Origin of the sequence: Streptomyces sp. NPDC096193, from assembly GCF_040302905.1 — a bacterium.
In the GTDB taxonomy this organism is placed as follows: Bacteria; Actinomycetota; Actinomycetes; order Streptomycetales; family Streptomycetaceae; genus Streptomyces.
The window spans coordinates 170,127-223,002 of the sequence record NZ_JBEOSJ010000012.1; the positions used below are offsets into that span (position 1 = coordinate 170,127).

Annotated in this window: 50 protein-coding genes and 1 pseudogene (1 of these 51 running past the window's edge); 32 read left to right on the forward strand and 19 right to left on the reverse strand. The window is 70.9% G+C overall.

Annotated features, from left to right (window positions below):
* From ABTX78_RS19585 to ABTX78_RS19615, 7 genes are all read right to left on the reverse strand, one after another.
* Positions 1-1,269, reverse strand: the 5' portion of a protein-coding gene (locus tag ABTX78_RS19585) for an aminobutyraldehyde dehydrogenase (RefSeq protein ID WP_352208024.1). Its footprint begins 147 nt before the window's first position; the window shows 1,269 of its 1,416 coding nt (coding positions 1-1,269); it begins with the start codon at positions 1,267-1,269; its stop codon lies off the left edge, out of view.
* Positions 1,262-2,584: a flavin monoamine oxidase family protein gene (locus tag ABTX78_RS19590; protein WP_352208025.1), complete on the reverse strand. Its 1,323-nt coding sequence runs from the start codon at positions 2,582-2,584 to the stop codon at positions 1,262-1,264. The genes ABTX78_RS19585 and ABTX78_RS19590 overlap by 8 nt, the downstream gene beginning before the upstream one ends.
* The gene (locus ABTX78_RS19595) at positions 2,581-3,720 is read right to left on the reverse strand and encodes an ABC transporter ATP-binding protein (RefSeq protein WP_502993899.1); all 1,140 of its coding nucleotides are present in this window, start codon (positions 3,718-3,720) and stop codon (positions 2,581-2,583) included. Before ABTX78_RS19595 ends, ABTX78_RS19590 begins: the two co-directional genes overlap by 4 nt.
* Positions 3,717-4,649 carry an ABC transporter permease gene (locus ABTX78_RS19600; RefSeq protein WP_352208027.1) on the reverse strand — a complete coding sequence of 311 codons (933 nt, stop codon included), beginning with the start codon at positions 4,647-4,649 and terminating at the stop codon, positions 3,717-3,719. Before ABTX78_RS19600 ends, ABTX78_RS19595 begins: the two co-directional genes overlap by 4 nt.
* Entirely contained in the window at positions 4,646-5,467 is an 822-nt protein-coding gene (locus tag ABTX78_RS19605) for an ABC transporter permease (RefSeq protein ID WP_352208028.1), read from the reverse strand. The genes ABTX78_RS19600 and ABTX78_RS19605 overlap by 4 nt, the downstream gene beginning before the upstream one ends.
* 163 nt (positions 5,468-5,630) lie before the next feature.
* Positions 5,631-6,770: a polyamine ABC transporter substrate-binding protein gene (locus tag ABTX78_RS19610; protein ID WP_352208029.1), complete on the reverse strand. Its 1,140-nt coding sequence runs from the start codon at positions 6,768-6,770 to the stop codon at positions 5,631-5,633.
* A 164-nt stretch (positions 6,771-6,934) separates the two neighbouring features.
* Complete coding sequence (locus ABTX78_RS19615; protein ID WP_352208030.1) at positions 6,935-8,224, reverse strand: aromatic ring-hydroxylating oxygenase subunit alpha; 1,290 nt, start codon at positions 8,222-8,224, stop codon at positions 6,935-6,937.
* Between the two features lie 367 nt (positions 8,225-8,591).
* Between ABTX78_RS19615 and ABTX78_RS19620 the strand changes: the two genes are divergently transcribed.
* The 8 genes from ABTX78_RS19620 (at position 8,592) to ABTX78_RS19655 (ending at position 16,725) form a co-directional block, all read left to right on the forward strand.
* Complete coding sequence (locus ABTX78_RS19620) at positions 8,592-9,095, forward strand: hypothetical protein (protein ID WP_352208031.1); 504 nt, start codon at positions 8,592-8,594, stop codon at positions 9,093-9,095.
* A complete protein-coding gene (locus ABTX78_RS19625) occupies positions 9,092-10,378 on the forward strand; it encodes an NADH-ubiquinone oxidoreductase-F iron-sulfur binding region domain-containing protein (RefSeq protein WP_352208032.1) in 1,287 nt (428 codons plus the stop codon). Before ABTX78_RS19620 ends, ABTX78_RS19625 begins: the two co-directional genes overlap by 4 nt.
* Positions 10,375-10,566, forward strand: a complete 192-nt coding sequence (locus ABTX78_RS19630) for a ferredoxin (protein WP_327685874.1) — start codon at positions 10,375-10,377, stop codon at positions 10,564-10,566. Before ABTX78_RS19625 ends, ABTX78_RS19630 begins: the two co-directional genes overlap by 4 nt.
* Before the next feature lies 1 nt (position 10,567).
* On the forward strand, positions 10,568-12,628 hold the full coding sequence (locus ABTX78_RS19635; RefSeq protein ID WP_352208033.1) for an acetate--CoA ligase family protein: 2,061 nt from the start codon (positions 10,568-10,570) through the stop codon (positions 12,626-12,628).
* 37 nt (positions 12,629-12,665) lie between these two features.
* Positions 12,666-13,838: an acyl-CoA dehydrogenase family protein gene (locus ABTX78_RS19640; protein WP_352208034.1), complete on the forward strand. Its 1,173-nt coding sequence runs from the start codon at positions 12,666-12,668 to the stop codon at positions 13,836-13,838.
* A 53-nt stretch (positions 13,839-13,891) separates the two neighbouring features.
* Positions 13,892-15,061 carry an acyl-CoA dehydrogenase family protein gene (locus ABTX78_RS19645; protein ID WP_352208035.1) on the forward strand — a complete coding sequence of 390 codons (1,170 nt, stop codon included), beginning with the start codon at positions 13,892-13,894 and terminating at the stop codon, positions 15,059-15,061.
* A gap of 67 nt (positions 15,062-15,128) precedes the next feature.
* Entirely contained in the window at positions 15,129-15,992 is an 864-nt protein-coding gene (locus tag ABTX78_RS19650; RefSeq protein WP_352208036.1) for a 3-hydroxybutyryl-CoA dehydrogenase, read from the forward strand.
* Positions 15,993-16,119: 127 nt separating this feature from the next.
* Positions 16,120-16,725, forward strand: a complete 606-nt coding sequence (locus ABTX78_RS19655; RefSeq protein WP_352208037.1) for a TetR/AcrR family transcriptional regulator — start codon at positions 16,120-16,122, stop codon at positions 16,723-16,725.
* Between the two features lie 27 nt (positions 16,726-16,752).
* On the opposite strand, the gene ABTX78_RS19660 is transcribed toward ABTX78_RS19655, so the two are convergent.
* Positions 16,753-17,244 carry an MSMEG_6728 family protein gene (locus ABTX78_RS19660; RefSeq protein ID WP_352208038.1) on the reverse strand — a complete coding sequence of 164 codons (492 nt, stop codon included), beginning with the start codon at positions 17,242-17,244 and terminating at the stop codon, positions 16,753-16,755.
* A 246-nt stretch (positions 17,245-17,490) separates the two neighbouring features.
* Between ABTX78_RS19660 and pgm the strand changes: the two genes are divergently transcribed.
* The 7 genes from pgm (at position 17,491) to ABTX78_RS19695 (ending at position 27,494) form a co-directional block, all read left to right on the forward strand.
* Positions 17,491-19,131 (forward strand): phosphoglucomutase (alpha-D-glucose-1,6-bisphosphate-dependent), encoded by a 1,641-nt coding sequence (pgm, locus tag ABTX78_RS19665; RefSeq protein WP_352208039.1) that lies wholly within the window; start codon positions 17,491-17,493, stop codon positions 19,129-19,131.
* 424 nt (positions 19,132-19,555) lie between these two features.
* Positions 19,556-20,506, forward strand: a complete 951-nt coding sequence (gene bdeA / locus ABTX78_RS19670) for a bis(hydroxyethyl) terephthalate hydrolase (RefSeq protein WP_502993900.1) — start codon at positions 19,556-19,558, stop codon at positions 20,504-20,506.
* A 213-nt stretch (positions 20,507-20,719) separates the two neighbouring features.
* Positions 20,720-23,725 (forward strand): helix-turn-helix transcriptional regulator, encoded by a 3,006-nt coding sequence (locus ABTX78_RS19675; protein ID WP_352208040.1) that lies wholly within the window; start codon positions 20,720-20,722, stop codon positions 23,723-23,725.
* Between the two features lie 105 nt (positions 23,726-23,830).
* Positions 23,831-25,099 carry a PucR family transcriptional regulator gene (locus tag ABTX78_RS19680; protein ID WP_352208041.1) on the forward strand — a complete coding sequence of 423 codons (1,269 nt, stop codon included), beginning with the start codon at positions 23,831-23,833 and terminating at the stop codon, positions 25,097-25,099.
* A 294-nt stretch (positions 25,100-25,393) separates the two neighbouring features.
* Complete coding sequence (locus ABTX78_RS19685) at positions 25,394-26,266, forward strand: hypothetical protein (RefSeq protein WP_352208042.1); 873 nt, start codon at positions 25,394-25,396, stop codon at positions 26,264-26,266.
* A gap of 173 nt (positions 26,267-26,439) precedes the next feature.
* On the forward strand, positions 26,440-27,147 hold the full coding sequence (locus tag ABTX78_RS19690; RefSeq protein ID WP_352208043.1) for a class F sortase: 708 nt from the start codon (positions 26,440-26,442) through the stop codon (positions 27,145-27,147).
* 182 nt (positions 27,148-27,329) lie between these two features.
* Positions 27,330-27,494, forward strand: a complete 165-nt coding sequence (locus ABTX78_RS19695) for a DUF8839 family protein (protein ID WP_352208044.1) — start codon at positions 27,330-27,332, stop codon at positions 27,492-27,494.
* 127 nt (positions 27,495-27,621) lie between these two features.
* On the opposite strand, the gene ABTX78_RS19700 is transcribed toward ABTX78_RS19695, so the two are convergent.
* The gene (locus tag ABTX78_RS19700; protein WP_352208045.1) at positions 27,622-28,590 is read right to left on the reverse strand and encodes an SDR family NAD(P)-dependent oxidoreductase; all 969 of its coding nucleotides are present in this window, start codon (positions 28,588-28,590) and stop codon (positions 27,622-27,624) included.
* Positions 28,591-28,728: 138 nt separating this feature from the next.
* On the opposite strand from ABTX78_RS19700, the gene ABTX78_RS19705 reads away from it, so the two are divergent.
* The 3 genes from ABTX78_RS19705 (at position 28,729) to ABTX78_RS19715 (ending at position 32,526) form a co-directional block, all read left to right on the forward strand.
* Complete coding sequence (locus tag ABTX78_RS19705; protein ID WP_352208046.1) at positions 28,729-29,220, forward strand: peptidylprolyl isomerase; 492 nt, start codon at positions 28,729-28,731, stop codon at positions 29,218-29,220.
* Between the two features lie 397 nt (positions 29,221-29,617).
* On the forward strand, positions 29,618-29,782 hold the full coding sequence (locus tag ABTX78_RS19710; protein ID WP_352208074.1) for a CGNR zinc finger domain-containing protein: 165 nt from the start codon (positions 29,618-29,620) through the stop codon (positions 29,780-29,782).
* Between the two features lie 311 nt (positions 29,783-30,093).
* Positions 30,094-32,526: a glycoside hydrolase family 95 protein gene (locus tag ABTX78_RS19715; RefSeq protein WP_352208047.1), complete on the forward strand. Its 2,433-nt coding sequence runs from the start codon at positions 30,094-30,096 to the stop codon at positions 32,524-32,526.
* A gap of 85 nt (positions 32,527-32,611) precedes the next feature.
* Here the strand turns inward: ABTX78_RS19715 and ABTX78_RS19720 are convergent, their stop codons facing one another.
* Positions 32,612-32,851, reverse strand: a complete 240-nt coding sequence (locus ABTX78_RS19720; protein ID WP_352208048.1) for a DUF2630 family protein — start codon at positions 32,849-32,851, stop codon at positions 32,612-32,614.
* Positions 32,852-33,164: 313 nt separating this feature from the next.
* Here ABTX78_RS19720 and ABTX78_RS19725 point away from each other — a divergent pair, with 313 nt between their 5' ends.
* On the forward strand, positions 33,165-35,054 hold the full coding sequence (locus tag ABTX78_RS19725) for an ABC transporter ATP-binding protein (protein ID WP_352208049.1): 1,890 nt from the start codon (positions 33,165-33,167) through the stop codon (positions 35,052-35,054).
* Positions 35,055-35,070: 16 nt separating this feature from the next.
* Here ABTX78_RS19725 and ABTX78_RS19730 read toward each other — a convergent pair whose 3' ends face one another.
* Complete coding sequence (locus ABTX78_RS19730; RefSeq protein ID WP_352208050.1) at positions 35,071-35,361, reverse strand: SCO0607 family lipoprotein; 291 nt, start codon at positions 35,359-35,361, stop codon at positions 35,071-35,073.
* A gap of 199 nt (positions 35,362-35,560) precedes the next feature.
* On the opposite strand from ABTX78_RS19730, the gene ABTX78_RS19735 reads away from it, so the two are divergent.
* The 3 genes from ABTX78_RS19735 (at position 35,561) to ABTX78_RS19745 (ending at position 36,924) form a co-directional block, all read left to right on the forward strand.
* Positions 35,561-35,920 carry an STAS domain-containing protein gene (locus ABTX78_RS19735; protein WP_352208051.1) on the forward strand — a complete coding sequence of 120 codons (360 nt, stop codon included), beginning with the start codon at positions 35,561-35,563 and terminating at the stop codon, positions 35,918-35,920.
* Between the two features lie 147 nt (positions 35,921-36,067).
* Positions 36,068-36,526 (forward strand): ATP-binding protein, encoded by a 459-nt coding sequence (locus tag ABTX78_RS19740; RefSeq protein WP_352208052.1) that lies wholly within the window; start codon positions 36,068-36,070, stop codon positions 36,524-36,526.
* Positions 36,527-36,696: 170 nt separating this feature from the next.
* Positions 36,697-36,924 carry a DUF5133 domain-containing protein gene (locus ABTX78_RS19745; RefSeq protein WP_352208053.1) on the forward strand — a complete coding sequence of 76 codons (228 nt, stop codon included), beginning with the start codon at positions 36,697-36,699 and terminating at the stop codon, positions 36,922-36,924.
* 16 nt (positions 36,925-36,940) lie between these two features.
* Here the strand turns inward: ABTX78_RS19745 and ABTX78_RS19750 are convergent, their stop codons facing one another.
* Positions 36,941-37,477, reverse strand: coding sequence for a cysteine hydrolase family protein (locus ABTX78_RS19750; RefSeq protein ID WP_352208075.1), 537 nt, complete (start codon positions 37,475-37,477; stop codon positions 36,941-36,943).
* A 97-nt stretch (positions 37,478-37,574) separates the two neighbouring features.
* Here ABTX78_RS19750 and ABTX78_RS19755 point away from each other — a divergent pair.
* Both ABTX78_RS19755 and ABTX78_RS19760 read left to right on the forward strand, forming a co-directional pair.
* Positions 37,575-39,055: pseudogene (locus ABTX78_RS19755) on the forward strand (aminotransferase class I/II-fold pyridoxal phosphate-dependent enzyme).
* Between the two features lie 163 nt (positions 39,056-39,218).
* Positions 39,219-39,707, forward strand: coding sequence for a hemerythrin domain-containing protein (locus ABTX78_RS19760; RefSeq protein WP_352208054.1), 489 nt, complete (start codon positions 39,219-39,221; stop codon positions 39,705-39,707).
* A gap of 165 nt (positions 39,708-39,872) precedes the next feature.
* On the opposite strand, the gene ABTX78_RS19765 is transcribed toward ABTX78_RS19760, so the two are convergent.
* Positions 39,873-40,322, reverse strand: coding sequence for a hypothetical protein (locus tag ABTX78_RS19765; RefSeq protein ID WP_352208055.1), 450 nt, complete (start codon positions 40,320-40,322; stop codon positions 39,873-39,875).
* A 420-nt stretch (positions 40,323-40,742) separates the two neighbouring features.
* Between ABTX78_RS19765 and ABTX78_RS19770 the strand changes: the two genes are divergently transcribed.
* The 5 genes from ABTX78_RS19770 to ABTX78_RS19790 all read left to right on the forward strand — a co-directional run bounded on the left by ABTX78_RS19770 (position 40,743) and on the right by ABTX78_RS19790 (position 44,220).
* Positions 40,743-40,946 (forward strand): cold-shock protein, encoded by a 204-nt coding sequence (locus ABTX78_RS19770; RefSeq protein ID WP_030228921.1) that lies wholly within the window; start codon positions 40,743-40,745, stop codon positions 40,944-40,946.
* Between the two features lie 340 nt (positions 40,947-41,286).
* Positions 41,287-42,819 carry a DEAD/DEAH box helicase gene (locus ABTX78_RS19775; protein ID WP_352208056.1) on the forward strand — a complete coding sequence of 511 codons (1,533 nt, stop codon included), beginning with the start codon at positions 41,287-41,289 and terminating at the stop codon, positions 42,817-42,819.
* A gap of 236 nt (positions 42,820-43,055) precedes the next feature.
* On the forward strand, positions 43,056-43,361 hold the full coding sequence (locus ABTX78_RS19780; RefSeq protein WP_352208057.1) for an SCO5918 family protein: 306 nt from the start codon (positions 43,056-43,058) through the stop codon (positions 43,359-43,361).
* 11 nt (positions 43,362-43,372) lie between these two features.
* Entirely contained in the window at positions 43,373-43,750 is a 378-nt protein-coding gene (locus tag ABTX78_RS19785) for a GvpU-like protein (protein WP_352208058.1), read from the forward strand.
* 227 nt (positions 43,751-43,977) lie between these two features.
* The gene (locus ABTX78_RS19790; RefSeq protein WP_352208059.1) at positions 43,978-44,220 is read left to right on the forward strand and encodes a DUF6411 family protein; all 243 of its coding nucleotides are present in this window, start codon (positions 43,978-43,980) and stop codon (positions 44,218-44,220) included.
* A 251-nt stretch (positions 44,221-44,471) separates the two neighbouring features.
* Here ABTX78_RS19790 and ABTX78_RS19795 read toward each other — a convergent pair whose 3' ends face one another.
* Positions 44,472-44,834 carry a MerR family transcriptional regulator gene (locus ABTX78_RS19795; protein WP_352208060.1) on the reverse strand — a complete coding sequence of 121 codons (363 nt, stop codon included), beginning with the start codon at positions 44,832-44,834 and terminating at the stop codon, positions 44,472-44,474.
* A 789-nt stretch (positions 44,835-45,623) separates the two neighbouring features.
* Here ABTX78_RS19795 and ABTX78_RS19800 point away from each other — a divergent pair.
* Positions 45,624-46,049, forward strand: coding sequence for a VOC family protein (locus tag ABTX78_RS19800; RefSeq protein WP_352208061.1), 426 nt, complete (start codon positions 45,624-45,626; stop codon positions 46,047-46,049).
* 69 nt (positions 46,050-46,118) lie between these two features.
* On the opposite strand, the gene ABTX78_RS19805 is transcribed toward ABTX78_RS19800, so the two are convergent.
* Positions 46,119-47,480, reverse strand: coding sequence for an NAD(P)/FAD-dependent oxidoreductase (locus ABTX78_RS19805; protein ID WP_352208062.1), 1,362 nt, complete (start codon positions 47,478-47,480; stop codon positions 46,119-46,121).
* 261 nt (positions 47,481-47,741) lie between these two features.
* Positions 47,742-47,945 (reverse strand): cold-shock protein, encoded by a 204-nt coding sequence (locus ABTX78_RS19810; RefSeq protein ID WP_313948208.1) that lies wholly within the window; start codon positions 47,943-47,945, stop codon positions 47,742-47,744.
* A 201-nt stretch (positions 47,946-48,146) separates the two neighbouring features.
* Between ABTX78_RS19810 and ABTX78_RS19815 the strand changes: the two genes are divergently transcribed.
* Complete coding sequence (locus ABTX78_RS19815; RefSeq protein ID WP_352208063.1) at positions 48,147-49,076, forward strand: oxygenase MpaB family protein; 930 nt, start codon at positions 48,147-48,149, stop codon at positions 49,074-49,076.
* Positions 49,077-49,237: 161 nt separating this feature from the next.
* Here the strand turns inward: ABTX78_RS19815 and ABTX78_RS19820 are convergent, their stop codons facing one another.
* From ABTX78_RS19820 to ABTX78_RS19830, 3 genes are all read right to left on the reverse strand, one after another.
* Positions 49,238-49,966: a beta-glucanase gene (locus ABTX78_RS19820; RefSeq protein ID WP_352208064.1), complete on the reverse strand. Its 729-nt coding sequence runs from the start codon at positions 49,964-49,966 to the stop codon at positions 49,238-49,240.
* Between the two features lie 190 nt (positions 49,967-50,156).
* Entirely contained in the window at positions 50,157-51,821 is a 1,665-nt protein-coding gene (locus ABTX78_RS19825) for a ricin-type beta-trefoil lectin domain protein (RefSeq protein ID WP_352208065.1), read from the reverse strand.
* A 230-nt stretch (positions 51,822-52,051) separates the two neighbouring features.
* Positions 52,052-52,408, reverse strand: coding sequence for a VOC family protein (locus ABTX78_RS19830; RefSeq protein WP_352208066.1), 357 nt, complete (start codon positions 52,406-52,408; stop codon positions 52,052-52,054).
* A gap of 162 nt (positions 52,409-52,570) precedes the next feature.
* On the opposite strand from ABTX78_RS19830, the gene ABTX78_RS19835 reads away from it, so the two are divergent.
* Positions 52,571-52,771, forward strand: coding sequence for a DUF4236 domain-containing protein (locus tag ABTX78_RS19835; RefSeq protein ID WP_313948202.1), 201 nt, complete (start codon positions 52,571-52,573; stop codon positions 52,769-52,771).
* Positions 52,772-52,876 lie beyond the last annotated feature (105 nt).

Here is a 52,876-nt window from a genome sequence, read left to right on the forward strand (position 1 = left end):
GGCCCGCGTGGCTCGCATGGCGCGCTCGTGGTCGGCGGTCCACACACTGGCGGCGAGTCCGAACCGTACGTCGTTGGCCAGGCGGAGTGCCTCGTCCTCGTCGGTGAAGCGCTGCACGGTGACGACGGGCCCGAAGATCTCCTCCTGCACGATCTCGTCGCTCTGGCGGACTCCGGCGATCACGGTGGCTTCGAGGAAGTTGCCGGGGCGCCGGAGGCGTGAGCCGCCAGCGACGATCTCGGCATGGGCGGGGAGCCCGTTCAGCAGCCGTTCCACGGAGGCGAGTTGACCGGCGTTGTTGAGCGGTCCGAAGTCGGTTCCCGGGCGCTGTTTCGCGGCGTGGGCCGCGAGGGCGGCCACGAACGCGTCGTACACCCGGGCGTGCACCAGGAGCCGTGTCGGTGCCGTGCAGTCCTGGCCCGCGTTGTAGTACGCGACCGTGGCCAGTTCCGCGGCCGTGGCCTCGATGTCGACGTCGTCGTGCACGATGACCGGCGCGTTGCCGCCGAGCTCCAGGTGGACGCGTTTGAGATCGTCGGCAGCGGCCGCGGCGATCTCCCGGCCCGCTCGGACACTGCCCGTGACGGCGATCATCCGGACGTCGGGGTGGGAGATGAGGGCCCGGCCGGTGTCCCGGTCGCCGCACAGGACGTTCAGGACGCCCGGCGGCAGGTGGTCGGCGGCGATCCGGGCCAGCAGGGCGACGGACGACGGTGTGGTGTCGGCAGGCTTGAGCACGGTGGTGTTGCCCACCGCCAGAGCGGGGGCGATCTTCCACGCGGCCATCATCAGGGGATAGTTCCACGGGGTGATCTGGGCGCAGACACCGATCGGTTCGCGGCGCAGCAGGGAGGTACGGCCCTCGGTGTACTCCCCCGCCGCGGCACCGGGCAGAGCACGCGCGGCTCCCGCGAAGAAGCGGAACGCGTCGACGACCGCCGGGAGTTCGTCGTCGCGGAACAGCTCGGCGGGCTTGCCCGTGTCCCCCACTTCGGCCGCCACCAGGTCGTCCGCGTGTGCCTCCATGGCGTCGGCGATGTGCAACAGGGCGCGCTGCCGTTCGCCCGGGGTGGTCAGGGACCAGCTCTCGTACGCCGCTGCCGCCGCGGCGCAGGCCGCCTGGACGTCGGCCGGTCCGGAGCGCGGGGCACTGCGATGTGTCTCGCCGCCGGCGGGGTCGACGAGACGGGTCACCTCGCCGGACACGGCCGGCAGGTCGGCGCCTCCGATGTGGTTGAGGATCACGGAGTCCTTCTGGGTCTCAGCCACGCCGGAGTGCCTCCTTCGCCGCCGCACGGCCGGTGCGGACCGCGCCTTCCATGTATCCGGCGACCCACTGGTCGGAACCGCAGACGTAGAACGGCGGTTCGTGGGTCGCGTGCAGGGGACCGACGCCCGTGACATCGCCGGGCGTCCATTGCGTGACATAGCCCTGCGTCCAGGGGTCGGTTCCCCACAGGCGCAGGTACGTGGAGACCGGTTGGTGGGCCTCGTCGCCGTAGAGACGGGCGATGTCGCCGAGCAGTTCGCGCTCGCGGGTGTGCGAGGGCATGCCGAGCAGGACGCCGTAACGCTCCGGGGGGATCAGCGCGGAGAGGATTCCGTCGCTCTGCGGCCAGGTGCTGCCGAGGACTCCTTCGCACTCGGACAGCCCGTTGAGATGGCGGCTGCGCCAGAAGGGTTTGTCGTACGCGGCGGTGAACTTGGCCGCGACCGCTTGGCGCTGGCGATGGAGCGAGGCCAGGCGGTCGTCGGAGACACCCGAGACGGTGACCGATCGCAGGGGGCCGACGGGGAGGGCACTGACGACGGCCCCGGCGGTGAGGGTTTCCCCGCCGGCGAGAGCGACCTCGGCCCTGCCCGGTTCCACGGTGACGGACGCGACCGGTGCGCCGAGCCGTATCCGCTCCCCCAGCGCCTCCGCCATGCGCAGGGCCACCGTCGCCGACCCTTCGGCGACACGCAGTCCTTCCCAGTCCTCGTAGTCGTAGTGGTCGCCGTCCCCGCTGCCGGGAACCGCGGCGTTCTTGCGCAGAGCGGCGAGCAGCGAAGTGCGTTCGTAGGAGCCGCTCGCGAGGGCGAGTTGGCCGATCTCCCACAGCCGTACGACTGCGGGGGACGCCCCTTCGCCGCGCAGCCAGTCCGCGACGGACAGCCGGTCCAGCGCGGCCGCTTCGGGGTGGGACCACGGGTCGTCGGGGTCGACGGTCCGGGCGAGGGCGGTGAAGGCGGTGGTGACCCGGCGGTGGCAGGTGTCGTCTTCGCCGGTGAACCAGTGCGGCGGGTCGCCCGCGGAGATGCCTTCCGGCGTGGCCCGCGTCATCGCGCCCGGCTCGGCGACGTAGCTGGGGATCAGGGTGAGACCGAGTTCCGCGGCGAGGGCGAGGTACGCGGTGTGGGCGCGGCCGACCACTTCGCCGCCGAGCTGGACGAGCCGGCCGTCGGGCAGGCGGGTCTGTTCCACCCGGCCGCCGACGCGGTCGCGTGCCTCGACGACGAGGACGTCCGCTCCGCCGGCGGCGAGGTCGCGGGCCGCGGCGAGTCCGGACAGTCCCGCGCCCAGGACGATGACGTCGTGGTTCATACGCGCTCCCTCGGGGCGGAGTTCTCGCGTCCGGCGTGCCCGTCCAGCACGAGGCAGTGCTCGGGCTTCCAGCCGATCTCGACGCTCTCGCCGCCGCTCCAGCGGTCCTCCATACGGGAGCGGTCGGTGTTCTGCTCCAGGACGGAGACGGTGACGCCGGGGGCGAGTTCGATGAGGTAGGTGGTGGTGGGGCCGGAGTACACGGTTTCCCGGATGACGCCGTTCACCATGGCCATGTCGGGGGTGAAGTCGGACAGCCAGATCTTCTCGGGCCGGATGGAGAGGCTGACGTTGCTGCCCTCGGTGACTCCGCTGCGGCTGCCGACGGGCAGCGAGGGGCCCTTGTCGACGACCACGGAGCCGGACCGGTACGTGCCGGGCACCAGGTTGGACGTCCCCATGAAGGAGGCGACGAAGGTGCTCGCCGGGTGTTCGTAGACGTCCTCGGGGGTGCCGCACTGCTCGACGTGGCCCTCGTTCATCACGGCCACCCGGTCGGACATGGTCAGCGCCTCGTCCTGGTCATGGGTGACGAAGACGAAGGTGATGCCTATCTCGCGCTGGATCTGCTTGAGCTCGACCTGCATCCGGCGGCGGAGTCTGAGGTCGAGGGCCGCCAGCGGCTCGTCGAGCAGCAGGACCTGGGGGCGGTTGACGAGAGCACGGGCCAGGGCGACGCGCTGGCGCTGGCCGCCGGAGAGGGTGCGGGGTTTGCGGTCGGCGAGAGAGCCCAGCTGCACACGGTCGAGCATGTTGCCGACGCGCTCGCGGATCTCGGCCCGGCCGACGCCCTTGCGCTTGAGGCCGAAGGCCACGTTGTCGGCGACCGAGAGATGGTCGAAGAGCGCGTAGCTCTGGAAGACGGTGTTGACGTTGCGCTGGTTGGGCGGGAGGCAGGTGACGTCCTCGCCGCCGAGCAGGATGGTGCCGTCGGTGGGATCGGTGAAGCCGCCGATCATCCGCAGCGAGGTGGTCTTGCCGCAGCCGGAGGGGCCGAGGAGCGAGAAGAACTCGCCCGCCCCGATGTCGAGGGAGAGTTCGTGCACGGCGAAGGAGCCTGCGTAGCTCTTGCTGACGCCGTCGAGGCGGACTGCGGGCGAGGTGTCCGCGGAGGTCGTGGATGTCACGGCTGTCACTTCCCGGAGAGCAGATCGAGGCCGCCGCGGCGGCCGAACAGGCGCGGGATCGTCAGCGCCAGGACGATGAGGCCGACGGAACCGGCCAGCATCAGGGTCCCGACGGCGTTGATGGTGGGCTGCACACCGAACCGGATCGCCGAGTAGATGCGTACGGACAGCGGCTGGGGCTCCACGCCGGTGGTGAAGTAGGCGAGGACGAAGTCGTCGAAGACGAGGGCGAAGATGAGGACCGCCGAGGCCAGGATGCTGGGGAGCAGGGCGGGCAGCGTGACCAGCCGGAGCGACTGCCAGCGGGTGGCTCCGAGGTCCATCGCGGCTTCTTCCACCTCCGGGTTGAGTGCCGCGATCCGGGAGCGGAGGATCACCGTCACATAGGAGATGGAGAAGGTGATCTCCGCGAGCATCACGGTGCCGGTGGAAAGGGTGATGCCCATGCCCTTGAAGAGCAGCATGGCCGCCACACCGGTGACGATCTCCGGGGTGATCAGCGGGACGAGCATGACCAGTCCGGCGAGGGAGCCGAGCCGGCTGCGGCAGCGGACCAGGCCGAGGGCCAGGGCGACGCCGAGGATCAGCGATCCCACCGTCGCGACCAGGGCCACCTGAAGGCTCATCCCGAGCGACGACAGCAGGACGTCGTCCCGGAAGAACATCGAGTACCAGCGGAGGCTGAAGTCCTCGAAGACGGTGAGGGACTTCTGGGAGTTGAAGGAAAAGAGGACGACGACGCCGATGGGGAGGTAGAGGAGGAGGAAGAACAGCGCTGTGACGGCGATCGCGAAGCGGGGCCTGCGGTCGGTGCCCCGTCGGTGTCGGATACGGGAGGGGTGGCCGGGACGGGAGGCGGGTCTGCCGCCGCGCGGCGGGGTGTCGCTCGCGGGGCGGGGCTGCCGGCGCACCGGGTGCAGGGCGGGACGCAGGGTCATCGGACCGCCTCCGCCTCGTCCTTGCGGGTGCGGCGCAGATAGCCGATCATCCCGACGAACAGGACGGCCATCATCAGCATGGTGAGTGCCGATCCGAGCGGCCAGTTCTGGCCCTGGAAGAACTTGTCCTGGATCAGGTTGCCGATCATGATCTGGTCGGGCCCTCCCATCAGTTGGGCGCTCACGAAGTCGCCCATGGCGGGCAGGAAGACAAGGACGCAGCCGGCCGCCGCCCCTTGCCGGGTGGCGGGCAGGGTGACGAAGAAGAAGGTCCGCAACGGGCCGCCGTACAGGTCGCGTCCCGCTTCGATGAGGGAGACGTCCATGCGTTCCAGCGCCGCGTACAGCGGGATGATCATGAACACGATGAATCCGTAGACGAGCCCGGCGACGACTCCGGGGCCTGTCTGGAGGATCTTGGCGTCCCCGTCCGCAAGGCCCGTGGCGCGCAGTGTTCGCAGCAGCGGTCCGTCGTCGGACAGGACGACGGACCAGCCGTACATCCGCACCAGGTAGTTGGCGAAGAACGGCACGACGATGGCCGCGATCAGCAGGTTCTTGTAGCGGCCGCCGTGCAGGGCGATGGCGTAGGCGACGGGGTAGGCCACCAGGAGGCAGATCGCGCAGGTGAGCAGTGCGTAGCCGAGGGATCGGAGCAGCACGGCACGGTAGACAGGCTCGGCCATCGCCGCGATGTTGTCGAAGTTGAGTCCGAACTGCGGGTTGCCGAGCGGATCCGTGGTGCCGAACGCGAGCGCGGCGACCAGTACGAGCGAGGCGATGAGGAACGCGGTCATCCAGAGGGTGCCGGGAATCATGAGCCAGGTCCACAGCCGCGTGCCGGCGGCGGACGGACCCGGGCGGGACTTCCCGCGGTGGGGACGGGACCGGGGCTTCGCGCCGTCGGTGGGGGACGAGGACTTCCCGCGGTCGGAGGGATTTAGGGGTTTCCCGCCGTCGGGACGGGTGCGTAGTGCCATGTCAGCCGGCCTTCACATGGGTCCAGGCGGTGTCGCGGGCGCGTTCGCCCTTCGAGCTGCCGTTGCGGAAGAAGAGTTCGTCCTTGAGGTCGTCTGCGCTGACCAGGCACTGCGGGAAGGGCTCCACGAGAGCGGCGTAGGTGTCCTCGCTGCCGCCGACCGGCATCGGGTAGCCGATGTACTCGATGTTTCTCTTCACGTTCTCCGGGCGGAGCATGTAATCGATGAAGAGCATCGCTGTGCCGGGGTGCCGTGCGTCGGAGGGGATGGCGTAGCAGTCGGAGTTGACGGGAGCGCCTTCCTTCGCGATCTCGAAGCCCAGCACGGACGGGTCCTTGGCCTGCCCGAGCATGGCCGCCATGTCCCCGCTCCAGGCCTGGGTCATCACCGCGTTGCCGTTGAGCAGGTTGTTGTAGCTGTCGCTGGAGAAGCCCCGCAGATGGGGCCGCAGCGACCGAAGGGTGTCGGTGACGCGGTCCAGATCGCCCTCGTCGGCGGTGCTGACGTCGAGGCCGAGCTTGAGCGCGCCCAGGCCGAGGACCTCGTCGCGGTCGTCCAGCACGAAGACCTTGCCTTTGGCGCGCCGGTTCCACAGGTCGTCCCACGAGCCCGTGAGGTCGCCGACCCGGTCCTTCCGCCAGCCGATCCCGGTCTTGTACATGGTGAACGGGACGGTGTGGGCGGAGCGGGGGTCGTACCAGGGGTCGGCGAAGTAGTCGTACGCGCCGAAGACGGACTCGGCGTTCTTCAGCCGGGTGTGGTCGATCCGGCGCAGCCGGCGCCCCGCGGTCAGCCGCTCGGCCCACTTGGCCGTCGGGAAGATCAGGTCGTAGCGGTTTCCCGCGTTGAGCTTGGCGGCCATGCCCTCCATCGAGTCGAAGTTCGACTGGATGACCTTGACGCCGTACTCCTTCTCGAACCCTTTGAAGACGGCCGGATCGACGAAGTCGGCCCAGTTGAAGTAGATCAGGTTCCCGTCGACACGCACATCGATCGGGTCGTCGGGATCGCCGTGGGCGTTCGGATCCTCGGGCAGGAAGCCGCAGCCGGCTGTCGCTGCACCGAGTCCCAGGCCGAGAGCCGCGCCGGTACTCGTGCGGAGGAAGGAGCGGCGGGACGGTGGGAGTACCTCGGGGGACATCGACGGTCCTCTCCGTGGGGGTCCGTGGACGGACGAACAGTGCTCAGGGCGCGGTCACGGACGCACGGATGCCTGACTCCGTGCTCGACCTGGGAACCGCCGGACGGTGTGGGGTGCACCGCCGCCGCGGTTCCGGTTTCTCCTGCCTGGCCGCCGGTGCCCTCTCAGGGCCTCGGAACGCTGCGAGGAGTGTCCGGACCGGCGGCGCCGTCGACCCGGTCGTCGGGACCTGCTGCGAGCCGGCCGGCGGCGAAGCCGTCGAGCCGCTCGCCGGCGCCGCCGAATCGTGTACCGGCGGCGCCGCCGAGGTCTTCGCGGACGCGTCCGGCGAACCAGCCGACCGCCGCCTCGCGGCGGGACAGCGGTCCCGGCTCGAAGCCCGGCGTGGTCAGTCCCTTCTGCACCCTGGCCACCAGCTCGGCGTCCTCGTCGTTGGTGATCCAGCCGATGTGGATGTTGAGCCGCCGGGCGAGGCGGGTGCGCAGTCCGGTGCCCCGGCGTGTGTAGAAGGCGCCGGGCACGGCCACCTGGTCCACCGCCGTGGGGATCGCGGTCCAGGCAAGCACATGGTCGGGGTAGAAGTCGATGAGTGTGTTGGGGTAGATCACGGCGTACCGCCACACCCTGCGGTCGGCCGCGGCGAGACCGGGCATCGGGGCGGCGATCCGCTGGTAGAGACGTTCCGCCCAGTTCGAGGACGGCTTGTCGCGCAGCGGTGAGGCGAAGAGTGCGTACGACTCCTCGATCTCGCAGGTGTAGCCCTGGTAGTCGAGGAGGCGCATCAGACCCGGGTGGGCCACGGGTACGTGATAGCCCTCCAGGTAGTTGTCGACGGCCACCTTCCAGTTGGCGTTCTGGACCTCGGCGCCTTCCAGGTCATGGATGCGGCTGCGGCCCACGGGCACCAGGTCGGTGCCGGCGTAGTGGCCGACCGCTTCGGCGAGGCCGGCGCACTGTTTGGCCAGCGGCACGGCGTCCTGGTCGAGGTTGACGAACACGAAGCCCAGGAAGGACTCGACAGCCACGGAGTGGAGGCCGAGCTTCGGCTTGTCCAGGCACGGGATCTGCCGTGCCTCGGGCGCTCCGACGAGGCGTCCGTCGAGCTTGTAGGTCCACCCGTGGTACGGGCAGCGGATGGCCTTGCCACTGGGCTCGGGAGCCGTGACCAGCCGTGTTCCGCGGTGGCGGCAGACGTTGAGATGAGCGGCGAGAGAGCCGTCCTCGGTCCTCACCACGAGGACTTCGCGTCCGGCGACGGTCGCGGCGAGACGCGCGCCCGGGCCGGGCAGATCGGATTCATGACACGCGAGCTGCCACGACCTGGCGAAGATGTTCCGGGTCTCGGCGGCTGCCGTGTCGGGATCGGTGTAGTAACGGGCGGAAAGCGCCTGACCCGGGCTTTCCTGGGTCCGGTGGGTCGGCGGTGTCGTGGTGACGGGAATATCGGGCTGCATCGGCTGTCTCCTCCATGCCGCGGGTGCGGCGATCGGTGTTGAGGCGGCCCACAAGCGGTCAGTGGGCCGGGGCGGGGGACGCCGGAACCGCACTAACTAATTGGTCAGTCAGGTTGCTGGCGGGTTTCCGCAAAGTCAAGGCTTGCGGACTGACTAATTGATTAGTTAGTTTAGTGGATGTCGCCGGGTCCGGTCTGTCACCGCACCTTCGCAGCGACCGCCCGGTCTCCCATCGGGCCCCCTACCACCGGAGTCGCACGGCGTTCTCGCCCTGCACCGAGCCCCACGGACAGCACCTCGTCCCCGAGGCTCCCCGCCACCCGGTCACACCGGGCCGGCTTCCCTTCCCTCTCCCCCGGAGGCACGCATGAGCGGTCGTCGGAGTCTGGTCTGGCTCGGGCTCACTCCCGAACCCGAACGGGAACTGCCCCGCAGCGTGGCTGCTCTGCGCGCTCCCCGGCGCGGCACGGCCGCCGTACCGCCGGAGCTGGCGGACGCCGAACACCGCCGGGTGCAGCGCCTGATCCTGCGCGGCACCCGCCGCGGCTGGCTGCGCTACCTGGCCGAGGTCACCCATCTGGTGACCGCCGTCGCCGACGGTTCCCGGCCCGGCGACCGGCGTGCGGCCCTGCTCGCGGGTGAGGTCGTGCTCGACCACCACCGCATGCTCATCGGTCTCCCCGGTCCCGGCTACGACAGCACGGCGGCCGACCGCAATGCGCTGGAGGAAGCGGTACGAGCTCTGAGGAGCAGCACGCCCGCGAGCGGCGCCAACGCCAGTGGCGGCACCGACAGCGGCACCGGCGCACCGGCGCCCGGCGCCCACGCCGGCGCGGAGAACGGACACCGCACAGTGAAGGGACGCGCATGAGCGCGACGACGATCATCTCCCTGATGGCGGAGCCCTCGGGCACCGTGCTCGGGGCCGCGCCCCGCACCGCCGAGAACGTCCACACCTATCTGTCCGCCGGCGGCTACCAGGAGCTCCCCCACCCGGACCGGCTGTTGGAGCACATCGCCGAGGCCGGTCTCGGGGGCCGCGGCGGCGCCGGGTTTCCGGCCGCGGTGAAGCTCCGCGCCGTCCGGGACGGCGGCGCCCCACCGGTCGTCGTCGCCAACGGCGAGGAAGGCGAACCCGGCTCGGCCAAGGACCGCTGGCTGCTGCGCGCCCGGCCCCACCTCGTCCTCGACGGCCTGGCCCACGCCGCCGCCATCACCGGGGCCACCCGCGGCTGCGTCTACCTCTCCGACCCCGCCGCAGGAGCCGCCGTCCGACGTGCCCTCGCCGAACGCGAGCAGCCCCTGCCCATCGAGATCGTCGAGACCCCGCACACCTACGTCGCGGGTGAGGAGAGCGCGGTCGTCCGCAGGATCAACGGCGGCCCCGCCCTGCCCACGGCGAAGCCTCCGCGCCCCTTCGAGCAGGGTGTCGACGACCGGCCCACCCTGGTCTCCAACGTGGAGACCCTCGCCCGGATCGCGCTCATCGCCTCCCGGCCCCACGTACGACGGCGCACGGCAGGCTCCGCGCTCGTGACGCTCTCCGGCGGCGACGGCGACGCCGTGCTCGCCGAGGTCTCCTACGGCGTCACGCTCCGCAACCTCGCCACCCTCCAGGGCACGCACGACCCGGCGGGGGCACTGATGGGCGGACTGTTCGGCGGGCTCATCGGCGCAGTGTCGCTCGATCTGCCATTGGATCCCTCAGCACTCGCCGCCGCGCGGACCGCAGCGGGCTGCGGCGCGATCCGCTTCCTCGGCGCCGGTGAGTGCCCGGTGTCCGTCGCCTGCGAAGCCGTGGGCCATCTCGCGACACAGAGCGCCCGGCAGTGCGGCGTCTGCGTGGCCGGTACCGGCTCGATCCGCGACACCGTGCACACCCTGCACCTCGGTACGGCCGCTCCCGACGCTCTCGCCAAACTGCTCCGCTGGTCGAAGGGACTGCCGGGACGCGGAGCCTGCGGCCTTCTCGACGCGTCCGCCGGCACCGCGGGCAGCCTCCTGCGCGCCTTCCCCGACATCACACGGGCCCATCTCGACTCCCCCTGCCCGTCCTGCGCCGCCGCCCCTCGCGGCCGTGGTCTCTCGGTGCCCGTACCGGAGATCGCCCCCTCCCCCGCCGCGCCCGCGCCCGCGCTGAAAGGAACCCCGTGAAACTCCTCCTCGACTCCACGCTCTGCCAGGGCTACGGGCTCTGCCAGGAAGAGGCCGCCGATCTCGTCGAGCTCGACGAATGGGGCTACGCGGCCGTCATCGCCGTCCCAGTGCCCTCCGGCCGCGAAGACGCCGCCCGCGTCTGCGCCGAGGCCTGTCCCAACGCAGCCCTTCGCCTGGAGAAGTGACATGGCCCGTGATCTGAGCGCACTCTTCGACCCCAAGTCCGTCGCCGTCGTCGGCGCCAGCGACGATCCGGCGAAATACGGCCACTCGGTCGCCGCACAGGCACTGCGCGCCCCCGACCGGCGGCCGGTCCACCTGGTCAACCGCCGCGGCGGCACCGTCCTCGGCCGCACGGCGGCCACCAGCCTGGGCGAGATCGGCGAGCCCGTCGACCTGGTGGTGATATCCGTACCCGGCCCCGGCTTCGAGACCGCCGTCGACGACGCACTCGCCTGCGGGGCCCGCGCCATCGTCGGCATCACGGCCGGCTTCGCCGAAACCGGCCCCGCCGGCCTCGCACGCCAACAAGCCGTAGCCACCCGCGTGAAAGAGGCGGGGGCCGTGCTCGTCGGACCCAACTGCCTGGGCATCGCGGACAACACGACCGAGCTGTACCTGGCGTCCGACAGCTTCGCCCCCGGCGGGATCGCCCTGCTCAGCCAGAGCGGCAACCTCGCCCTGGAGCTCCAGATCCGGTGCGCCCCGCACGGACTGGGCTTCTCCCGCTTCGTCTCCCTCGGCAACCAGGCCGACGTCACGCTGGTCGACCTGGTCGAGGACTGCGCACGGCACGACGCCACATCGGCCATCGGCGTGTACGCGGAGGACTTCGGCGACGGCCGCGCCTTCGCCCGGGCGGCGGCAGCGGCGGGCAAACCCGTCGTCCTGCTCACCGCGGGACGCGGTACCGCGTCCGCCCGCAGCGCGCAGTCACACACCGGCGCCCTCACCTCATCGTCCGACGTGGTGGCCGCCGCCTGCCGGGACGCCGGGGTCCAACTGGTCACCACACCACGCGAGATGACCGTGGTCCTGGCGGCGCTGCACTCCCCCTCCCGCGGCAGGGGCCTGCGCACCGCCGTCCTCACCGACGGCGGCGGTCACGGTGTCATCGCCGCCGACGCCGCCGAGGCGTCGGGACTCGACGTCCCCGAACTGACCGGCGGCACGCAGGAGCAGCTCAAGGAGCTGCTGTGGGAGCAGTCGGCCGTGGGCAACCCGGTCGACCTGGCCGGAATGGGCGAGCAGAACCCTCTCTCGTACGCCACGACCGTCGGCGGGCTCCTCGCGGCCGACGAGGTCGACACCGTTCTGCTGACCGGGTACTTCGGCGGCTACGCGGCCTCCGGCGGCGGACTCGGTGGTGGAGGCGCCGCCCTCGGTGCCGGTGAAACGCAGGCGGCGCAGGAGATCGTCACCCGCTGGCGGGCCGACCCCAAGCCCCTGGTGGTCCAGTCGATGTATCCGCAGTCGCCGAGCTGCCGGACACTGGCCGAGGCCGGGATACCGGTCTTCGCCGCCACGGAGGACGCCGCCCGCGCGCTGGCGGCGATGACACTGCGCCCCGCCGGCGGCCCACCCGAGGTGGAGCCGCTGCCGCCGGCCGCCGCCCCCCTGGCGGATGCCGGGTACTACGGCATCCGGTCCCTGCTCGGTGCGGCCGGGGTGCCCTTCCCCGCATCGCGCGAGATCACGGACGAGCGCCAACTCCTCGCGGCGGCCGACGCGTTCCCCGGTCCGTACGTCCTGAAGGCGTTGCACGTCCTGCACAAGTCCGACGCGGGCGGGGTTGCGCTGCGGCTCCCCGACAAGGCCGCGCTGCTGGCCGCGTTCCGGCAGATGGACGCCGCACTGGGCGCCGCCGCCTACTCGGTCGAGGCGATGGCCGATCTCTCGGACGGCGTCGAGCTGATCGTGGGGGTCAACCGCGACCCGCGGTTCGGTCCCGTCGCGATGGTGGGGCTCGGCGGCATCCTCACCGAGACCTTCCACGACGTCGCCTTCTCCCTGGCACCGGTGCGCGCGGAACGTGCCACCGCGCTGCTGCGGAGCCTCAGGACAGCCGCGCTGCTCTCGGGGGCCCGCGGCCGGCCGGCCGTCGACATCGCCGCGGCCGCGGCCGTCGTCGAGCGGATCACCACCGTCGCCGCCGCTCACCCCGAGATCGCCGAACTCGAGGTCAACCCCCTGCTGGTCCGCCCGGACGGCGTACTCGCCCTCGATGCCCGAGCCGTACTCGCCTGACCTCCCGCACACCCGCCCCTCCCGGAGGACAACCACCATGGAATTCCGCTACACCCCCGAGCAGGCCGAACTCAAGGCCCGGTCCGCCGCCTACTCCCGGCTGCTGATGCGGTACGAGGACCAGTCCGAGCAGGCCGGCGGGCCGCTGCCCGCGGAGACCGTCCGCGAACTGACCCGTGCCGCCATCGACGCCGGCGTCTACGCGATCAACATGCCCGCCGAATGGGGCGGCGCGGGACTGTCCCTGCTCGATCAGGTCATCGTCGAGGAGGAGTTCGGCAAGGTCACCAACTGCCTGTGGGACATTCCCTGGCGGCCCGCCAACGTCCTCGCGTACGGCACCGAGGCACAGCGGGAGAAGTACCTGCTGCCCGTGATCCGCGGTGAGCGCTTCGACGCGTTCGCGGTGACCGAGCCGGGAGCCGGCTCGGACCCGGGCTCGGGCACCAGCACCGCGGACCGTACCGACGGCGGCTGGCTGCTCAACGGCGAGAAGTGGTTCGTGACCTGCGGCGACATCGCGGACTTCCTGCTGGTCCAGGCGGACGCGGGCCCCGACCGCGCGCCCACGCTCTTCTTTGTGGACAAGCAGGCGCCGGGGGTGAAGATGACGCGGGTGCCGCGCTTCATGCACTCCGCGGTCAACGGCCACCCCGAGTTCGTCTTCTCCGATGTCTTCGTCCCGGACGAGGACGTCCTCGGCGGGGTGGGCAACGGTTACGACCTGACCAAGGAGTGGTTCACCGACGAGCGGCTGATGATCGCGGCACGGACGACCGGCGCGGCGGAGCGTGCGCTCGAACTCGCCCGCGACTGGGCCGTCGAGCGCCGTCAGTTCGGCTCCCGCATCGCCGACTTCCAGCTCATCCAGGGCATGCTCGCCGACTGCGCCGTCGACATCGCGGTCTGCCGTGCGTACACCCACCAGGTGGCCTGGGAGGCCGACCAGCCGCACACCGACCGCAAGACGCTGCACGCCAAGGCATCGACGGCGAAGCTCGCGGCGAGCGAGGCGGCGGGACGCGTCATCGACCGGTGCGTCCAGATCTTCGGCGGACGCGGCTACGACCGCTCCTATCCCGTCGAGCGCCTCTACCGCGAACTGCGCGTCGACCGCATCTGGGAGGGCACCTCCGAGATCCAGCGCCTCATCATCGCCAACGAGCTGATCAAGCGCGGCACCCAGGCTCTCGCGCTGCCCCTGCACTGACGCCCCCTGCTCCTGCCCGCGTACGCACCGACCGCCGAACACAGAGGAACACCATGGACTTCCGTCTCACCACCCGTCAGGAGGAGCTCAGGAGCTCCGCACGAGGGCTCACCGAGTTCATCATGACGTACGAGCTCGACTGCGAGGAGAACAACGGCCTGCCCGCGCAGGCCCACGCGGAGATCCGCGACGCCGTGCTGGACAGCGGACTCCAGGCGGTCAACATGCCGGCGGAGTGGGGCGGTGCCGGGCTCTCGATCCTGGAGCAGGCCACCGTGCAGGAGGAGCTCGGCCGCCTCACCGGCGCCCTGTGGGACACGGTGTGGCGGCCCGCCAACGCGCTGCGTTTCTGCACGCCCGAGCAGCGCGAGCGCTACCTCGTGCCGGTGATCCGGGGGCAGCGCCGCGACTGCTACGCGGTGACCGAACCGGAGGCCGGTTCCGACCCGCAGAACCTCAGGACGACGGCGAAGCGCACCGCGGACGGCTGGGTGCTGAACGGCGAGAAATGGTTCGTCACGGTCGGCGACCACGCCGACTTCATCATCGTGCTGGCCGCGGCCGGCGAGGACGGCGCTCCGACGCTCTTCCTCGTCGACAAGGAGACTCCGGGCGTCGAGATGACGCGCGTGCCGCGCTTCATGCACACCTTCGTCTACGAGCACCCCGAGTTCACCTTCACCGATGTCCGCGTCTGCGAGGACGCCGTGCTCGGTGGCATCGGCGAGGGCTACGACATCACCCGGTCCTGGTTCACCGAGGAGCGGCTGATGATCGCGGCGCGGACGACCGGCGCGGCGGAGCGCGCGCTCGAATTGGCCCGCGACTGGGCCGTCGAGCGCCGTCAGTTCGGCTCCCGCATCGCCGACTTCCAGCTCATCCAGGGCATGCTCGCCGACTGCGCCGTCGACATCGCCGTCAACCGCGCCTACACCCACCAGGTGGCCTGGGAGGTGGACCAGGGTCTGGCGGACCGCAAGACGCTGCACGCCAAGGCGGCCATCGCCAAGCTGTCGGCCAGCGAAGCGGCCGGGCGGGTGATCGACCGGTGCGTCCAGATCTTCGGCGGACGCGGCTACGACCGCTCCTATCCCGTCGAGCGCCTCTACCGCGAACTGCGCGTCGACCGCATCTGGGAGGGCACCTCCGAGATCCAGCGCCTCATCATCGCGGGCGAACTCATCAAGCGCGGCACGGGCGTTCTCCAGATCCCGTCCGCCTGACGGCCCGGGGAGGTCCCGTGGCCGCGGCTCGGGACCTCCCTCGCACCCCTGAGAGAAGTGAGGACGGATGGACGGCATCGAGCGGATCGGGATCGTCGGCTGCGGTCTGATGGGCTCCGGCATCGCCGAGGTGTGCGCACGTGCCGGCCGGGACGTCGTCGTGGTCGAGTCGCACGACGCGGCCGCCGATGCCGGGCGACGGCGTATCCACGCCTCGCTGGACCGGGCCCTGGCCGCCGGAAAGATCGACGGCGAGGACCGGGACTCGGCGCTGGCGCGCATCAGCACGACCGCGGACATGGACGCGCTGGCGGACCGGGACCTGGTGGTGGAAGCGGTGGCCGAGGACGAGGCCGCCAAGCTGGCGGTGTTCGCACGGCTCGACGCGACCGTGCTGCGCGAGGACGCGATCCTGGCGACCAACACGTCCTCCATCCCGGTCATCCGGCTCGCCGCGGCCACCGGCCGCCCGGAGCACGTGGTGGGCCTGCACTTCTTCAACCCGGTTCCGGTACTGCCCCTGGTGGAGCTGGTGCCGTCCCTGCTGACGGCCGAGAGCACCGCGCTTCGTGCGGAGGACTTCGCCGCGAAGGCGCTCGGCAAACAGGTCGTCCGGGCGAGGGACCGGGCCGGGTTCATCGTCAACGCCCTGCTCGTCCCCTACCTGCTGGCCGCTGTGCGCATGGTGGAGTCGGGCGCCGCGTCGGCCGAGGACGTCGACCGGGGCATGACACTGGGCTGCGCCCACCCCCTCGGGCCGCTCGCGCTGACCGACCTCATCGGGCTGGACACCACCCAGGCCATCGCCGAGTCGATGTACGACGAGTTCCGGGAGCCGCTGTACGCACCGCCCCCGCTGCTGGCCCGGATGGTGGAGGCGGGTCTGCTCGGCCGGAAGTCGGGCAGAGGCTTCCACGCGTACCGACCGTGACGGCCCCGGCCCCGGCCCCGGCCCCGGGGCGGTCGTACCCGGCCGTACGCGAAGATGGAAGCCGGCGCGGCCGACGGGCGGCCCGCCGGGACCGGCACCGGACGACGCGGGGAGCAGCAACGTGGCCATGGCAGAACGCACGCGGGAAACACGTGAGCGCATTCTCGCCGCGGCGTGCGAAGTGATCGCCGAGGTCGGTTTCGAGAAGATCCGGATGCGCATGGTCGCCGAGCACGCGGGTGTCTCGACGGCGCTGCTGCACTACCACTTCGAGAACCGCGAAAAGCTGTTCACGGAAGCGATGACGCACTCCTTCGCCCAGACCGGCACCGAGTTGGAGCGGGATGCCGACTCGGTGCCCGCCTCGGTCGTGCTGGCGCGGATTCTGCACAGCCTGCTTCCGACCGATCCCGAGCTGCGGCAGGACTGGCGGCTCTGGCAGGAGCTGTGGGTGAGGGCGCTGCGGGACGAGGCGGCGCAGCACCTCGCCGTCGACCTCTACGACCAGCTGCACACCTGGGTCGGCCAGGCGATCAAGCGCGGTGTCGACTCCGGCGAGTTCACCGACTGCGACATCGACGGGACGAGCACCCTGCTGCTGGCGCTGTGCGACGGTTTCGGCATCCGGCTGATGCTGGGTGATCCGAAGGTCGATCTGGACAGCGCGCAGGCGACGATCTGGGGAGCGGCGGCCCCGGCGCTCGGCACGGGCCCGGACTTCCCGGCGCTCTGACGCCATCGCCGCGCCCCGGACCGGCCCTCAGCTCGGAGGCTGATCGGCGGCTTCCGGGTCGCGGTCGGACCTCGGCCATACGTACGGGAGGTCGTCCGGCACGTCCGGGAACAGTTCACGGTAGAAGCCGGGGTCCTTGCGCACCAGCGCCGACCGATGGCTGCGGTGGAACGCCGCATCCCCGAGCCAGGGCGGAAGGTCGCCCTCCGAGGCGAGTTCCTCCTGGGAGCGTACGGCGGCGTCCGGGCGCAGGGCATGGAAGTCGTCGACCAGGGTGACGGCACAGGTGTCGCCTCGTCCCGCGTCGGCCCACACACGGCACATCTCCAGTCCGTACCGGACGAGGGCCTCCTCGTACCCCGTCCACATGCGCACGGCCGGGTGGCGCCGCCATCCGTAGCCCGGCACGGTGAGCCCGCGCAGGACCTGGAGCGCCTCGACGCGCTGTTTGCCGAGGCGCCGCTGGTCGAGAGCGTGGGCGGATTCCGAGAATCCGGGATGGGGCAGGAAGGTCTGCATAGAGGGTGCATACCGCGCGGGGCCGCGGCTTCACGCGCCGTGCGCACATCTCCCACCCGGCGGCAGACGGTCCGACCGGCCACCAGGCCTGCCCGTGCGCCGGCCAATCGTCGTGCGGAACGGATGTCCGGGCCCGCGCTGGGCATGCCCCACATGAAGGACCGGGCCGAGCCGCAGCCGGAGCAATCGCTCTCCGCGCGCGATCATGGCCCGGTAGGACAACGGTCGACATGGAGGAGTGGGCGAATGCCGAACGAGCGCGCGGGACAGCCGGCGCGGCCGGAGGATCTCATCGACGTGGCCCGGCTGGTGACCGCCTACTACGCCCTGCATCCCGATCCGGCCGATCCTGCCCAGCGGGTCGCCTTCGGGACGTCGGGGCATCGCGGGTCCTCCCTCGCGACCGCGTTCAACGAGGACCACATCGCCGCGACGAGCCAGGCGATCTGCGAGTACCGGGCCCGGCAGGGCATCGACGGACCGCTGTTCCTCGGCACGGACACCCACGCGCTGTCGGAACCGGCGCGGGTGACGGCGATCGAGGTCTTCGCGGCCAACGACGTGACCGTGCTCATCGACACCGCGGACGGCTACACCCCCACCCCGGCGGTGTCGCACGCGATTCTGGCGCACAACGCCGGACGCACCTCGAAGATCGCCGACGGTGTGGTGGTCACGCCCTCGCACAACCCGCCGGCGGACGGCGGCTTCAAGTACAACCCGCCCAACGGTGGTCCCGCCGGGTCCGAGGCGACCGGATGGATCCAGGAGCGCGCCAACGAGATCATCACAGGCGGCCTGAAGGACGTCCGCAGGATCCCCTATGTCCGGGCGCTGGCGGCCCCGACGACGGGACGGTACGACTTCCTCGGGTCCTATGTGCGCGATCTTCCGTCTGTGGTCGACCTGGACGCCGTCCGCGCCGCGGGGGTGCACATCGGTGCCGACCCCCTCGGCGGCGCGTCGGTCGCCTATTGGGGCCGTATCGCCGAGGAGCACCGCCTCGATCTGACGGTCATCAACCCGCGGACCGATCCCACCTGGCGGTTCATGACGCTGGACTGGGACGGCAAGATCCGGATGGACTGCTCGTCGCCGTACGCGATGGCGTCGCTGATCGAGGGGCGCGACCGTTTCGGGATCGCGACGGGCAACGACGCGGATGCCGACCGGCACGGCATCGTCACCCCGGACGGCGGGCTGATGAACCCCAACCACTACCTCGCCACCGCGATCTCCTACCTCTACGCCAACCGCGAGCAGTGGCCGGCCGGGGCGGGGGTGGGCAAGACGCTGGTGTCATCGAGCATGATCGACCGGGTCGCCGCCGAACTCGGTCGCGAGCTGGTCGAAGTACCCGTCGGGTTCAAGTGGTTCGTGGACGGACTCGCCGGCGGCACCATCGGCTTCGGCGGCGAGGAGTCCGCCGGCGCCTCCTTCCTGCGCCGCGACGGCTCGGTGTGGACCACCGACAAGGACGGCATCATCCTGGCGCTGCTGGCGTCCGAGATCCTGGCGGTGACGGGCCGTACGCCGAGCGAGCACTACGCCGCGCTGACGCAGCGGTTCGGTGAACCGGCGTACGCGCGGGTGGACGCGCCCGCGACCCGGGAGGAGAAGGCGGTGCTGGGCCGGCTGTCGCCCGAGCAGGTGACCGCCGACTCGCTCGCCGGGGAGCCGATCACCGCCGTGCTGACCGAGGCGCCCGGCAACGGCGCGCCGATCGGCGGCATCAAGGTGACCACGGAGAACGCCTGGTTCGCCGCCCGCCCTTCGGGCACGGAGGACGTCTACAAGGTGTACGCCGAGTCCTTCCTCGGCCCGGACCACCTGGCCCGTGTCCAGGAGGAGGCCCGCTCGGTGGTGGCCGCGGCCCTGAACAGCTGACGTCCGTGCGGGATCAGCCGCGTCCGGGCGGCTGATCCCCCGGGAGCGGGCCGGCCGTTTCCGCTCCCGCAGGAGCCTGCCGCGGCGCGTCCGGCCGCCACGTTCGACGCCGTCCCTCTGCAGACGCGTGCGTCCTTGTCCGACTCCGCCGACGTCCTCGGGCGCTGGGACATGTTCGACCCACACCGATGTCGTCCCCGTCGTCAGGGTCACCGTGAGCCGGCAGGGCCCGGAGCGCCGCCCGGCCGGGGATGCCGAGGCCGGTGATTTCACCGATGCCGCACGGCTGTGGGCGCCGTGACAGTGGCACCGCCAGCGACAGCGGCGATGCCACGCGGACCCACCGGCAGCCGCACCCGGCCCCGCGCCGGGTGCCGGAGAGGTCCGCCTGAGCGGTCGCCACGACCGAGAGGACGACTCCGTCGTGCAGCAGAGCAACCGCGCCACCCCCCACCCGCACCTCGACCGCGCCCCGTCCGGGGCGCCCCAGCAGGACGGCAGCAAGCGCTCCCGTCGGTGGACGGCCGCCCTGGCCGCCCTGGCCGCCGTGGGACTCGGCACCGCACTGACCCCGGGCGCGCAGGCCGCCGACAACCCCTACGAACGCGGGCCCGCCCCCACCACGTCGAGCATCGAGGCATCACGCGGGTCCTACGCCGTGTCACAGACCACCGTGTCGTCGCTGAGCGTCAGCGGATTCGGCGGCGGCACCATCTACTACCCGACGTCCACCGCCGACGGGACGTTCGGCGCCATCGCCGTCTCCCCCGGCTACACCGCCGGCCAGTCGTCCATCGCCTGGCTGGGCCCGCGCCTGGCCTCCCAGGGCTTCGTCGTCTTCACCATCGACACCCTGACGACCCTCGACCAGCCCGACAGCCGCGGCCGGCAACTCCTCGCGGCCCTCGACCACCTGACCCAGCGCAGCACCGTACGCACCCGGATCGACAGCACCAGACTCGGTGTCATGGGGCACTCGATGGGCGGCGGCGGCACGCTGGAGGCGGCCAAGAGCCGGCCATCGCTCCAGGCCGCGATCCCGCTCACCGGCTGGAACCTCGACAAGTCCTGGCCCGAGGTCAGGACGCCCACGCTCGTCGTGGGGGCGGACGGCGACACGATCGCCCCGGTCTCCTCGCACTCGGAGCCGTTCTACACGTCCTTGCCGTCCTCACTCGACAAGGCGTATCTGGAGCTGAACAACGCCTCCCACTTCACGCCGAACTCGTCCAACACGACGATCGCGAAGTACAGCGTTTCGTGGCTCAAGCGCTTCATCGACAATGACACCCGCTACGAGCAGTTCCTGTGCCCGCTCCCCCGTCCGAGCCTGACCATCGAGGAGTACCGGGGCAACTGCCCGCACACCTCCTGACGGACACCACCGGTGGCGGCCGCGTTCCTCGGCCGCCACCGGCCTGTGCCGCCGCACAGCCGTGTCGCGACATCCTTGGGAGCCGCCCCACCGATGGAGCCGGCCGACGTCCTCCCGGCACACGGTTCTTGCAGCTCAGGGGGCTGAAGCGAGGGCGGGTGCCCCGCAGTCGCACGGTTTCCGCACGTGGTGACACGGTCGTAACGTGACGGTGTGACCGGAAGGACGCCCGCACGACACTCTCTGCGGCTCTACGGCCGCACCACCGAACTGGCGGCCGTGGCCGCACTGGCGGACCGGGTCCGGTCCGGGCGAGGCGCCGCGCTGGTGCTTGCCGCGGCACCGGGTCTCGGGCGTACTGCCCTGCTCGACCGCGCCGTGCGCGACAGCGATGCCGGGACGGTACTGCGTGTCCGGGCGGCGCAGGCCGAGCGCGACCTCCCGTACAGCGGCGCGAATTCGCTCCTGTCCGGCGTCCCCGCGCAACTGGACCCCCCGGCCGGGGTCCCGCCCGCATGCACCTCGCCCACCGGACTCCTCGACGCCCTGCGGCGCGGACCCGCCCGTGAACCCCTCCTCGTCTGCGTCGACGACGCACATCTGTGGGACGCCGCGTCGCGCGCGGCTCTGGGGTACGCCACCCGGCGGGCCGGTGCGCTCCCGGCCGTCGGGCTGCTGCTGTCGGTGGCCGCGCACCGGGCGGACACGGCGGACTTCGCGGGCCTCCCGGTCGTACGCCTCGGTCCCCTGGCGGAGGACGCCGCGACGATGCTGGTGGACGAGTTGGCGCAGGAGCTGACCGGCGACCCCGCCGACCCGGAGGTACGGGAGGCGGTACTGCATGAGGCGATGGGCAACCCTGCCCTGCTCGTCGCCGTCGTCCGGCGGCTGTCCGCGCCCCAGCTCGCGGGGCACGCCCCGTTGCCGAGGCCGCTCGCCGACGGGGCCGCTCTCCTGGGTGTCGTCGGCAGCAGGCTGGAGGAACTGCCTGTGACGACACAGCGGTTGCTGCTTCTGGTCGCCGCCGCGCAGGAGCAGGATCCGGACGGCGCCGGGGCGGATGCGACGCTGCTGATGCGGGCGGCCCGGGCGGCGGGCCTCGACCCCGCGGCCCTGGAACCCGCCGAGTCGGCCGGTGTGACGCGCAGCGCCGGGAACCGCATCCGGTTCGACGACCCGCTGTTGCTTCGTGCCGTGCTCCGCTGTGCGGCTCTGCCCCGGCGTCGTGCCGCACATCGCCTGCTGGCTGCGGTGCTCGGCGGAGAACGCCACCGACTGCCGCGCCTGCTGCACCGCGCCCTCGCCGCCGACGGTCCCGACCCCGCACTGGCGGCCTGCCTCGCGGCAGCCGCCGACTCCCCCGACGTACGGGCGACGCCCCTCGAACGGTCCATCGCCTTCGGCCGTGCGGCCCGCCTCACACCGCCCGGCAGCGCCCGGACATCGCGACTGACCGCGGCCGCCGAGCACGCGTGGTTCGCCGGAGATCCGGGCAGAGCCCGCGAATGGCTCGCGGCGGGCCGACAGGAGTCGGCGCACGACGCTGTGCGGGGCTGCGCCGAACTGGTGCGCGGCACCCTGGCATTGCACGACGGTCCGGTGGGGGACGCGTACGAGATCCTGATGCTGGCCGCCGCGCTGCTCGGCCCGTACGACCAGGAGCGCATGCTGACGGCGAGACTCGGCGCGACCGAGGCGGCCTGGTCGGCGGGCGACGTCCCCGCCTGCCTCGTCGCGCTGGGCGGCGCCCCTCGGACGGCGGGCGCACCCGTCGAGAAAGGCTCCACCGGGGAGCGTGCGCGCCCCGACCTGCCGGCACGGTGGCGGCGTGTCCGGCAGCCTGCGGAGACCGGCTTCCCCGACATGGCCTCCCGAGTGAACCCGTCGCCGCTCGCCCAGGCGTCCTCGGCCGGCTCCCCCGCGGACGCCACCTCCTCACCCGCGGCATTCCGCACGCCGGCAGCCTGGCACCCTGCCGACAGCGGCGAAGGGCGTGGCGGCGACGCCGACCTGTTCCACGACTACCGGGCGGGCATGCTGCACGCGCTCGGCGCGCGGCTCGACGAAGCGCGACGGCCTCTGCGGCGCGTTCTCGACCGGGCCACCACCGATCACGACCCGGCGCGGCTCGTACGGGCCGGTGTCGCGGCCCTCGTCCTCGGGAACATCGCCGCCGCGTGCCATGTCAACGCCCGTGCGCTGGCCGCAGCGCGGGCACGCAATCTCGTGCCTCTCGTGCCACAGATCCTCGAACATCTCGCCTACGCCGAGCTGCGTGCCGGGCGGCACGCGCGCGCACGGGCCCATGCCGAGGAGGGCCTGCGCGCCGCCCACCGCACCGGCCGCCGTAACTCCGTCGCCCATCACCACGCCATCCTGGCCCTGGCCACATCGGTCGAGGGGGACGGCGAAGCGGTCGCCGCGCATGCCGAAGCGGCCCTGGCCATCGCCGGCCCGCACGGACTCGCCCAGGCCGCCACGCTCGCCGAATGGGCTCGCGCACGGGCCGACCTGGGACGCGGCAGGGCCGCCGACGCGGCCGCCCGTCTGGGTCCGCTGGTGCGGCCGGGCCACCGGCGCGGTCACTTCGCCGTACGCATGCTCGCGATGCCCTGCTACATCGAGGCGGCCGTGCTCGCCGGGGAGGCGGAGGACACCGCCACCGCGATGGAGGAGTTCGCCGTGTGGGCGGCCCAGGGAGCGGATCCACAGGCACCCGCCCAACTCTCACGCTGCCGCGCCCTGCTCGCTTCCGCCCACGAGACCGAGGCGCTGTACGAGCACGCCCTGGCCCGGCACGAACTGGCGGGCGGCGACTTCGAGCGCGCCCGCACCCTGCTGCTGTACGGCAAGTGGCTGCGGCGACGGCGGCGGTTGCGGGAGGCCAGGGGCCGGCTCAGGGACGCCCTGTTCGCCTTCGAACGGTCCGGCGCTCCGGTCTGGGCCGAGCAGACGCGGGCGGAGCTGCGGGCGACCGGTGGCGCGGGCGCGCGGGAACAGCGGCCCGGACCCCTGGCGTGTCTGACACCGCAACAGCTGCGGATCGCGCTGTGTGTCGCGGACGGCGCGACCAACCGCGAGGTGGCCCTCCAGCTCTCCGTCAGCCCGCGCACGGTGGACCACCATCTGCGCAATGTCTTCGCTCTCCTCGGGGTCCGATCCCGTGTCGAGCTCACCCGACTCGTGGGCCGGGCGGAAAAGAATCGGCCGGACCCCTAGGGACCGACCGGACGGTATGCCATTCTTCGGACTCAACGAACGTCCCGGCCGCGGAGCGGTTGCGCTGTGTGTGCCGGACGGAGTCGACCTTGGCGGAGGGCCGCGATGCAGCACATCGTACGAACCCGGATCCAGGTACCCACGGCAGTTCCGACCGCCGCCGCGCGAGGCACGGTCCGGGTCCGGTCACAGGTCGACAGGGAGGCACGCGACGTGCTCCACCGCGCCGCCCGGGTGCTGCTGGACGGCCTGCCGGAACTCACCGACCAGCTGCTGGCGGCGTTGCGGGAGCAGGAGCCCGCCTACCGGGCGGCGATCGAGGCCGATGCCGCGGACGTGTGGCAGGAGACCCACCGGTCGCTGCGGCACAGTGTCCAGTCGCTGCTCGACCCGCGGGAGAACCGGGAAGCGGCCCACCGCTGCTCCCGGAAGATCGGCGCGGCCCGCGCCGAACAGGGCCTTCCTCTGGACGCGTTGCTGCACGCCTTCCGGCTCGGCGGTGGCATGGTCTGGCAGGGGCTCGTCGACGAGACGACCCGTCACTGTCCCGACGATGTGCGGCTGCTCGTGCATGTGGCGGCCGATGTCTGGAACTTCGTCGACGAGCACTGTGCCCTGGTCGCCGAGGCCTACCGGCAGGTGGAACGCCGGCTGACCTGGCGGCGCGAGAACCGGTTGCGGGTGATGACGGCGGCCCTGCTCGACGGCACCACCCGTATCGGCGACCTGCCGGAGGTGGCCGACGCCCTCGGTCTTCCGGAGGACGGCAGGTACGCGGTCGTCCTCATCGACGGCGGGCAGGGCGCCGCTTACGCGGGGGCGCGGCCCGCGGGCCGGGCTGCCGGAACACGGATGGTGTGGCACACCGGCGCCGACGCGGAGCACGGGATCGTGCTGATCGGCGACGGCGGTCTCACCCGGCTGGCGGAGGACGTGACCGGTCCGCCCGGCGCTCGCATCGGTATCAGTTCGGCCGTCGACGGCCTGGCCGCCGTCGGTGATGCCCGTCGTCTCGCTCAGACAGCGTTGCGCGCCTGCCCCACGAGTGGCGGCACCGTGCTGCTCGATGACCATCTGCCGGCCGCTCTGGTCGTCTCGAGCCCGGCGCTCGGCACGGCGCTCGCCGACCGTGTCCTCGGTCCTCTGCTGCGGCTCGATCCGTCGGACCGCGACCTGCTGCTGGACACGCTCGCCGTCTGGCTCGACTGCGAAGGGTCGGCCCAGCGCGCGGGCGCCCGGCTCTACTGCCACCGCAACACCGTCCTCAACCGGCTGCGCCGCTGCGAGCAGCTCACCGGACGGTCCCTCACCCGCCCTGCCGACGTCGTCGAGTTCACGCTGGCCCTCACGGCGCGGCGCCTGCTGCGCGACTGAGGACAGGGTTCGGGGCGGGAGCTCGCCGCTGAGAGCCGCAAACAGGGGTGGCGAACAGGGTTGCCGGCGTCCCAGTCGACCCACACGACAGACGAAACATGCCCTCGGCGTGGCGTGCCGCCCACCGGGTGAAGATCGGGCCCACTCCACTCGAAGGGATCAAGAAGAGGCTCCCGAACCGCCCTCTCCAGTGGTGGGAATGCCGGATTCGTCTGACGGTAGATCATGTCGCTACTGCGGACCCCTGAGCGGACGCTGTGTCAGCCTACGCAGTTGCGGCGGAAGGACCCTCTCATGCGCTCTGCCCGCATTCTGCTCGCCTCGGCCGCTGTCACCGCGGCCCTCTCGATCTCGGCGCCGTCCGCGTACGCCATGACGTTCGGCGACGACTGGGAGAAGGACAAGGGCTCGTCCTCGAGCAGCGACCACCACGACTCCTCCTCCAAGCACGACGACGACGACGACTCCGGCAAGCACGACAAGCCGAACGGCGGCATGGACACCGGCGGCGGCGCGCTCGCCACGGTGTCGAACGACGACTGGGAGAAGGACAAGGACAAGGACAGCGACAAGGACAACGAGGACAAGGACAAGAACAAGGACGAGGACAAGGACTCCGACAAGGACAAGGACAAGGACAAGGACGAGGACAAGGACTCCGACAAGCACGACAAGCCGAAGGGCGGCATGGACACCGGCGGTGGCGCGCTCGCCATGGCGTCGAACGACGACTGGGAGAAGGACAAGGACAAGGACAGCGACAAGGACAAGGACAAGGACAAGGACAAGGACGAGGACAAGGACTCCGACAAGGACAAGGACAAGGACTCCGACAAGCACGACAAGCCGAACGGCGGCATGGACACCGGCGGCGGCGCGCTCGCCATGGCGTCGAACGACGACTGGGAGAAGGACAAGGACAAGGACAGCGACAAGGACAACGGCTACAGCAAGAGCGACGAGGACAAGGACAACGGCTACAGCAAGAGCGACGAGGACAAGTCGTGGAAGCACGACAAGCCGGAGGGTGGCATGCACACCGGCGGTGGTGGCCTCGCGGTCTCCGGCAGCGCCGCGGCCGCGGGCACGGTCCTGCTCCTCGGTGGTCTCGGTGCCGGCGCGTACATGCTCCGTCGCCGTGGTGCGATCGGCGCCAACGCCGCCTGATGGTATGACTCGCACCTGAAGTACCGCGCTGCCGTGGCCGGCTGGAAAGGCGGTCACGGCAGCGCCGTATCCCGTTTCACCGTCACCTCTCTCGTACCACCGTCTCCCGCATCACCCGTTCGTCTCCGAATCAGCGTTCAGAACGTCCGCCGCACAAGGAAAGGCGCTCCGTCATGGCCGGTCAGTTGTCCCCGGTTGAGGGTTCGTCCTGGTCCGATCGCGCTTCACGCAGCGTCATCCGCCGGCTGATGTGGCCGGCTGCCGCGATCGGGCTCGGCGTGGTCCTGATCACCGGCTCCTTCGACACCACGGCGCAGACCACCACCCAGGGCATGACGCAGGGCACGACAAGTGCCGTCCCGCCCGTGGTCGCACAGGCTCCGGAGCAGGAGGCCGCCCCCGCGGAAAAGAAGCCGGCGATGCCGCCGTCCGCGCCGACGCGACTGTCGATCCCCGCGATCGGTGTAGACGCCCCCTTCACAGGGCTGGCCATCGGGAAGTCCGGCCAGCTCGACGCACCACCTGCCGCCGACGACAATCTGGTCGGCTGGTTCAAGGACGGCGTCGCCCCCGGGGCGCGCGGGACGGCGATCGTCGCCGGTCATGTGGACACCAAGACCGGCCCCGCCGTGTTCGCGCAGCTCAGCACGTTGCTTCCCGGCACGAAGATCGACATTAAGCGCAAGGACGGCACCACCGCGTACTTCCTTGTCGACTCGGTGGAGAGCTTCAGCAAGGCCAACTTCCCCAACGACCGTGTCTACGCCGACACTCCGGACGCCCAGCTGCGGCTGATCACCTGCGGCGGCGACTACGACCACAAGGCCAAGGACTACACGGAGAACGTGGTCGTCTTCGCCCATCTCGACGCGGCCGCGTAGGGCAGGCGGGGAGTAGGGCCCCAGGCCCCGATCCGAGGAGCCAGGATTCGCGGGACAGGCCCTGGCCCCACCGGGTCGGGGCCTCGCTCGTGCCGGGGGCGGCCGGTGGCATGGATGTCCGACGACAGGCAACAAGCGAAGGGAACGGGATCGAACGCAGTCGGATGGCGGAGGGACACGTCATGAGCGAGACAGTTCTCGAAACCTTCCCCGCCGGGTCTCCCCGCGGGTCATGGGACGCCGAGGAGTTCGCCGCCGAGCAACAGCAGCAGGGCGTCGCCGCAACCGTGGTGATGGACCTCGACACCGACTCGTTCCTCGTGCGCGTCATCGACGCCGACGCCTGAGGGCTCTGTCTGTTCGTCGGGTTCGGCCGCGTCGGGTGGTCGCCGTTCGCCGGCTTCGGCCCTGTCGGGCGGTCGCTGTACCCCGGGCCGGGCGTCAGGCAGTTGCCGTATCTCGGGTCCGGCCGTGTCAGGCGGTTGCCGCGAAGGCGTCGACGCCCGTGAGTTCGGCCGACAGGACCCACAGCCGCGCCGCTTCCTCGGGGTCGGTCGCATACGCCTTGACCCCGCTGGTCATCACGGCGTCGTCCGCGGCCGGTTCGGCGACATCGCAGTCCTCGCAGTAGAGGCCGCCCATCCCGTCCAGCTGCGGGGACGTCGCCGCCCACACCTGCGTCGCGGCGCCCTGCACCGGTGTCTTGAGGCCCTCCATCGTGACGTTGCCCTCGGCGTCCACCCAGCCGGCGGCGATCATCTCCTCCCGCGGGATGTGGCGGACGAGGGCGGTCGCGATGCCGCCCGGATGCAGGGAGAACGCCCGCACCCCGGAGCCCTGGCCCAGGGCGTCCAATTGCACGGCGAACAGCACGTTGGCCGTTTTCGCCTGCCCGTACGCCTGCCATTTGTCGTAGCCCCGCTCGAACTGGATGTCGTCCCAGCGAATGCCGGAGAACTGGTGGCCCCGGGAGGACACCGAGACCACACGTCCGCCACCCTGCGCGATGGCAGGCCACAGCCGGTTGACGAGGGCGAAATGGCCCAGGTGGTTGGTCGCGAACTGGGACTCCCAGCCGGGCCCGACACGCGTCTCGGGCGCAGCCATGATCCCGGCGTTGTTGATCATCAGGTCGATGCTGCGGCCGGAAGCGATGAAGCGCTCGGCGAACTTCCGGACGCTCTCCTGATCGGCGAGGTCGAGTTCGCCCACTTCCACGCCGTCGATTCCCTCGAGCGCCTCCTCGGCCCGGGCGACCCGTCGTGCGGGTACCACCGCACGGGCGCCGGCGCCGGTCAGGGCGCGCACGGTCTCCAGACCGATTCCCGAATAGCCGCCGGTCACGACGGCCAGCTTCCCGGTGAGGTCAATGCCGGCCAGGACGTCATCCGTGGTGCTGAGTGCTCCGAACCCCGATCCGATGCTGTGCTGTCGTGGGTCCATACTTTTCACCCTACGCGCGGGGGCGCGAGCCCGCGCGCAAGGTGGATCGGCGTCCGGCCGGACACACAACGCAGTCGCCGCGCCACCCTGTGTCGATGAATTGTCGACCCGCGCGGTCGAGATGTCAGGATGAGGACTATGACGATCAAGGTGTACTTCGACATCAGCATCAATGACGCACCCGCCGGCCGGATCGAGTTCGATCTGTTCGACGACGTGGTGCCCAGGACCGCGGAGAATTTCCGCGCGCTCGCCACCGGTGAGCACGGCTACGGCTACAAGGGCGCGCCCTTCCACCGGGTCATTCCCCAGTTCATGCTCCAGGGGGGCGACTTCACCGCGGGCAACGGCACGGGCGGCCGCAGCATCTACGGCGCGAAGTTCGAGGACGAGAACTTCCAGCTCAAGCACGACAGGCCGTTCCTGCTGTCGATGGCGAACTCGGGTCCGAACAGCAACGGCTCGCAGTTCTTCATCACGACGGTCCCCACCCCGTGGCTGGACGGCAAGCACGTGGTGTTCGGCGAGGTCACGTCGGGCCAGGACCTCGTGACGAAGATCGAGGGCTACGGTTCGCAGAACGGGCGGACCTCCGCGAGCATCGCCATCACCGAGTCCGGGACGGTCTGACCGGACGGTCGGCACAGGTCCAGGGCAGGGGGTGCCATGCCCCCTGCCTCGGTTCGGTACGGCCGTGCAACAGCCGTAGCGCGAATGACCGTTGGGCGTGAGCCCGTGGGGGTGACGCGGCCGGAATCCTCCAGGCCGTAGGGACCTCCGGGCAGGACGCGGACGAGCCGGCGCGACTCGCCCTGGTCGAGCGCGAGGCCCCGGCGGGCCGGTTCTCGACGCACCGGTCGACGCCGGCCGCCGCCGCACACCGCGTGGGAGTCCGTGCGCAGCGCCCTCGTGGAGGCCGGAGCGAAGGCCGAACCGCCACCCTGCTTCCGCGCCGGGCCCCGCCCGGCCGCGCCGCACTCCGGTCAGGCACGCCGAACGACTGCCGGCAAGCGACGACCTCGGCCGCATCGACCGCTGCGCAGGTCCCGGCTGCGGCCGGTTCTTCCTGGACCGCACCCGCGCGGGCACACGCCGCTGGTCCAGCTCAGGCGACTGCGGCAACAGTGACCGCGCGGCGTCACTACGCCGGGAGCACCCGCCGGCAGGCTCGCGGGGCGGCACGAGGCACTGAGACACACGCCGCTATGACCCCGCGGTTCGGGAAGCCCGCCACCCGTCCCGGGATTTGTCAGCCCACTGTGCAAATCCCTGGACCGCCGGTACCGTCCACGACGTGTACGGGACAGGAGTGCACGGAACGCGCACGTTCCCGCCCTCCGTCCCGTGATCGTGTCCGTGGGCGCGACGGCGCGCGCCTGAGCCGAAGCCGGTGGAATTCCGCCTTCCGCAGATGCCCCATGCCCTGGGCGAACAACCGTCCCGGGCAGTCAGCGATGCGATCTGCCGTCGACGGCTCTCCACACCCCCACTTCTGGAGCCGTAGTGACCTCCGACATCGGACGCAGAACGTTCATGGCCCTCACCGCCTCCGCCACCGCGGGCGTCGCCACGACGGGCCTCACGGAGCAGAGTGCCTCCGCGCAGCCCTCCTCCCTCCCTACACAACCGGCCCCACGCGGGGGGCCGTTGACTCTCTGGTACCCCACCCCCGCCACCGACTGGCTCCAGGCGCTGCCGATCGGCAACGGCCGACTGGGCGCCATGGTCCACGGCGGCACCGACACCGAAGAACTTCAGCTGAGCGACGACACCGTGTGGGCCGGGGGCCCGCACGAGTACGACAATCCCAAAGCGCTCGCCGCACTCCCCCGCATCAGACAGCTCGTCTTCGACGGCAACTGGCCGGAGGCCGAACGGCTCGTCAACTCCGACTTCCTCGGCCTGCCCGGCAGTCAGTTGCACTACCAGACGGTCGGCGGCCTGCGGCTGGGCCTGCCGGTGGCGGGGACCGTGTCCGGCTACCGCCGCTCGCTGGACCTGGACTCGGCGATCACCACGACCTCGTACGTCCGTGACGGTGTCACCTACACCCGTGAAGCCTTCGCCAGCCATCCCGACCAGGTGATCGTCGTCCGGCTGACCGCCTCACGCCCCGGCTCACTGACCTTCACGGCGGGGTTCGAGAGCCCGATGCACGTCACCGTGTCCTCTCCGGACCCGCTGACCGCCGCGCTGGACGGGACCGGTGACGACGCCGGCGGAGTCAGCGGCACGGTGCGATTCCGCGCCCTGGCACGGGTCTTGGCCGAGGGCGGAACCGCGTCGAGCGTCGGCGGAACGGTCACGGTACGCGATGCGAACGCCGCCACCGTCCTGGTGTCGGTGGGGACCTCATACGTCTCGTGGGAGCACGCCGGCGGTGACGCCCCGGCCGTCGCCTCCTCTCGTCTGAACGCGGCGGCGAACCGCCCTTACGCGGAGTTGCGGACCCGGCACGTCGAGGACCACCGTGCCCTGTTCCGCCGTACCTCGCTGGACGTGGGGACGAGTGACGCGGCGAACCTGCCCACGGACGAGCGCGTCGCCCGGTTCGCCGCCGGGGGCGACCCCCAACTGGTCGAGCTGCTTTTCCAGTTCGGTCGCTATCTGTTGATCGCGTGTTCCCGGCGCGGCACGCAGCCCGCCAATCTGCAGGGCCTGTGGAACAACCTGGTCAGCCCTCCCTGGGGATCCAAGTACACGATCAACATCAACACCGAGATGAACTACTGGCCCGCCGGCCCGGCCAACCTCCTGGAGTGCTGGGAACCCGTGTTCGCCATGCTCGACGAACTGGCGGTGGCCGGACGGTCCACCGCGCGGACGCACTACGGCGCGGGCGGCTGGGTCACCCACCACAACACCGACGCCTGGCGCGGCACGGCTCCGGTGGACGGCGCCTTCTGGGGCATGTGGCCGACCGGCGGCGCCTGGATGTCCCTCGCGGTCTGGGAGCACTACCGCTACACGCGCGACGCGGCCGCGCTGCGGCGTCGATACCCGGTACTCAAGGACGCGGCCCAGTTCTTCCTGGACTCGCTGGTCAGCGATCCGACGACGGGCGCGCTGGTCACCTGCCCGTCCGTGTCACCCGAGAACGCTCACCACAGCGGGGGCGGCGGATCGCTCTGCGCCGGGCCGACGATGGACAACCAGATTCTGCGCGACCTGTTCGACGCCGTCGCCGGGGCCGCCGAGGTCCTCGGTGTCGACGCCGACTTCCGCACCCAGGTCCGGTCGGCGCGGGCCCGGCTCGCTCCGATGAGGATCGGCGCGCAGGGGCAGCTCCAGGAGTGGCAGCAGGACTGGGATGCCGACGCACCCGAGCGTCAGCACCGGCACATCTCTCATCTGTACGGGCTGCATCCGAGCAACCAGATCAGCCGTACCCGTACGCCGGAGCTGTTCGCCGCCGCCCGGACGACCCTGGTGCAGCGCGGGGACGCGGGCACCGGCTGGTCGCTCGCCTGGAAGATCAACTTCTGGGCACGGCTCCAGGAGGGCGACCGTTCCTACCAGTTGCTGTCCGACCTGCTCACCCCCGAGCGGACCGCCCCCAACCTGTTCGACCTCCATCCGCCGTTCCAGATCGACGGCAACTTCGGCGCCACGGCCGGAATCACGGAGTGGCTCGTGCAGAGCCAGCACGACGAGCTGCATCTGCTGCCCGCGCTGCCGCCGAGTCTGCCCAACGGCAGTGTCCGGGGGTTGTTGGCACGCGGCGGCTTCGAAGTCGATGTGACCTGGGCGGGCGGCGTACTGACCGAGGGGGTACTGCGAGCGCGGGTCAGCGGGCCCGCGCGGCTCCGTACCGGGCGCGCCGTGCGGGTGACGACGTCCGCCGGGGCGCAGGTGCCGGTCACGCGCCCGGAGGCGGGTGTCACGGCATTCGCGGCGGTGTCGGGCACGACCTATCGAATCCGCCCAGTGCGGTAGGCGATCGCGCCGCTCCCGCGCGCCGCACGCGGGAGCGGGTCCCGTCCGCGTCGGGGGCCGACCGGGCCGTCTCGCCATGTCCTCGTTACTGCTGGTACGACTCCACCTCGTTGATCGGGCGGGCCCGGGCGTCCGCCGGGTCCTCGCCCGCCGAGACGCGGGCACGGCGCTGGCGAAGCAGGTCCCAGCACTGATCGAGGCGCTGTTCCAGCTGCTCCAGCCTGGCCCGCTCGGCGGCGTCCAGACCCGAGCCGGGCGCCTGGGAGCGGAGCTCGTGCTCCTCCGCGACCAGGGCGTCGATCGTCTGAAGAATGTCATCCGGCATCGTGTGCTCCTCGGAGTGACTCGTCATGGGGGAGATCGCGGTCGCCCTCTTCACGACTGTAGCCCTCCCCCGGGCACCCGACGCGGTCGGCGACAGTCAGGCCGGAGCGCACCCCTGGGGTGTCCGCCGCACGCCGTACGGTGGTCGCCGTGCACCTGACGCTTTCCACCGCACCCCGACCCCGGCCCGAGCACCCGGCCCTGGATGCGGTTGACCTCAAGTTTGGTTGAGGTCCTAGGTTTGTCTGTGCGCCCCGGGCCATGCCGGCCGACGGGATCCGAGCGCCGGCCCACACTCTCCGGAGGCACCACCCATGGACATGGAAGTCACCGCGTGGACATCGCTGCACAGCGCGATGAACGCCCAGGAGGACAGCAGGCCCTTCTCCCGGGCCACCCTGCGCCGCATCGGCGCATTCGCCCGGCCCCATCGTGGTGAGCTCTACCGGTTCCTGGTGCTGAGCGTGATCACCGCCCTGCTCGCCGTCGCCACACCGGTGCTCGCGGGACGGGTCGTGGACGCGATCGTCAAAGGCCATGACCCGGGCACGGTGACCCGCCTCGCCCTGCTCATCGCCGTCATCGCGGTCGCGGAGGCGGGCCTCGGTCTGCTCACCCGACGCCTGTCGGCGACGCTCGGCGAGGGCCTGATCCTCGATCTGCGGACGGCGGTCTTCGACCACGTCCAGCGGATGCCGGTCGCCTTCTTCACCCGGACCCGCACCGGCGCCCTGGTCAGCAGGCTCAACAACGACGTCATCGGGGCGCAGCGGGCGTTCAGCAACACCCTTTCGGGCGTGGTCTCCAACCTCGTGACCCTGCTGCTGACCCTCGCCGTGATGGTGAGCATCTCCTGGCAGATCACCCTGCTCGCGCTCGTTCTGCTGCCGGTGTTCGTCGTCCCCGCCCGTCGTATGGGAGCCCGGATGGCCCGGCTCCAGCGTGAGGCCGCGCAGCACAACTCCGCCATGGGGACCCAGATGACCGAGCGCTTCTCCGCCCCGGGCGCGACGCTGGTCAAGCTGTTCGGACGACCCGCCGACGAGTCGGCCGAGTTCACCGCCCGCGCCCGCCGCGTGCGGGACATCGGCATCCGTACCGCCATGGCCCAGTCCGTCTTCATCACCGCGCTCACCCTGGTGTCCGCCCTGGCTCTGGCTCTCGTCTACGGGCTCGGCGGCTACTACGCTCTCCGCGGCAGCCTGGAGCCGGGCGCCGTGGTGGCGCTCGCACTGCTCCTCACCCGCCTGTACGCCCCGCTGACCGCGCTGGCCGGCGCCCGGGTGGAGGTGATGAGCGCCCTCGTCAGCTTCGAGCGGGTTTTCGAGGTGCTCGATCTGAAGCCGCTGATCGCCGAGAAGCCGGACGCCCGACGGGTGCCGGACGGGCCCGTGTCGGTGGAGTTCGACGGCGTACGCTTCGGCTACCCCTCGGCGGACAAGGTCTCCCTCGCCTCGCTCGAAGAGGTGGCCACGCTCGACTCCCGCGGTGGCACGGAGGTGCTGCACGGCGTCTCGTTCCGCGCGGAGCCCGGGCGGATGGTTGCCCTGGTCGGCTCGTCCGGCGCGGGCAAGTCGACGATCGCTCAGCTCCTGCCGAGGCTCTACGACACGGACGAGGGCTCTGTTCGGCTGAACGGCGTCGACGTGCGCGACCTGACCGCGGACTCGATCCGCGACACGATCGGCATGGTCACCCAGGACGGACACCTCTTCCACGAGTCCGTCCGGGCCAATCTGCTGCTCGCCCGGCCGGACGCCACCGAGGACGACATCTGGGACGCGCTGCGGCGTTCGCGTCTCGACGGACTGGTGGCCTCACTGCCCGACGGTCTGGACACCGTCGTGGGCGAGCGCGGCTACCGCCTCTCCGGCGGAGAACGCCAACGGCTCACGATCGCCCGGCTCCTGCTGGCCCGTCAGCGGGTCGTCATCCTCGACGAGGCGACGGCACATCTCGACTCCACCTCGGAAGCGGCCGTCCAGGAAGCACTGGCGGAGGCGCTGGAGGGGCGTACCGCGGTCGTGATCGCCCACCGGCTCTCCACCGTCAGGGCCGCCGATCTGATTCTCGTCGTGGAGGACGGCAGGGTCGTCGAACGGGGCACCCACAGCGAGCTGCTGGCCGAGGGCGGTCGCTACGAACAGCTGTACCGGACGCAGTTCCACCGCCCCGGAGCGGCGGAGACGCAGCCGGTCCGCTGAACCGGCGGACGCGCCGTCAGTCCTTGGTGATGTTCCCGTTCTCGTCGACGACGACCGTGCTCCAGTACTTGTCCCACTTGTCGTCGACGTGCTCGGGAACCTTGCCCTTCGGGTAGCGGACGTATCCCTTGGGCGGTTCCTCGTCATCGGGGACACAGGCGCTGCCGGTGGTGCCCCCGACGGCCTTGACCGGATATTCGCCGTCGCTGCAGATGGCGTCCTGCATCGTGCAGCCGCTGACCAGGAAGGCCGCGGCCACCCCCGCCGCGACAAGGGAGGAGTAACGGAGTCGTCGGTACTTCAGCATCCTCAAGGAGCCTCTCTCGTCGGTCCGCTCAGTCTGTCCGTGAACGTGGTGCCCTGGATGAGTACGCGTACTCAACTGGCGGTGGGTAGCAGACCGGGGCCGGCCGGAACGGGCTTCCTTCCGTCGTGTTCTGTCATTCGGTGATCTCGTCCCCGCATGTCCTTGCGGATCGACTGGCATATTCGCTTCGATGGGCGCCATGACAAGTGAAGAGTTGCCGTCCGGCAACAGATGGGCCTCCACGGGACCCCTCGACACGCAGTACGCAGTCGGCGACGTCTGGGTCGTCGTCGCCCGGGGCGAGGTCGATCTCAACAATCTCCCGCCGCTCACCGAAGCCCTCACCCAGGCAGCCGAAACGCACGCCACAGTCGTCCTGGACGCCTCCGGCATCACCTTCGCCGACTCCACGTTCCTCAACCTGCTCCTGCGCATCCACCAGGTCACCGACCTGCGCATCGCGGCCCCGGGGCCGCAACTGGAACGCCTGCTCGATCTGACCGGCGCCGACGGGGTCCTCGCTCTGCGCGCCACGGTGGACGAGGCCACCACGCGATAGGGGCGCGGCGGCACGGAGGGCCCAGGGATTGCGCAACCAGATCTCACAGGCCTGCGGGGAGTGCCACAGCGGAAGTCGGGGTAGAGGCCGCCACAGGTGTGTGGCGTGAACGTTGTGGGACTTGGTGTGGGACAACAAGGGCCGAGGATGATGGATACGGGGGCCGAGGGCAGCGCGACGGACGCGATCGCCCACAAACCCGCCGCCTGGGCCGGCACCGCGTACGACGGCGAGCCGGGGTCCATCGCGGCGGCCCGGCACTTCGCCGCCCATTTCCTCACCCGGCTCCAGGGCCAATACGGCATCGCCGTCGCGCGCGACGCGGTCGGCACCGTCCAGCTGGTCGTCAGCGAGCTGATCACCAACGCGTGCAAATACGCTCCCGGCCCGTCCTCACTAAGTCTGGAGTTCGCCGCGCGGATGCTGGAAATCACCGTGTCGGACTCCAGCCCCGCGCTGCCGCTTGTACGCGGCCCCGAGCCGACGCGCGTAGGGCAGCACGGCCTCGAGATCGTCATGGCCCTGACCGAAGGCTTCCAGGTGCAGCGGAAACCTTTCGGGAAGAGGATCAAGGTCCGGGTGCCGCTCCTGCCCGACTCGCCCTGACCTTCCGGGCAACGGGCAACGGGCACGCACCCAGGGCCTCCGTACCCCTATAGGTGCATGGCAGGGCCTCCGTACCCCTATAGGTGCATGGGGCATGGAGATGCACGTATCGGGCAGCCGGTCCACTATCAGGGGCAATTGGGCGTTTGTGGCGGACAAGGAGACCTGCCGTGCTGATGGCTCACCCTGCGGTTCTGCAGAACCTGATCGACCGGTACGAGACACTGAGGACGCTGCACGCCGAGACCGGCAGCGCCCGGGTCCTGCAGCGGATGGACGACATCGCCTACACCCTGTGCGTCTCCACGGGCACCCGCGATGTGACGGCCGCGCTCATGGCCGCCCGCAGCCGACTCCCCGGCGCCTGCCCGGAGGGCGAGTCGCTCGTCGCGCGCTGAGGCGCCCGTGTACCCGTCAGAACTCGATGCTGTCCGTGCTGCGGATCTCCGCGTTCATGTTGCGGTCCATCATCCGCAGCGCCGCTTCGGCCAGATCGGCATGGATGTGCGCGACCGCGTCGTCCGGCACCGTCACCCGCAGATGCCGGATGTGGGCGTCCAGGGCCGAGTACAGCACGCACTGCTCGGTGACCTGACCGCACAGGACGATGTGGTCGATGTCGAGCTGACCCAGCAGGTACGACAGCGGAGTCTCGAAGAAGATCGAGTGACGCGCTTTGACGACGAACAGCGACTCGTCGTCGGGCTTCAGCGGTTCGACCAGGTCCGCGTGGGGACCCTCCAGAGCCTTTTCGACCAGCTCGCCGTGGTGGGAGCGCCACTGCCCGAAGTTGTCGTTGACGTAGATGACCGGGACCTTCTGCTCCCGGGCGCGTCCGATCAGTCGCACGATCGCGGGCACCGCCTGCTCGGCGGACGGGATGAGCAGATCCGCATCTCGGTGATCGTAGGTGTTGATCATGTCGATCACGATGACGGCACGGTTGCCCAGGCTTTCCGTGGTGGTCATGGTGCCCATGTTTCCACGCCCGTCGTGATCACGCAGCGGCCGCGGGCGTGCTCGTTGCCGCTGCGGGAACGGTCGGGGTATGGCTGTAGATCACCGGCAGACACCAGTCCTGGAAGCACTGACCCGATACCACGAGACCAATGAGCTCGCCTTCACCCCACCCGGCCACAAGCAGGCCCGCGGCGCGGATCCCGAGGTGCGCCGCGTCCTGGGCGACGCGGTCTTCTTCGGCGACGTCCTGGCCGGCGGCGGCCTGGACGACCGGCGGATGAGAAGGGTTCCGTCCTCCAGCGGGCGGAGCGCCTGATGGCCGACGCCGTGCGAGCGGACCACACCTTCTTCTCCACCTGCGGCAGCTCCCTCTCGGTGAAGGCCGCCATGCTGACGGTCGCGTCACCGCACGAGAAGCTCCTCGTCGGACGCGACGCGCACAAATCCGTCGTCTCCGGCCTGATCCTGTGCGGTCTCGAGCCCGTCTGGGTGGAGCCCCAGTGGGACCCGGTGCGGCACCTCGCCCATCCCCCGTCCGCGGAGGCCTTCGAGAAGGCGTTCCAGGAGCATCCCGACGCCCGCGGAGCCCTGGTCACCAGCCCCACGCCGTACGGCGCCGCGGGCGACCTGCGCGCCATCGCCGAGGTGTGTCACCGCAGGTCACGGCCGCTTGTCGTCGACGAGGCGTGGGGCGCGCATCTCCCCTTTCACCACGATCTGCCGTCGTGGGCGATGGACGCCGGCGCGGACATCTGCGTCACCAGCATCCACAAGATGGGCAGCGGGCTGGAGCAGGGCTCGGTCTTCCACCTCCAGGGCGATCTGATCGATCCGGCCGACCTCGCCTCGCGAGCCGATCTGCTGGGCACCACGAGCCCGTCGGTGCTGCTCTACGCGGGCATCGACGGCTGGCGGCGCCAGATGGCCCTGCACGGCACGGCGCTGCTGTCGAAGGCGCTGGACCTCACCGCGGAGGTCCGGGCAGCCATCGAGCGCATCGACGGCCTGCACGTCAACGACGGGCGCGACTTCTGCGGCCCCGGGCTCGCCGAGGAGTTCGATCCCCTGCCGGTGGTCATCGACCTCCAGGCGCTGGACACCACCGGATACCGGGCCGCCGACTGGCTTCGCGAGCACCACCACCTGGACATGCACGTGGTCGATCACCGCCGCATCAGCGCCCAGCTGACGCACGCGGACGACGAATCCACCACCCGGCCCCTGCTGGACGCTCTGACCGATCTCGTACGGCACGCACCGGAGTTGCGGCCCGCCCCCCACGTGGCGGTGCCCGAGCCGGGCGAGCTGCGCCTGGATCAGGCGTGCCTGCCCCGTGACGCCTTCTTCGCCCGCACGGAGGACGTCGCCCTCGACGCGGCGGAAGGCCGGGTGGCGGCCGAGATGCTCACGCCGTACCCGCCCGGCATCCCCGCCGTACCGCCGGGCGAACGGCTCACCCGGCCTGTGCTGCGCTACCTGCGCACCGGCATCGACGCGGGCATGAACGTGCCCGACGCCGCCGACACGCAGCTGTGCACCGTACGCGTCATGGCGGACAACGACGCCTGACGCCGAAGCCGAAGCCGAAGCCGAAGCCGAAGCCGAATGGATGGTCGGCCCGATCACCCGGAGTGCCTGTCCCGTCGCGGGGAACACGTTCGGCACATCGAAGGAGGCGCCGGGCCCGGCCACGAGTCCGGGCCGACGGCGCGCAGGAGAGGAGTGGCCGCTCATGGCTTCTGACGACGTGGTGGAACTGATCCTCGAGGACCACCGGAGCATGGAGGACCTGTTCCGCCGGATGCGCAGTGTCGACGAGGACCGCGCGAAGGCGCTGCGGGAGTTCTCCGCTCTCCTCGTCGCGCATGCCGAGGCGGAGGAGGCCGAGGTCTACCCGGCCCTGAAGCGGTACAAGGACATCGACGACGACGAGGTCGAGCACGGCTCGGAGGAGCACGACGAGGGCCATGAGGCGCTTCTGCACCTGATGGAGGTCGAGGACACGGGCGGCGAGGAGTGGGACGAGAAGCTGGAGAAGCTGTCGGAGGCCGTCGCGCACCACCTCGACGAGGAGGAGCGCACGCTGCTGAACGACGCCCGGGAGAACGTGGCCGACGAGCGCCGCGCCGAACTCGGCAGGGCCTTCCTCAAGGCGAGGGCCGACCAGCTGGCGTCCGACTGCGGTGACATCGAGAACGTACGCCGTCTCGTCCGGGGCTGAGCTCGCCGGGGCCGGGCCCCTAAGCGTCGTGGGGGCCTCCTTGCGGCGTGACGGGGGCCCGGCCCCTCCCCCGCCCGTGCTGCCCTCCCGGCGCCCGCCCGGCCCTCCTCCCCGGCGCCCGTACTGCCGCGAGCGCCATTCCCCCGCCGGGCTCTCCGGCTACCGTCAGGAACCCGGCGGCAGTGCCGTGTGATCGGGGTGGCGCCGGGTCCGGCGGCGCTCTTTCATCTCGGCCTCGTACAAATGTTCGCGGCCCCCGGCGAGCTGCTCGCGAACCTGACGCTCGACGTCCTGGAAGGGCCGGTAGTAGGTCTCGTCGTAGGCCTCGACGATCTGGAAGGTCCACCGACCGGGAATGACATTGCGGCCCAGGATCTCCCGCTCGACGAGATCGGCCAGGCGATCGTGGCCGGCCTCGCGGAGGAGTCGGACGGCGTCGTCCAGCTCCAGGTCCGCCGAGCCGGTCAGCTGATGGAATCCGTACAGATGCCCGCGCGCCCGCTCCGTGGTCTCCAGCGCCTTCGACAAGGCACCCAGCGCCTCGACCGTCTTGTCACTCACGCCCGCCGGGCGCCGGTGCGCCGCGTCGGGCCCGTCGTTCCGTTCGTCACTCACCCCTCACGTGTCCCCTGACGCCACCGCCGTATGTTCGGCACTTCGGGTGGTCTTCGCGGCGGGCCGGGCGGCCGGGGTGAGACGTCACGACGGGATCCACGCCCCCGACGCCTCCCGGCGCCTGTCCACGCCCCGGAAATATTTCTCCTGCGGCAACTGGAGAATTAACTCCCACGGCCACAATAATTTTGGCCGCCATTCTCTCGACGGCAACGACGTCGCGAGCACTCCCGCCGTCACCGTGCTAATGTTGATCTCAGTTGCAGTTGTGGTTCCCAAAGACTTCAAGTGCCCTCAGCGGTTTTCTGAACCGGCGAGAGCACTTTTGCATTTCCGGTCCTCCGGAACGGGGCAATCATCACGGCGACTCGAGGTCCGCACAGTGCGGCCCTCTGGGCAACGCCCCGAAGGAGATATGACATGGCCAGTGGCACCGTGAAGTGGTTCAACGCGGAAAAGGGTTTCGGCTTCATCGAGCAGGACGGTGGCGGCGCTGACGTCTTCGCCCACTACTCGAACATCGCCACCCAGGGCTTCCGTGAGCTTCAGGAAGGCCAGAAGGTGAACTTCGACGTCACGCAGGGCCAGAAGGGCCCGCAGGCCGAGAACATCGTTCCCGCCTGACGCTGACACGTACGACGCAGCTGGGGCCCGCACCTTGGGGTGCGGGCCCCAGCTCGTTGCTTTTCGCAGCATCTGCACGCGGGCGCCATGCGGGGCCGATCCGGCCCCCGGCAGCCCGCAGGCGGGTGAACGCGCCACTCATGGCGCAAAAGGCCCGACCCGGGTCCGTTCAGCCCGCACTTTCCCTGCCTTCAGGCGAATTCTCGCCTCCCGCAGACAGACGAGGCAGCCGCATTCCCCCTGTTTCGCTCCATCTTTTTCCGGTCCGTTCCTGCGAATCTCCGTGCGGCATGCCGCTGCCGGAATTCCTCGATACGTGCCGCATCGAGGAAGGTTCTTCATGAACCGCACGACTCGCACGAACGACCGCTACTCCCGCACCAGCGGCAGCTCCGGCAGGGGCGGCTACCGCTCCCAGACCGGCGGCCGCTCGGGTGCCCCCAACCGATCCGGCACCCCCAACCGCTCCGGTGGCTACGGACGTCGACCGGCCGCGCTCCAGGGCGAGTTCGCTCTCCCGGTGACCATCACCCCGGCGCTGCCCCCGGCCGCGGCCTTCTCCGACCTGGACATGCCGGCTCCCCTGCTGGCGGCCCTGACCGCGGAAGGCATGAGCGTGCCGTTCCCGATCCAGGCCGCCACCCTGCCCAACTCCCTTGCGGGACGCGACGTACTGGGCCGCGGTCGGACCGGCTCCGGCAAGACGCTGGCCTTCGGCCTGGCCCTGCTGGCCCGTACCGCCGGTCAGCGCGCCGAGCCGCGCCGGCCGCTGGCCCTGGTCCTCGTCCCCACGCGTGAACTCGCCCAGCAGGTCACCGACGCTCTCACCCCCTACGCCCGGTCGCTGAAGCTGCGGCTGGCGACCGTGGTCGGCGGGATGTCGATCGGCCGTCAGGCCGGCGCGCTGCGCGGCGGCGCCGAGGTGGTCGTCGCGACCCCCGGGCGCCTCAAGGACCTGATCGACCGCGGCGACTGCTCGCTGGAGCGGGTCGGCATCACCGTTCTCGACGAGGCGGACCAGATGGCCGACATGGGCTTCATGCCGCAGGTCACCGCGCTGCTCGACCAGGTGCGCCCCGAAGGCCAGCGGATGCTGTTCTCGGCCACCCTGGACCGCAATGTGGACCGGCTGGTGCGCCGCTACCTGCACGACCCGGTCGTCCACTCGGTCGACCCCTCGGCGGGCGCGGTGACGACGATGGAGCACCACGTGCTGCACGTCCACGTCACCGACAAGTACGCGACGACCACCGAGATCGCCGCACGCGACGGCCGGGTGATCATGTTCCTGGACACCAAGCACGCCGTGGACGGGCTCACGAAGCATCTGCTGAACAGCGGTGTACGGGCGGCGGCCCTGCACGGCGGCAAGTCCCAGCCGCAACGCACGCGTACCCTCGCCCAGTTCAAGGAGGGTCACGTCACGGTGCTCGTCGCCACGAACGTGGCGGCGCGCGGCATCCATGTCGACAATCTCGACCTGGTCGTCAACGTGGACCCGCCGAGTGACCACAAGGACTACCTCCACCGCGGTGGGCGCACCGCCCGAGCGGGTGAGTCCGGCAGTGTCGTCACGCTGGTTCTGCCGAACCAACGGCGCGACATGATGCGGCTGATGGCGGACGCCGGCATCACCCCGCAGACCGCGCAGGTCCGTTCCGGTGAGGCCGAACTGAGCCGTATCACCGGCGCGCAGGCGCCGTCGGGCGTTCCGGTTACCATCGCCGCACCGGCGGCGGAGCGCGCCAAGCGCGGTGCGTCGTCCTCGTCGCGCGGCAGGCGCAGCCGGCCTGCTCAGGCCCGCCGTGCCGGCAGCACCTCCAGGACGCCGTCGGGCAGTTCGCAGCGGCAGGTCCGCGGCGCGGCCGCCTGACCCTCCCCCGGCCCGGCTCGTGTCCGCGGCAGTGACTCCGGTTCACGACGACATGGTCGGTTCGTGAACCCCCCGTACCGGCAGGCTCCGTCGACGAGGCTTCATCGTGAAGCCACCGTCTCCGCGGCGCCTGCCGGTGCACAGTCGCACCCGCCCACCGGCCATCGCCCGTACCGTGTACTTCATCCCGCGGACCGCACCCCCGGCCCTGCCTTCTCCTCGACCTGTGAGGCATCATGCGCTGCGTCATCGCCCGTTTCCCGTTCGACCTCTTCAAGAACGAAGTCCAGGACGCGATGAAGGGCATCAAGCCCGAACCCATCACGGGCGAGTCCGTGATCATCGGCCGTCGGCACTACCCCGTCAAGCAGGTCGGTGAGGTCATCACCCGCCAGGACCGCCGCGACTTCAGTGCCGCCGAAGTGACCCGGGCCCTGGTCCGCCTCGGCTTCACCTGCCGCGCCGTCCCCGTCGAGGAGCCGGCCGTCGCGCTGACTCCGGTCGAGAACGCCTCAGCGCTTCTCGGCACTCCCGCACAGTAGAATCTCTGCCCATGTCGAAGCCTGATGATCTGCTCGTCGATGTCGCCGCGATGGTGGAGTCGGAGCAAACCAATCAGATGTCCCTGACCGTGGTCGTGCACGGCGCTGTCATCACCGGTCGCCTGGCCCCCGAGGCCGTGTGGAGGCAGCGGGTCGCCGAGGTCCTCAAGGACTCGGACCGGCTGGGACCGTTCTCCAGCATCTTCATGAAGACCGAGGTCGCCGCCCACCGACGCGAGGAGGGGCAGCCGCCGACGCATCTGCACTTCCACGTCGCCCGGATCCTCCAAGGCACGCTCGGCATCCCGGAAACCGGTGGCATGTACCGCATCGCCCTCAAGGACGTCAGCGCCTGGACGGTCGGGGACTTCAGCTACTCGGACACCTGACAGCGCCCTCTGTGCCCGGCGTCGTCCGGGCACAGAGGCGGACCCGATGGCATACCGCACGGATCACGGTTCTCCGCGTGGGCCGGCGCGGTTGCCACCCGAGGGCCGTACGGCGCAGACGGACGCAAGTCCGCAGGCCGGGGCGAGGAACGCCACACACGCCGACAGGCGTAGACGCATGCATGACGGGCACGCGGCAGACACCGCACCTTCGAAAGGAATCCGTCATGGTCATCGCCGGCGTCATCGCCCTGTGTGTTGTACTCGCCGTACTCGCCTTCCTTCTGCCGCGCCTCTCCCGGCACCCCGAGCGCGGTACGCAGCGCTCGCTCGGTATGGGGGCACGGGCGGGCGGCAAGGCTCCCGGTCCGCTCGGCCGGCTGTTCAGCAAGCCGTTCCACAGCAGCTCGCGGGCTGTCGGCAAGAGCGGGTCCGCCGGCCGTCGTGCGCGTCGCAAGATGCCGTTCTGACAGCCACACGACCCGGGAGCCGACAAAGTGAAGTTTCTGCTGCTCGCCGCCGTGATCGTGCTGGTCGTACTCGCCTACCGCCACCGATCCCGGCGGCCCCGGAACCATCCTGGTGACAGTGGCCGCGGGCGGGACGGCTGACCGGCCCGGGCCCGCCTCGACCCGTCGAGGCGCGGCCTGCGGCCGACCGGGCCAGGCGCGCGCAGACGCGCCTGCACCCCGGCACACGCAAACCGCGGCAGGCCCACCGGTCAGGCGTCGGCCTTCGGATGGGATCCGGCAGCGGGGCGGCGCAGTTCCTCGTTGATACGCATGGCTTCTTCGAGCTGGTCCTCGAGAATGATGATGCGGCAGGCAGCCTCGACCGGCGTCCCCTGGTCCACGAGCTCGCGCGCCCGCGCGGCGATGCGCAACTGGTAGCGGGAGTACCGCCGGTGGCCACCCTCGGAACGCAGCGGCGTGATGAGACGGGCTTCACCGATGGCCCGGAGGAAGGCGGGAGTCGTCCCGATCATTTCGGCGGCTCGGCCCATGGTGTACGCGGGATAGTCATCGTCATCGAGACGGTCGTGCGGGCTCGGAATGTTTTCTGCGGTCACTGACACCTCATCCATCGGAACGCGTCGAGGGGCCCGGGTACCGAGTGGCACCCAGGCCCCGAGGGGTTTTCAACACCATCTGCCGGTCTGTTACAGCACCGGCTCTCTGTTTCCGCGTACCAGTCCTTCAGGACGGGGTTGCGGGGATCGCATATGCGTGACCGGGGACCACCTTCCAATCCGGGGCCTGCGGTACCCGGGCGCTTCGACTTCCGCCCGGGCGATCCTGATGGCGTCTGCCTCCTTGCCTCTTTCTGATCCTTCTTCGGTACTGGGGTACTGCATGGCCCCTCGGGCCACCTGGTCCGGCAGCCAGCGAGGGGACCCACTCCTGCCTCCGGCCCCATCACTCCACTGCCGTGCCGCTTCTGCATGAGTCGTGCTGCGCGGCAGTTCGTGTCTGCCGCGCTCACTCACTTTTGGTCTCAGGGGAGACTGTAGTCTTCGACCACGAGCATGTCTACCGTCGCCACGACAGTTTTCCTCATGGCCGGGAGCCCGAACTTCTGGCGTCATCCGGTGTGGCACGTCGGGTCGGCAGACCCGTCCGCCGCGGCCCGCCGCTGCCGTTCCGGACACGGTGGGCGTTCGCGGGCGGACGGCGGACCGGCCGGGGCGGTCCTAGATGATCACGATGAGGAGTGCCGTGATGATCGTGGCCACAGCGACCGCGGTCATCAGTGCCCAGCTGCCGGGAACGTCCTGCCTGCTCGTGTGCATCCTGCTCGTATCCATGGCGACCGGGTACCCGCGTTGCCCGCGCTCATCCCGGCGCCCGGCCCTCTCGGCGGGCACAGTGGAGACATGAACGCAGACGACACGAGCATGCTGGGCCGCTCCCGCGTGGCCACCCGACTGCCCGCCCAGGACCTGGACCGAGCGCGGCTGTTCTACGCGCAGAAGCTCGGCCTGGAGCCGGTCGACGAGCGTCCGGGCGGACTGCTGTACCGGTGCGGGGGCGTGGACTTCGCCCTGTTCCTCTCCGCCGGCCAGTCGCCGGGGACGTTCACGCAGATGGGCTGGGAGGTCGAGGACATCGAAACCGCCGTCGCCGAACTGCAGCGGCGCGGCGTTGCGTTCGAGGAGGTCGACCTCCCCGGGCTGCGCACGCAAAACGCCATCGCCGACATCGACGGGAACTACCCGAGCAAGGGGGCCCGGGGGGAACGGGGCGCGTGGTTCCGCGACAGCGAGGGGAACATGCTGGGCATCGGGCAGTTGGTGACCTGAAGCCCCGCGCACGGCAGCGGGCGGGCCGCCGCCGGCCGGCGGTCCGGCCCAGCGGCGGCCCTGGTCGCCTTAGGCTCGCGCGCGCAGGGCGGCCGTGTGCTCCCGCACCTGCTCGGGCGTCAGATAGGCGTCCGTGTACTCGAAGTCCCGCAGGGTGGACGGGCTGCGCATCTGGAAGCCGGTACGGACGAAGTCGTCGCCGGCGACGGCGTTGAGAAGCCAGTTGGTCATCACACGGGTCTTGGCGACGTGCGTCCGCAGGGCCGTCCAGTGATAGCCGCGCGCCACGACCTGGGCGGGCAGTCCGCGCAGTTCGATGCCGAACGGTTTGGAGACGGCGTCCTTGCCACCGAGGTCCACGACGAGACCCAGGTCCTTGTGGACGTACGGCTCCAGCGGCCGGCCCTGGAGGTGGGCGATCAGGTTGTCGGCGACCTTGCGTCCCTGCCGCAGGGCGTGCTGGGCGGTGGGCGGGCAGACCGCGTCGCCGCCCCTGGCGAGGTCGGGCACCGCGGCGGCGTCGCCGAGCGCGAAGACGCCGTCGGCGTTCGGGACGGTCATGTCGGGGCGCACCACGAGCCGTCCACGGGCGGTCTCCGCGTCCAGGGTGCCGACGAGCGGGCTGGCGGCGACGCCGGCCGTCCAGATGAGTGTCCGGCACGGCAACACGCGCCCGTCGGTGAGCGTCACCTTCTCCGGACCGACGTCGGCGACCGACACTCCGAGGGACACCTCGATGCCGCGCTTGCGCAGAATCTCCAGCGCCGCGAGACCGAGCTTGTCGCCGAGTTCGGGCATCAGCTTGGGGGCGATGTCGATCAGATGCCACTTGATCAGTTCGGGGTTCAGGCGCGGATACCGCTTGACGGCGTTCTCGGTGAGCCGCTGAAGACACGCGGCCGTCTCGGTGCCGGCGTATCCGCCGCCGACGACGACGAACTGGAGGCGGGAGACGCGCTCGGCCTCGTCGTGGCTGGCGTCCGCCAGGTCGAGCTGGGCGATCACATGGTCGCGGATGTAGGCGGCTTCGGCGAGCGTCTTCATCCCACGCCCGTGCTCCACGAGGCCGGGAATGTCGAACGTCCGGGTGATGCTGCCGGGAGCCAGCACGATGTGGTCGTACGGCTGATTCACGATCTCGTTCGTGATCTTGCGGATCACACAGACCTTAGCCTCGGTGTCCACACCGATGGCGCCGCCCGGGATGATCGACGTCCGGTGCTTGGCGCTGCGGCGCAGGGAGACGGCGATGGACTGGGGCGTCAGCACACCCGCGGCCACCTGGGGCAGCAGCGGAAGATAAAGCTGGTAGGAGAACGGCGTGACCAGGGAGATCTCGACGTCCGCCGGGGAGAGCTTGCGCTCCAGCCGACGTACGCACTCGACACCGGCGAAGCCGGCCCCCACCACAAGAATCCTCGATCGTGCCACGATGCCCGTCCTCTCTCCGCCCGGCAGGTCTTATCGTCGGCTGCCCAGCCTCGGCGGTCTTGCACACCCCCATCCTTGCGACGCCTGTGACGCACGCAAGTCTTAGGCCGCCACCTCGTCGGTCGCCGCGGTGCCGGGGACGGGCTCACGGGATGGGGCCGACGGCATACGGGCCGAGGAGATGCGGGCCGATGGGATGCCGGCGGACGGGATGCGGGGCTGCGAACCCTGCGGATGCAGCCCCGCGGCGAGAGGTGCCGCTCAGCCCCGGACGATGTTCTGCGCCTGCGGACCCTTCTGGCCCTGACCGATGTCGAAGGTGACGTGCTCGCCCTCGGTCAGTTCGCGGTAGCCGTTGCCCTGGATCTCGGAGTAGTGCGCGAAGACGTCCGGTCCACCGCCCTCCTGGGAGATGAAGCCGAAGCCCTTCTCGGAGTTGAACCACTTCACTGTGCCACTGGCCATGCTGGTGTGTGTCCTTCTGTGTCCATGCCCGAGGCGGACCGGGTCCCGGACCGCCCCAGCTCCTTCCGGGGAGCCGAGAACAGCCATACCCCTGGGTGGTTGCGGTCATGTCATCCTTCCGCGGCCGGTGCCCGGGGCCCGCTGACGTACCCGGGTCGCCCGGACCGGCGGCGTCCGGCTGTCCGGGTGGATACTTGAGGGGTGGACATCCCCGTCCCCCGGGTCTCCGGCCTGCGCGAGCGCCTGGGCAGCAGCGTGTTCAGCCGCGTCGCAGGCCCCGCGGGCCCCGACAACCGCGCGCGCATCCACGGCGCGCCGGGACCCCGCTGGTTCGGTCCCGAGCGGCCCATCCGGGTCGTCCACGGGGACGCGTCGATGTTCATCGGCGGGCTCAGAGCGCTGTTGCTCCAGTCCCTGCACCCTCTGGCCATGGCCGCGGTGGCAGCCCACTCCGGCTACCGCGGCGACCCCTGGGGCCGGCTCCAGCGCACCAGCACCTTCCTGGCGGTGACGACGTACGGCACGGCCGACGACGCCCGGAGCGCTGTCGACCGCGTACGGGCGGTGCACCAACGCGTGATGGGGACGACGGCCGCCGGCGAGCCGTACCACGCCGCCGATCCGCATCTGCTCGCCTGGGTGCACGTGGCCGAGGTCGACAGTTTCCTGCGTGCCCATCAGCGGTACGGTCGACGGCCCCTGGACGGAGCGGGGTGCGACGGCTACGTGGCCGACACCGCATGCGTGGCCCGGGCCCTCGGCATTCCCGACCCGCCGCGGGACCGTGCCGGTCTCGCCGAACAGCTGGCCGCGTACCGGCCGGAGCTCCGCGCGACCCAAGAGGCCCGCGAGGCCGCGCGGTTCGTCCTGCGGCACCCGCCTCTGCCGTGGGTCGCCCGCGGTCCGTACGCCGTCCTGGCCGCCAACGCGGTCTCCACCCTTCCGCCGTGGGCGCGCGAGCTCCTGGGAGTCCCCCATCTGCCCAACATCGAAACGGCCGTCGTCCGGCCGGCCGGGCACGCTCTCACCTCGACCATCCGATGGGCGATGAAGCCGCCGGCGCGACCGGCCGCACGGCCGCCGCGGGAATCGGCGGCCACTCCCGACTCGCCTGTCCCGCCTGTCCGTTGACGCGCCGGACGCGCCGGCCGTACGTCTCCGCACGGCCGGTCCGGTGCGGCACGAACGCCGGGATTCCTCCCGCTCGTCGCCGTCACGCCGGTGCCCCGCTGCCGGAAGGGCTGCGACCGGTGCCGAGAGAGGCGGTGATGGCCTGCCCCGGCCCAGGGGCATCAGGAGCGGTACACGCGCAGCCGTCGTACCTCGTACGACAGGGACGTCCGGCCGGGTTCCGGCGCGGGGTGATAGGTGCCGTCGGCGACGGACAGGTTCACGATGAGATGAGCGCGCCAGTCGCTGTCGAGGCCGGCGTCGTCAGTGAAGGCCCGGACGCCGTTGACCCACCAGACAACGGACCGGGCGCCGAGTTCGACGCGGAGATTCACCCATGCGCCGGGGCGGATGGCGGGATCCCGGTGGTAATGGCCCGCGCCGCTCATGTGGTTGGAGAGTTCCAGCAGGTCGGGGTTGTCGGGGTGGTACTCGAAGGCGTCGATCTCGTTGCCGCCTTCCCACCAGGTCCAGATCGCAGGCCACGCACCCACCTCGCGGGGCAGGCGTACCCGGGCTTCGAGCACGTCGCCCGTACGCACCATGAAGTCGTCCCGGCTGCCCTCGGTGGTGAGCAGTCCCGCGTACCACGTGCCGTCGGGGCCCGGCGTCGCGCGGAACACACCGCGTCGGGAGTAGGCGGGGTCCGACACCAGGTGGTCGAGCTTGTGGTCACCGGGGTTGGTGGGGCCGCCGTTCGGATAGGCCCAGGTGCGTCCCGCGACCCACTGGTCCGTCGACGAGAAGTCGGCGGTGAACACCAGCCGGCCACGCGGGCGTCGAGGACCCGGGACGGCCCCGGTGAGCCGCTGCCTGATCCGGCCGAACACCGACAACGCCTGCTCAGTCATGCCGCCTCATTTCCGACAGCAACAGCGCATGCCGGGTGCGCACGCCGAGGATGCTGTCCGCCACCTCCTTCAACGAGCGAGGGGGCGTCCTGACGCGGCCTGTGCACCGACTCCGGTCACGGTCGTGGCTGATCACGGTCCTGGACCTCGTGCTGTTATCCGGGTCCAGCGCCGACAACACCGCCCGGAGTCAGGTACCGGCGGTCCAGCGCTGGTCGCTCTTCCCGTCCGCCGGGTCGAAGCCGAGTGAACTGCCCTCCGCCCCGACCGACGGTTCGAGCGCGAAGTCCAGGGCGATGTACGGCCGTACCGCTCCGGACGCGTCGACGGTGAACCGGAGGTTCCTGCCGTTCTTGCCGTCGGCGGACGAACAGGACCAGATGCCCACGCCACGGTCGGTGTCGCCGCGTGAGTCCAGGCAGAAGTCGGGGTCGGCGTTACTGCGCAGCAGTCCGCCCGGTTCCAGATTCCACTGCTGCGTCTCGGCGCCGTTGCAGCGGACCGTGATGACATCGGTCCGGTTCTCCATCACACCGTCCTCGATGTCCAGGCAGAACCCCGAAGCGACGTTGACGACCCGGGCGTAACCGCCGCCCGGCACGATCGGCGCGGGTGGTGACGGAACAGCCTTGGAGGGCGTGGGCGCCGGGGGCTTCGGAGCGGGCGTGGACGCCGTGGGGGTCGGTCGGGTCGCGGGCGTCTTCGACGCCTCCCGGGTGGGGCTCGGTGATGGAGAGAGCGGGGCCGCGGACGCCGACGCGGGAGGCCAGGCGGGCTGCGGCGGCTGGGTCGGACGGTCGCTCGCCACGGGTCCCGAGGTGTCCCCCGACGTGGTCGCCAGCACGGCGCCGGCGATCACGGCGGCCGCCACCGCCACGGCGGCGAGTACGACGGGCCGGGTCCGCGACCGCGCGCCCCTGGCGGGCTCCGAGGCGGCAGGCGCCGACCGGTGGCTCGCGGCCGGCGATGGTTCCGGCTGGGCGGGCACGGCGTCGAGCAGCGCCCGCACGGGGCGGCGGGCCGCGTACGCTGCTCCGCCCCACCGGAGCAGCCCGTCGGCGAAGACACCGCGGGGGTCGGCAGTCATACGGGCGAGGTTCGCCATCAGCCGGGTGCAGCCGGCGCATTCGGCCAGATGGTTCGTCAGGTCCTCGCTCCGCCGCCGGTCCCCCGGCCGCACCGAGGCCTCGATGATGCGCCGGAAGCCGGCGCACCGCTTGTCGTCGGCCCGTGCGAGGCAGGCCTTGATGTAGGCCTGGCGCATGGCGTCCTGTGCCTTGGTCCGCTGCTCGGACACAACATCGGGCCGGACACCGAGGTAGGTCGCCGCGGTGTCGTCGGGTTCACGGTCGATCACGGAGTACCAGAGGATCCCCCGCGTCAGCTCGGGCAGCCCGTAGAAGCCGGCGAGCATGGCGGACGACATCTCGAACGCGAGGCGCTGGGACTCCGGCATGCTCCACTCGACGCGGTCAACCGACTCGTCGGCCCACGCGGCGAAGTCCGGTTCGAGCCGGTCGCGGCGATTGCCCTCGGCCCAGGTCAGGCCCACTCGCTGAACGAGCATCAGCAGGTGGTGGCGCCAGTTCCCGCGCGGTTCGATGCCCCGGATCGCCTCCTGCGCCGCGAGGTCGAAGGCCTGGACGGCCAGCTGGTTGCCGGCGACCTGGTCGCGCCCGCAGAGCCGGGCGTAGGCGAGCACGGCCGGAAGGTGGCGGCGCTTGAGCTCCTGGGTGGCCGGAAAGGCGGGCGGGGCGCCGGCGCGTATGCGTTCGGTCAGTTCCGCGTCCGACAGGGCGAGGTGGGCCTGCATGTGGTCGGCGGGGTCGGGACCGCCCTGGTGGAGCTCTGGCACCCTGTTGACTCCTCGTTCAGTACGCACCACCGACGTGTCCGCAGTCACGGAGAAGCGGGTCGGTGTTACCTGCAGGAAACAAGAGCCCATAGTGATGCAGGCGAATCAGCGGGGAAAGGTGTTTCCGCGGGTAAGTCGTGCGGGGAGAACGCCGGACGGCGACAACGCGCCCACGCCCGGGCGGGTCCGCGGATGCCCTCGGCGCCGCCTGCCGCTGCCGGAACGCGCGGTCATGGAGTACGACGCGGAGCGAGGACGCAGAACTCGTTGCCCTCCGGGTCCTCCATGACGACCCACGGCACGTCTCCCTGGCCGATGTCGGCACGACGCGCCCCGAGCGCCAGCAGTCGCGCGACCTCGGCGTCCTGGTCGTCCGGCCGGAAGTCGAGGTGCAACCGGTTCTTCCCCGCCTTCGGCACCCGCACGGGCTCGAAGATCAGCCCGGGCAGACGGTCCGGTGCCGCGCGGATCTCGAACTCGTCGTGAGCGTCGTTGACCACGACCCATCCGAGCGCGCCGGCCCACCAGTTCCCCAGCGCGACCGGGTCCACGGCGTCCATCACCAGCTGTTCCCACTCCAAGGACATGCCGCGGAGCGTAGTGGCAGCGCGGGCCTCCGTGCCACGGACGCGCACGCCAGGGAACGGCAGGAGCAGAAAACCTCAGGACATGGAATTCCGTACGCGGGCAACACGATGGCCAACTGGTCGCAGCCACAAGGCAATCGGCCTTCGAACCGAGGAGGCACCATGCCGCTCACCTTCCGCAAGAGTTTCAGGATCCTGCCGGGCGTGACGCTGAACATCAACCGCAAGTCCTGGTCGATCACCACGGGCGGCAAGAACGGCCCGCGCCACACCCGCAGCAGCACCGGTCGTCGGACGACGTCCATGAACCTGCCGGGTCCCTTCGGGTGGCGCAAGACGACCGGAGGCTCCGGCCGGCACTGACGCGGGCACCGGCCCGCGATCGGGGCAGGGGTTCCGCACCAGGTCCGGTGCGCCCGGCCGGCCGGGGAAATACTCTCCTCCTTGTCGCGGGTGGTGCGCAGGATC

What these genes read in the sequence shown, in the direction of transcription:
- ABTX78_RS19625 (WP_352208032.1), top strand. Translation starts at nt 9,092, where the DNA reads ATGAGCGCGACGACGATCATCTCCCTGATGGCGGAGCCCTCGGGCACC.
- pgm (WP_352208039.1), top strand. Translation starts at nt 17,491, where the DNA reads ATGCCGAACGAGCGCGCGGGACAGCCGGCGCGGCCGGAGGATCTCATC.
- ABTX78_RS19605 (WP_352208028.1), bottom strand. Translation starts at nt 5,467, where the DNA reads ATGATTCCCGGCACCCTCTGGATGACCGCGTTCCTCATCGCCTCGCTC.
- ABTX78_RS19725 (WP_352208049.1), top strand. Translation starts at nt 33,165, where the DNA reads ATGGACATGGAAGTCACCGCGTGGACATCGCTGCACAGCGCGATGAAC.
- ABTX78_RS19650 (WP_352208036.1), top strand. Translation starts at nt 15,129, where the DNA reads ATGGACGGCATCGAGCGGATCGGGATCGTCGGCTGCGGTCTGATGGGC.
- ABTX78_RS19685 (WP_352208042.1), top strand. Translation starts at nt 25,394, where the DNA reads ATGCGCTCTGCCCGCATTCTGCTCGCCTCGGCCGCTGTCACCGCGGCC.
- ABTX78_RS19700 (WP_352208045.1), bottom strand. Translation starts at nt 28,590, where the DNA reads ATGGACCCACGACAGCACAGCATCGGATCGGGGTTCGGAGCACTCAGC.
- ABTX78_RS19730 (WP_352208050.1), bottom strand. Translation starts at nt 35,361, where the DNA reads ATGCTGAAGTACCGACGACTCCGTTACTCCTCCCTTGTCGCGGCGGGG.
- ABTX78_RS19610 (WP_352208029.1), bottom strand. Translation starts at nt 6,770, where the DNA reads ATGTCCCCCGAGGTACTCCCACCGTCCCGCCGCTCCTTCCTCCGCACG.
- ABTX78_RS19810 (WP_313948208.1), bottom strand. Translation starts at nt 47,945, where the DNA reads ATGGCCAGTGGCACAGTGAAGTGGTTCAACTCCGAGAAGGGCTTCGGC.
- ABTX78_RS19600 (WP_352208027.1), bottom strand. Translation starts at nt 4,649, where the DNA reads ATGACCCTGCGTCCCGCCCTGCACCCGGTGCGCCGGCAGCCCCGCCCC.
- ABTX78_RS19770 (WP_030228921.1), top strand. Translation starts at nt 40,743, where the DNA reads ATGGCCAGTGGCACCGTGAAGTGGTTCAACGCGGAAAAGGGTTTCGGC.
- ABTX78_RS19705 (WP_352208046.1), top strand. Translation starts at nt 28,729, where the DNA reads ATGACGATCAAGGTGTACTTCGACATCAGCATCAATGACGCACCCGCC.
- ABTX78_RS19775 (WP_352208056.1), top strand. Translation starts at nt 41,287, where the DNA reads ATGAACCGCACGACTCGCACGAACGACCGCTACTCCCGCACCAGCGGC.
- ABTX78_RS19655 (WP_352208037.1), top strand. Translation starts at nt 16,120, where the DNA reads ATGGCAGAACGCACGCGGGAAACACGTGAGCGCATTCTCGCCGCGGCG.
- ABTX78_RS19720 (WP_352208048.1), bottom strand. Translation starts at nt 32,851, where the DNA reads ATGCCGGATGACATTCTTCAGACGATCGACGCCCTGGTCGCGGAGGAG.
- ABTX78_RS19795 (WP_352208060.1), bottom strand. Translation starts at nt 44,834, where the DNA reads ATGGATGAGGTGTCAGTGACCGCAGAAAACATTCCGAGCCCGCACGAC.
- ABTX78_RS19660 (WP_352208038.1), bottom strand. Translation starts at nt 17,244, where the DNA reads ATGCAGACCTTCCTGCCCCATCCCGGATTCTCGGAATCCGCCCACGCT.
- ABTX78_RS19590 (WP_352208025.1), bottom strand. Translation starts at nt 2,584, where the DNA reads ATGAACCACGACGTCATCGTCCTGGGCGCGGGACTGTCCGGACTCGCC.
- ABTX78_RS19635 (WP_352208033.1), top strand. Translation starts at nt 10,568, where the DNA reads ATGGCCCGTGATCTGAGCGCACTCTTCGACCCCAAGTCCGTCGCCGTC.
- ABTX78_RS19695 (WP_352208044.1), top strand. Translation starts at nt 27,330, where the DNA reads ATGAGCGAGACAGTTCTCGAAACCTTCCCCGCCGGGTCTCCCCGCGGG.
- ABTX78_RS19835 (WP_313948202.1), top strand. Translation starts at nt 52,571, where the DNA reads ATGCCGCTCACCTTCCGCAAGAGTTTCAGGATCCTGCCGGGCGTGACG.
- ABTX78_RS19830 (WP_352208066.1), bottom strand. Translation starts at nt 52,408, where the DNA reads ATGTCCTTGGAGTGGGAACAGCTGGTGATGGACGCCGTGGACCCGGTC.
- ABTX78_RS19820 (WP_352208064.1), bottom strand. Translation starts at nt 49,966, where the DNA reads ATGACTGAGCAGGCGTTGTCGGTGTTCGGCCGGATCAGGCAGCGGCTC.
- ABTX78_RS19645 (WP_352208035.1), top strand. Translation starts at nt 13,892, where the DNA reads ATGGACTTCCGTCTCACCACCCGTCAGGAGGAGCTCAGGAGCTCCGCA.
- ABTX78_RS19690 (WP_352208043.1), top strand. Translation starts at nt 26,440, where the DNA reads ATGGCCGGTCAGTTGTCCCCGGTTGAGGGTTCGTCCTGGTCCGATCGC.
- ABTX78_RS19640 (WP_352208034.1), top strand. Translation starts at nt 12,666, where the DNA reads ATGGAATTCCGCTACACCCCCGAGCAGGCCGAACTCAAGGCCCGGTCC.
- ABTX78_RS19680 (WP_352208041.1), top strand. Translation starts at nt 23,831, where the DNA reads ATGCAGCACATCGTACGAACCCGGATCCAGGTACCCACGGCAGTTCCG.
- ABTX78_RS19790 (WP_352208059.1), top strand. Translation starts at nt 43,978, where the DNA reads ATGGTCATCGCCGGCGTCATCGCCCTGTGTGTTGTACTCGCCGTACTC.
- ABTX78_RS19620 (WP_352208031.1), top strand. Translation starts at nt 8,592, where the DNA reads ATGAGCGGTCGTCGGAGTCTGGTCTGGCTCGGGCTCACTCCCGAACCC.
- ABTX78_RS19785 (WP_352208058.1), top strand. Translation starts at nt 43,373, where the DNA reads ATGTCGAAGCCTGATGATCTGCTCGTCGATGTCGCCGCGATGGTGGAG.
- ABTX78_RS19780 (WP_352208057.1), top strand. Translation starts at nt 43,056, where the DNA reads ATGCGCTGCGTCATCGCCCGTTTCCCGTTCGACCTCTTCAAGAACGAA.
- ABTX78_RS19615 (WP_352208030.1), bottom strand. Translation starts at nt 8,224, where the DNA reads ATGCAGCCCGATATTCCCGTCACCACGACACCGCCGACCCACCGGACC.
- ABTX78_RS19735 (WP_352208051.1), top strand. Translation starts at nt 35,561, where the DNA reads ATGACAAGTGAAGAGTTGCCGTCCGGCAACAGATGGGCCTCCACGGGA.
- ABTX78_RS19740 (WP_352208052.1), top strand. Translation starts at nt 36,068, where the DNA reads ATGATGGATACGGGGGCCGAGGGCAGCGCGACGGACGCGATCGCCCAC.
- ABTX78_RS19800 (WP_352208061.1), top strand. Translation starts at nt 45,624, where the DNA reads ATGAACGCAGACGACACGAGCATGCTGGGCCGCTCCCGCGTGGCCACC.
- ABTX78_RS19760 (WP_352208054.1), top strand. Translation starts at nt 39,219, where the DNA reads ATGGCTTCTGACGACGTGGTGGAACTGATCCTCGAGGACCACCGGAGC.